Raw genomic sequence first — 53,542 nt, 5'->3', positions numbered from 1 at the left:
GCAAATTGTTCCTGCGAGAGGCCGGTTCGGTCGCGCTCCTCGCGCAAGCGATCGCCCACGGCTGCGCGATTTTTCTCACTCATATCTTGACTTGCGCGATATTTCTCGCAAGAATGGCTTAACTGTGCAATTTTCTGTTCCACAAGCATACCGCCGCCCATGAAGCCCGCCTCGAAGACACCGCGCCGTGCGCCGAACGGCGTGATCAGCGACAAGCCGATCCCTATCCGGCTGTTGCCTGCCGAGCGGGCCAAGCTCGAAAAGATGGCCGAGCGTGAGCAGCGTTCCCTTGCCTCGGTGTCCCGGTTGGTGCTCCTGCGCGGCCTCGCCGTCTGCGAGCGCACGAAGACGCTCACCAGCTGACGCGACCCACCCCTTCCGAGCACGACCATGACCTACCCCGATCCCAAGCGAGTGCGTTCCAAGCGCTACACGATCCGCCTCGACGACTACGAGGATGGGCTCGTTCAAGCAATGGCTGACTATCAGGGCGAGCAGCTCGCGACGTTGTTGCGTGAGCTGGCCCTGCGTGAAGCGCGGCAGGTGCTGGGGTTGGTTCATGAGCCGAGTCTCGACCGGCGAGCGGCCTAAAGGAAGGCCGCAAACAGCCGCTTCACGGCGCAAAAAGAGCAGCCGAAAAGATGCCCGAGCACACCATCACCTTCACCGACGAAGACCACGCGCTGATCGAGCGCGTGCAGTTGGAACGCGGGCTGCCCACGTTTGAATCTGCTGCCGAATGGCTGGTGAAGGCCCGCCTTCGCCGCGCTGCTCGCGCCACGACCGGGCGCGGCCGTGCCCTCTACCTCGTCGACCGGCGCACGGCGCCCGTGGAGCCGCGATGAGACTGCGCTGCCCTCATTGCGACCACCTCGGCTCCATTCGGACCACCAAGGTGATGACCGCGACCGTATCGCACCACTACGTGGTGTGCAGCAACTTCGAATGCGGGCACACCTGGCGTGCGACCACTGAGGCGGACATGACGATCTCGCCCTCGGCCACGCCCGCCCCGTCCGTGCACCTGCCTCTCGCATCGCACATGCGCCGTGACGTGCTGGCCCAGCAGATCCGCTCGGGCAACACGGCCGAGCACACGCCCCTCATGACGCCGCCGGAAACGCGTGATCTCTTCGCGCCGGCCAGCGTCGACGGGCCCTCATAGCGCCCAGAGCACTCTGCTCGATCCCCCTTTCACCCAACCCCTGCGGTGCCTGTTCGGAGGCCCTGCGGGACGTGCTCACCCCGGAGGTTTCCAAATGACAGCACTGATCCTTCTCCACCCCTACGTCGGGAGCGCCGCATGAACACCGCCGCGCTCATCAAGCTCTGGAACCTCACTCAGAAGCACAGGGGTACGTCTGGCGCCCGCGCGGCTGCCGGCGTGCTTCTCGGCCTCTACAACGGTCACCGGTTCCCTTTCGACCTCACGGATCTGCGGCTGCTCGACGAGGGCAACCTGGCTGCGGCCATCGCCGTGATCAACAGCGACGCCTCGCGCTGCCAGATGGAGGTGCACGAATGGCTCAACCTCCTGTCGAGCCGCCATGACTTCGGCCAGCGCTTCGAGCACATGGCTCACGACTGGAAACGCAAGGGGAAGTGCAGGCGGGAGGGCCTGCAGCCGCTCGACCCTGAATTCGTCGTGTTCGCGGAGCCTGACCCCGTTCCGCATGCCCCGCCCGGTACGGCGTTTTTCAGCGAAGGCGGTGAAGCGTGACCGGTCAGCACTCAGCCACTCGCGCCAACGCCCACAGCTACCTGTGGCGGCAAGTCTTCTTCACAGACCCCATCGGACAGTGGCTGTGCCCGTCCGGTCATTCCTGCCGCTGGTCTATCGCGCGCGGCAATGCAGGCGTGACGGGCCGCGTTCAAAGGCGCAGCGCCGCCCTCGTCCAGACGCAGGAGGCAGCATCGTGAGCGCCCGAATCCTCGACCAGGGCGGCAATCACTGGGTGCCCCACGGCCACACGATCTGCCACAAGCAGAACGGCAACCCCGACGCGACGCCCGGTGTCGGGCTCGACGTCTACTCGTACCACAGTGCCGGCGGCAGCAACCGAAGCCATCGGCCCTTCGTGCTGGTGGTGGTCGGCTCGGGCCCGACCGCCGGCATCCTGCCCCTGCACATCACGCCGGACGATGCCCGCGCACTCGCCACGGCCTTGAACCGCGCCGCAGCCGCCGCCGATGCCGCCGACGCCGCTGTGCAGGCCCGCCGTCGCCGCCAGGAGGTGTCTGCCTGATGCGCCGGACCGCCTACCGCCCCTTGCAACTGCGCGTGTCGATCGCCGGCCTGCTGGCCATGCTGCCCGCCCTCGCGGTGGTGCTGATTGCAGTCCTGCTCGGCCGCGCGCTCGCGCTGGCTGGGTTGCTCTGAGGGCTCCATGCACAGCGATCTCTACGACGAAATCAGCACGGCGCTCGAGCGGGACTTCGAGTTCAAGCTCTCCAGCGATCGGCAATACCTGCAGAAGGGCAAGTGCCCCAGCTGCGGCCAACGCGAGATGTGGACGTGGGCCGCGAAGCCGCTGGTGGTCATCTGCCAGCGCACCAACAACTGCGGCTACCAGTCGCACGTCAAGGACTTGCTGCCCGACTTCTTCGACAACTGGAGCGAGCGCTTCCAGAAGCCCGAGCAACAGAAGCCACCAGAGCAGCAGAACCCCAACGCCGCGGCCGATGCCTATCTCGCCGAAAGCCGTGGCTTCGACCTGTCCCTGATCAAAGGCCTGTACACACAGGAGCACTACTTTGACGCTCGCGCCGATGGCGGGCGCGGCGCCGGCACAGGCACCGTCCGCTTCCAGCTCGAGGAGACCTGGTGGGAGCGCTTCTTCGACGCGCCCCACCGCTTCGGCAAGAAGAAGGCCAACTTCAAGACCGGCGGCGCCTACAAGGGCGCATGGTGGGCACTGCCCTCGCTGTCGTTCGCCGAGCCGGCACCGACCGAAACCGCCCTGTCTGCGGCCCTTCAGCAGGCGATGCGCGCCGCCGGCACCAGCAACACCGAAGCGCCCACCACCAATCCGCCCCCGACCGAACTGTGGCTCGTGGAAGGCATCTTCGACGCGATCGCGCTGGCGCATCACGGCATCGCCGCCGTGGCGCTGCTGAGCTGCAACAACTACCCGGAGAAGGCGCTCGCCGCGCTCAAGGCCCAGCTCGAAGCCCAGGGCGGCACCGTCCCTGCGCCCGTGCTGGTGTGGGCCTTCGATGGCGATACCGCTGGGCGGGCTTTTACGCTGAAGTACGCGCGCCGCGCCCGCGATGAGGGCTGGGTGTGCGAGGCCGCTCAGATCCCGCAGGACAAGGGCAAGAAGGTCGACTGGAACGACGCGCACCAGCACGACCGGCTCAAAGAGAGCCACCTCAGGGAGTACCGCTACCACGGCGCGCTGCTGCTGGCCGACTCGGCGCAGGAGAAAGCGCTGCTCATCTACAACCACACCGGCCGCGCGGAGTTCGACTTCGACCACGGCAATCGGCTGTGGTGGTTCAAGCTGGATCTCGACCGCTACGGCAAGGCGCGCGACGCGCTGCGCGAGGCCATCAAGGAAGGCACCCGGGAGGAAATGACAGAGGACGCCCAGCGCGACCAGGCGCTGCTCGAGTCCCACACCATCCAGAACATCGCGAACTGCCTGCCTCGGGCCCTCTACTACCAGAAGAACGAGGTCACCGACGAGGCCTGGTACTACTTCCGCGTCACGTTCCCGCACGACAGCCCGGCAATCAAGGCCACGTTCACCTCAGGCCAGCTCACGGCCGCCACCGAGTTCGAGAAGCGGCTCCTGCACATCGCACCAGGCGCGATGTTCAGCGGCAGCAGCCACCAACTCAAGAAGATCATGCAGTGGCAGCTGGACAACCCGAAGGTGGTCCAGACCATCGATTTCATCGGCTACAGCGCCTCGCACAAGGCCTACATCCTCGGCAAGGTGGCCGTACGCGAAGGCCAGATCCACGAGGCCAACAAGGAAGACTATTTCGAGTTCAACAAGCTCTCGATCAAGTCGCTTCAGAAGTCGATCCAGCTGCGGATCAATGCCGACCGCGAGGGCTATCAGCGGGCATGGCAGCAGCACCTGTGGCGCGCCTTTGGTGCCAAGGGCTACATCGCGTTGGCATTCTGGTTTGGCAGTCTCTTCGCCGAGCAGGTACGCGCCGAACAGCAGAGCTTCCCGTTCCTTGAGATCGTCGGCGAGCCCGGCGCCGGCAAGACCACGCTGATCCAATTCCTTTGGAAGCTGCTCGGGCGTGACTACGAGGGCTTCGACCCCTCGAAGTCCACCGCCGCCGGACGCCTGCGCACGTTCACGCAGGTCAGCAACCTTCCCATCGTGCTGATCGAGTCGGACCGGGAGACGAAGACCGGCGGGCAGGCCCACGTGAGGTCGTTCGACTGGGACGAGCTGAAAGACGCCTACAACGGCAACAGCATCCGCACCACCGGCGTGAAGACCGGCGGCAATGAGACATACGACCCGCCCTTCCGCGCGTCGATCGTCATCAGCCAGAACAACCAGGTGCAGGCCTCGCAGGCCATCATGGAGCGGATCTGCCACATGACCTTCGACACCGGAGGTTTCACGCAGTCCAGCTACGAGAGCGCCAAGACGCTCGAGAAGGTGGAGATCGAGACGGTCAGCGGTTTCATCCTGGCCGCGCTGCGCCGCGAGGCCGAGGTGATGCAGGCCATCACCAACTCGCACGACGAGAACATCCGCTTCCTGCTCGCGCAGGACGGTATCCACAAGCCGCGCATCGCGAAGAACCACGCCCAGCTGCTGGCGATGGCCACGGCCATGCGCGGCGTGGTGAAGCTCTCGGACGAGCAGTTCGACCAGGTGCAGGCGCAGATCGTCACGATGGCCCGCGAGCGCCAAAGCTCGATCAACGCCGACCACCCGCTGGTGCACGAGTTCTGGGAGGCCTTCGACTACCTCGACAGCCTCGGCGTGGAGTCGGTCAAGCACGGGCACATCGACCGCCCGCTGCTCAACCACAGCCGCACGCCCGAACAGATCGCGGTGAACCTCAACGAGTTCGTCGAGAAGGCGAATACGCACCGCCAGCAGATCCCGCTGATGGCCGATCTGAAGAAGGTGCTGCGTACCAGCAAGACCCGGCGCTTCCTCGACATCAAGTCGGTCAGCAGCGCCATCCGCGTGCGAGTGGAGCAAGGCACCGAGGTCGCCAAGACGGTGCACTGCTGGGTGTTCGAACGCCCGGCGCGCGGCTCCTGAAGCCCATGGAGCCCAACGCCATGCAGATCACCGAATCCCGCCCCTTCCGCTGCCACTACCGGCACGCCGTGCCCGGCCAGGCGCCGATCGCGCTCTTCATCCAGCTGCGCGCGCGCGACGCCGACGCGGCCCAGCGCCTCGCCGAAGCCGCTGTGGGCCGGCTGGTCGACCGCGTCGAGCCTGTCCCCTTCCCCTTTTCCATCACCAACCCTGCAAAGGAGGTCTGACCATGCACGCCTACATCGTGAAGGTCATCGACGCCACTGGCGTCTTCTACGGGTACGTCCAGCTCGCCACCTCGTGCGCCGCAGCCGAAGGCCTTGCCTTCGACCGCTTCGGCGACGTACGGCTGCTCAGCGTGCGGAGGTCGGCATGAACGCAGCCCGCAAGACCATGCCGACGCGCAGCATCTACGCGCCCACCTTCAAGTACCGCGACTCGGCACATACCGACATTCGCGAGACGTTCAAGGCCGCTCGGCGCGCGCTCGCCCGCGAAGCCCAGCGCAAGGCCGAGGAGCGCCAGCAGAGCCTGGAACTCGACAACGTGGTGCCCATGCCCTCGCGAGGTGGCAAATGAGCGACTACGGCATCGCGACCGCGCCGGATACGGCGGTCGTGCAACTCGTGTTCACGTCGCCGCCGTGCGTGGGCCACAGCAAGCCCATGGAACGGGCGCTGGTGACCTCGTTTCGGGCTTGCGAGCTGTGCACGCACTCGACGGCCCGCGCCGGACGTCTGCTGTGCGACAGCCCGGCCGTGCGGCTGACGGGCCAGCCCGAAGCGCTGGACGTGGCACGGGCGCCGGCCGGCAACTGCGGGCCCAACGCCAGGCATCTCGACATGCCGGGCTGGCACTGACGAGGAGAAGCCGCCATGGCCCACGCGATCGAGCCCACCGACCAGATGCTGCGCGAAGCCTGCGCACGCATGGCGGAGCGCTTTCACTGGGCCGATGACTTCGAGGCGGTGATGCAGGACCGCGTGCGCAGCCGACTGGTGCGCATCGCAGCCCGGCATCCGACCGCCGCCGGCAGGGCACCCGCGCCGCCGCGCGCGCCGGCTTGCCGCCCCTTCCAGCCGCCCACCAGCGGAATCCCTCTCTTCGACCGCAAGCGCGCCGCCTCGGGCGAGCGCGATGACGACTGACTCAACCACTTCAGAGACTCAACATGAAACGCGTCTACATCGAGGCCCCTCGTGCCTTCGGCAAGGTCACCCAGCGCAGCATCACGGTGATCGCCTTCACCGGGAAGACCGGCGCGGGCAAGGACAGTTGTGCCGCTGTCCTGCACAACCGCTTCCAGTTCGAAACCATCGCGTTCGCCGACGCACTGCGGCGCGAGATCGCGGCGGCATGGCGTCTCGACGAGCGGATGCTCAACTTCCGGCCGACGAAGGAATTCTCGATTCCTGCGCTCGCCGTGGGCATGTGCAGCGACCCTGCCTTCATCAACTGGTGCTTCGATGCCGACGAGAGCCTGCACGAGCCGCGCAGCCCGCGCTGGGTGATGCAGCACTGGGCCGACTACCAGCGCCGTTACCGCCCGACCTACTACGCCGACATCGTCACGCGCTGGATCAGCCGGCAGGCCTCAGTGGGCTTCCGCCGCTTCGCGGTCACAGATCTGCGCGATCCGGTCGAGGTGCAGGCCCTGATGGCCCTCGGCGTGCAGTTGAGCGTGGTCCGCGTCCTGGGCCCGCACGCGGCCGGGCTCAGCGCCGACACGGCGCACCACAGCAGCGAGCGGCACCAGATCGATGCGGACTTCGATCTGGTGAACGATGGAAGCCTGGAGCTGCTCGCCGAACGCGTCTCGGCCTTGCCGCCGGTGCGGTGCCTGACCGACGAAGGTCGCGCTGCGTTCACGCAGGAAATGCTCACCGGCCGCTTCAGCAGCGAGGCCCATCCATTGGAGGAACTGGTCAAGCAGTACCACGAGCGCTGCGAGACCTACGACCGCAGCGTATGCACGGGGCCGGTGGGCGTCGACGGCATCCTGCCAGCCACCGACCGTGAGCGCAGCCTCATCAACCTCAACGCGCAACGCGTGCGCCAAGAGATCCTCGAGCGCAACGGCATCGGCCCTGCCGCCTTCAGCGCCGCCCTGGCCTCTTTCGGTCGCCGGGGAGTCTGATCGTGGACGAGCTCTTCGTCCTCCTCGACATCACGGGCTGCGAAAACTGGCCTTTCGCCCTGCAGTACCTCACCGGGCCGGCCTCGCCGCGCAGCATTCCGCCGGAAGGCCGTTCGAACGTGCTGCAGGTCAGCCGCAGCGCTGCCGAGCGCGAGGCCGTGCGACTGGCAGAAATGCATCCGGGCCGCACCTTCGGACTGTTCCTCGCCACTCACGCGACGGTGCGCGCCGAGATCCCGACGTACGTCAACTTCAAAGGCGATCCGTTGCAGACGCGCACCCTTTGTCAGTTGGCGCCCATCGACGATGGCATCCCCTTCTGAGGCCTGACATGAAGCACCAGAAGACACGCCATCGCCGCCCGGTGCGCACGCGCGCCGAGTTGGCCCGCAGCGGCCCGGTCGCCACAGCCGTCGCGCTGCAGCGCATGAGCAGCCACATGACAACGGTCAGCATCGACATCTACTTGACGTCGGACGGCGAACCGGCGCGCGAGCTGCTTTCTCACCTGGGCTGGCTCATCGCCCTGGGCGCGGAGATCTCGGCGACCGTCAAGCCCGGCATGCCCGAGGCGAAACGCCTGCACGCCGCCCTGCGCACGGTGATCCAGATGAGCATGGACAACGCCTGGCAGTCCAGCCAGGCCGGAACGCTCGACATTGCCGCCAACGAATCCAAGGCGCTGCTGATCGCCCACGCGTCGATCGGTCTCGACCTCATCGCCAGCGCCGACTGGCTCGCATCCCGCATCCGCGACGGGCAGGCACGTCTTTCCGACGTGGCCGGCGCGGAGATCTATTCCAACGAACCTACCGGAGCTTCTGTATGACGGAGATCGTCAATCACTTTCATGTCTGCGGTGGAGTCGGCAGCGGCGCTGCTGGCTTCAACGATGCAGACCCGAGCATCGGCCCTGTACGGGGCAAGATGCGGTGCATCGGCGGTGTCGACAACGATCCCCGCGCCTGCCGCGACTTCAAGCGCCTGACGGGCGTGGAACAGGCCTGCATCGACCTGTTCACGCTGGGGATGTATCGGCGTTTCCACGACCGCATGCCGCCGCCCGGGTGGCGCGAAGCCACCCCCGACGACATGCGCAAGGCCGCGCACGGCCTGTTCCCGCACATCGTCTTCACCTCGATGCCCTGCAAGGGCTTCTCGGGCCTGCTGAGCGCACAGAAGAGCACAACCGACAAGTACCGCGCACTCAACGAGCTGGTGCCGCGCGCCATGATGCTGACGATGGAGGCCTTCGCGGACGATCTGCCCGGCCTTTTCATCTTCGAGAATGTGCCGCGCATCGCCAGCCGCGGGCGCCCGCTGCTCGACGAGGTCGACAAGCTGATGGGCTACTACGGCTACATCGGCGCGGAGACGGTCCACGACTGCGGCGAGCTGGGCGACGGTCTCGGCCAGAGCCGCAAGCGCATGCTGAAGGTCTTCCGGCACAAGAAGAAGGTGCCGCCCTTCCTGTACGAGCCGCATAAGCGGCGCCTGCACGCCGTGGGTGACATCCTGCGCCACATGCCCCTGCCAGGCGATGCCGCTGGCGGCCCTATGCACCGGGTGCCGGCGCTGCAGTGGAAGACCTGGGTTCGCCTGGCCTTCGTGGAAGCCGGCAGCGACTGGCGCAGCCTCAACAAGCTCGCGGTGGAAGACGGCAAGCTGCGCGACTTCCTGCTGGTGCCCGACATGCGGAGCGGCCCACTCGGCGTGCGCCGTTGGGAGGAACCGACCGGCACCGTCGCCGGCGAGAGCCTGCCGACGAATGGCGCATTCTCGGTGGCTGACGTGCGCTTCGATCAGTCCGCGAAGTGGAAGGACGGTCAGGCCCTCGGCGTGCGCCGCTGGGGCGAGCACACGGGCACGGTGGCGGGTCAAACCGGGCCGCTGCAGGGCGCCTACAGCGTCGCCGACGTGCGACACCAAGGGCCGGCCAAGCACTCCAACGAGTTCCGCATCGTGGCCTGGGGCAAGGCGGCGCAGGCAGTGACCAGCGCACACGGCTCGGGACAGGCCGTCGCAGATCCACGCCCGGACCGGCAGGGCAAGCTGTTCTCGAAGTACCCGGTCACGGCTTGGAGCGGTGCCACCGGGACGGTGATCGGCGGCGACGACATGGGCGCCTACGCCGTGGCGGATCTGCGCCGCGATGGCCCGACCTTCGGGAAGTACGCGGTCACGGCGTACAACGAGCCCGCCGGCACGGTGATCGCCGGCTCCACCACGGGCCAGGGTGCCTTCGCAGTGGCCGACGTGCGCCCCGGCATGCAGCGCACGAAGGGCGATCACTACCTGACCGGTGGGCACTACGGCGTGGTGCCTTGGGAATCCAGCAGCGGGGCCGTCAGCGCCTCGGCATGTCACGACAACGGGCCTTGGAGCCTCGCCGACCCGCGTGCTGGAGGAGTTGAGCCCGAGGTCGAGGTGCCCGCGATGCCGGCGCCCTCTGACAAGCTGGTGTGCCGCATCCAGTCGCTCGACGGCACTTGGCACAGGCCCTTCACCACGCTCGAGCTGGCCGCGCTACAGAGCCTCATCGACCCCGAGGAATGGTTCGCCCCGGATGGTCCCGGTGGGCGCGGCGAGGCCTTCGTGCTCGACGGCGAGAGCGATCAGCGCTGGCGCGAGGGCATCGGTAACGCGGTGCCGCGCAAGGCGGCGAAGGCGATCGGCACGGTGATGGGACAGACGATCCTGCTGGCGCGCACGGGCGAGACCTTCGTGCTCGGCAGCACGCCGATCTGGGTCCGGCCGCTGGCCGTAGCGGTCAGCGTGGCGCAGGAAGGCGGTGTGGCATGACCGCGATCAAGGTTTTCGGTCTCCTCGCGCTGAATCCCGACCAGAAGCCGCTCATCGAGAAGCACTGTTTCGGTGACTGCGGCAAGGTCTCGATGGCTGGAGCCATCATGGACGAGCGAACGGGCGGTCTCTGGGTCTGCGCCGAGACTGTCTGCCCTTGGCTGAAGGGCGAGATGGACGAGCCCTATGGGACAACCATGTCTTTCGGCCAGGAGCACCACATCTTCCTGCGCGCGATCACCGATTCGCCGGCCAGCAAGGGAGGGGAACGCTCATGAGACACCTTTGCCACTGGCCCGGGTGCCAGCAGGAAGTGCCTCCGGCGCGATGGGGCTGCACGCCTCACTGGTATCAGCTACCCAAGGCGCTGCGCGATCAGATCTGGGCGACGTATCGCCCCGGCCAGGAAATCACGAAGACACCGAGCCGCGACTACATCGAGGCAGCACAGGCAGTGCAGGCATGGATCAAAGAGCACGGCGGGCCACCGCCTGGCTCGCGCTGGGCCCCTGCTCTGAGCATCCGCCAGCCTTGGGCCTGGCTGATCGTGAACGGCTTCAAGGACATCGAGAACAGGGAGTGGCGCACGCCGTTCCGTGGGCGCTTTCTCGTGCACGCCAGCAAGACGATGGCCCGCGTCTACTACGACGAGGTGCGCGACAGCCTGCAGGAAGTGATGGACGTCGATCAGATCCCGGTCTACGAGGATCTGCCGCGCGGCGGCATCGTCGGAGAGGCCCGCATCGTCGATTGCGTCGATCGCAGCGGCTCGCCATGGTTCATGGGACCGCACGGCTTCGTGCTGCGCGAGGCCAAGCCGCTGCCGTTCCGGGAGTGGAAGGGGCGGCTGCAGTTCTTCGACGTGCCGGAGGTCGCGGAATGAGGTTCTTCACCGGACTGCACCAACCCAGCGACGCGCGTCACTTTGACGGCGCTTTTGTCAGCGTGAACCGGTTGCGCGACCGGAAGGCGCCCATGCAGGTAGGCGACTGGATCATGGACAGCGGGGCCTTCACTGAGATCTCGCGCCACGGCCGCTACCGGCACGACGTGTCGACCTACGCCGCCGAGATCCGCCGCTGGGCCAACAACGGCTCCGGGCGACTGCTGGCCGCCGCAGCACAAGATTACATGTGCGAGCCGTTCATCGTGAGAATCACCGGCCTGTCAGTTCTTGAGCATCAACGGCTGACCATCGAGCGCTTCGACGAGCTGCGCGCCGAGGACACGAGCGGCGTATACATCCTGCCGGTTCTGCAGGGCTTCGAGCCCGTCGACTATTTCCGGCACCTGCACGCCTACGGCAACAGACTCGCGCCTGGCGCCTGGGTTGGCGTGGGGTCGGTCTGCAAACGCAACGGCGCTCCTGAGCAGGTGGCAGCGGTCCTCATGGCGATCAAGGCCGAGCGTCCCGATCTGCTGCTTCATGGCTTCGGGTTGAAGACCACGGCGCTAGCTCATCCGTTCGTGCGCTCGATGCTGCATTCCGCCGACTCGATGGCTTGGAGCTTTGCTGCGCGCAAGCAAGGCCGCAATGCCAACGACTGGCGCGAAGCGGTGCGTTGGACCGATGCGATCGCACAGCGCCCCATTCAGCACATGCTCGACTTGGGAGGCAATCCATGACGTATCCAGCAAGCCTCCTCAAAGGGAGCCAGCGCCTACAGACAACCACCTCTTCACCGCTGATCTACCGAAAGAAGACCGTTCTCGAGAAGTGCGGCATATCGGAAACGACTCTGCGCCGCTGGATGGCGAAAGAGGGGTTTCCTCGCCCTCGCCAGCTCGGCCCACGCGCCGTGGGCTGGGTCGCGATCGAGATTGATACGTGGCTCGTGGCGCGCCCGGTGGCCGACCACAACGATCCCGCCGAAGACTAGGGCTTTTTCGGGGCAGGCGGCAGCGGTGGCGGAATGCAGTAGTCGGCCCAGTCTTGCATCATCGAAGCCCGCTTGGCGAGCATGTCGCCACGGCGGTACGCTGCCTCCACCTTGCTCTCGATCGCGTGCGCAAGAGCCATTTCGGCCATTTCAGGAGGGTAGTGGGTGTGCTCAGCGGCCCAGTCCCGAAAAGTGGAGCGCCAGCCGTGGGGCACACACACCCGACCAGCCGCATCACGGAAGTCGAGCCGGCGCATGCACGCGGTCAGCGACATGTCCGATAGCTGCTGCAGCTGCCGACCGGGGAAGACTAGGTCGCAGTCCTCGTATCGAGGCATGGATTGAAGCAACGCGATCGCCTGCGCTGACAGGGGCACGCGGTGGGGTCGCTTCCCTTTCATCCGTGCCTCAGGCACGTCCCACAGTGCAGCCTCCAAGTCGAACTCCGCCCACCGGGCACCGCGGATCTCGCCTGACCGGCCAGCCGTCAGCACCTGAAACAGCAGGGCCTGCGCGCTCACTCCCTCGACCCGACTTATCGCATCGACGGCGGTCGCAGCGTTCTCAACCGGCACCGCTGGGTGGTGCTTGACCTTGGCGATCTTCTCTGGCTTCGGTAGCAGCTTGTCCAGATGGCCGCGCCAGCTCGCCGGGTTCTCGCCCGTGCGGTGCCCGCGTGTCTTCGCCCAGTCCAACACCTGTTCGATTCGCCCACGCAGCCGGCTGGCTGTCTCTGTCTTGGTTCGCCAGATCGGATCGAGCACTCGGAGCACTTCATCCTGGCCGATCACCGACACGTCCAGATGCCCAATGACCGGCTCGGCGTAGGTTTCGAGCGTGTTCTCCCACTGGTCGCGATGCTTGGGATTGCGCCATTCAGACTCCTTCGCGGCGATGAAGCGCTCGCAGGCGGTCTTGAACGTCAGCGCACGCGCCTGCGATGCGGCCGCAGCCTTTTTAACGGCCTTCCGTGCCTCAACCGGGTCTACCCCCTCGTCGATCAGCTTCCGGGCCTCCCGTGCCTTCTCCCGGGCCTGGGCAAGCGGTACGGACGGGAAGCTCCCGAGGCCCATGCGACGCCGCCGCGCTCCGATCACATAGCGCAGCACCCACGACCTCGAGCCAGCAACCACCTGCAGGTACAGCCCCTGCACTCCTCCAACGGCGTGCGCCCCTTCAGCACGAAGACGGCCGACCTCGATTGCAGACAGTTCACGAGAGCGCTTGGGCATCTGTTCTATAGGCCATCCCACAGGCCATCCCAAAAGCGCTTTCACGGTGCGTTACGGCTGCTTAGGGCGGGCCAGTATAGGCATCTCCCCAATGAAAAACGCGCCCTGAGGCGCGTTTTGGCGTATTGAAAAAGTCGTTCCCGGCGGAGAGTGTGAGATTCGAACTCACGGACGATTTCTCGTCGGCAGTTTTCAAGACTGCTGGTTTAAACCACTCACCCAACTCTCCGGAACTGCCGATTTTATGCCGACGGCGCCGCCCTACTCTTCGTCGGGCAGGAACATCGCCTGCAGATCGCTCAGAAAATCCAGCCCGCGCTCGGTCGGCCACACGCGGAACAGGTCGCGTGCCACAAGCCCCTTGCGCTCTGCTTCTTCAAGACCACGCTGGATCGACGTCATCGCCAGCCCCGTGCGTTCGCTGAATTGCGGCAGCGTGAAGCCCGTCTTCAGCCTCAGCGCGTTGAGCATGAACTCGAACGGCAGATCGGCCAGTGCCACTTCGTCGCTCTGCGACACCGCGGCGCCCGCGCGCGCGTTCTCCATGTACAGGCGCGGCTCGCGAAAGCGCACCTGCCGCACGATACGGTGCGCAAAGCTCAACTTGCTGTGCGCGCCGGCCCCAATACCGAGATAGTCGCCGAACTGCCAGTAGTTGAGGTTGTGCGCGCATTGGTGCCCCTCACGCGCATAGGCCGACACCTCGTAGCGCGACATGCCGTTGGCGCTGGTGCGCTCGGTGATGCGGTCGAGCATGGCGTAGGCAATGTCGTCTTCGGGCAGCGTGGGCGGGAACTTGGCGAACCAGGTGTTGGGCTCGATCGTCAGGTGGTACACCGAGATGTGCGGCGGCGCGAGGGCCAGTGCCTGCGAGAGGTCGGCGTCTAGGCCTTCCAGGGTCTGGCCCGGCAGCGCGTACATCAGGTCGAGGTTGAAGGTGTCGAAGGTGCTCGCGGCCTCTTCCAGGGCAGCGATGGCCTGCGCGCGGTCGTGCACGCGGCCCAGCGCCTTCAGGTGCTCGTCATTGAAGCTCTGCACGCCCACCGAAAGGCGCGTGACGCCGGCCGAGCGGTACGCGCGGAAGCGGTTGCGCTCGAAGGTGCCGGGGTTGGCTTCCAGCGTGATCTCGCAGTCGGGCGCGAGCTTGAGGCGTGCACGCACGTCGCCCAGCAGGCGGTCGATGGCTTGCGGCGAAAACAGGCTGGGCGTGCCGCCGCCGATGAAGATGGTATGGACCGTGCGGCCCCAGATGAGCGGCAGTGCGGCGTCGAGATCGGCTACCAGCGCGTCGATGTACGCCGCTTCGGGAATGCCGTCGATCTCGGCCTCGCTCGCCGCGCGCCATTCGTGCGAGTTGAAGTCGCAGTATGGGCATTTGCGCAGGCACCACGGCAGGTGGATGTAGAGCGACAGCGGCGGCAGCGCGCTGAGCTGCAGCGGACCGGGCCGCATCCAGTGCAGTACGTCGTTGGCCTGCGGCGCGCCCGTGGGCTGCGCCGGCAGGATCGGGAAGGTGGTGGCCATTACAGCCAGCGCTCGCGCATCAACGCCAGCATGGCCTGCGCCGCGCGGCCGCGGTGGCTGTTGGCGTTCTTCACTTCGGGCGGCAACTGGGCAAAGGTCTTGCCGAAGGCCGGCAGGAACATGACGGGGTCGAAGCCGAAGCCGTTGTCGCCAACGGGCGCGGGCGCGATCTCGCCGACCACGCGGCCGACGGCGATGAGCGGCTCGGGGTCGTCGTGGCTGCGCAGCGCGACCAGCGTGCTCACGAGCGCGGCGCGGCGGTTGGCCACGCCGTCGAGCTGTTCGAGCAGCGCCTTCACGTTGTTGGCGTCGCCCTTGGTGTAGCCGAACTGCGTGGCGTAGAAGGCGGTGTCGACGCCCGGCAGGCCGCCGAAGGCATCGACGCACAGGCCCGCGTCGTCGGCCATGGCCGGCAGGCCGGTGGCGGCGCTGGCATGGCGCGCCTTGGTCAGCGCGTTCTCGACGAAGGTGCGGAAGGGTTCTTCAGCCTCGCTCACGCCCAGCGCCGACTGAGGCACCAGGGTGACGGCCAGTTCGGCAAACAGTTGCTGGAGTTCAGCGAGCTTGCCTGCGTTGTTGGAAGCCAGAACCAGTTTCATAAAAAGTCAAAAGTGGCTGTGGCGTCCGCTCGGCGAGCGCCAGTAGCTGTTGGTCAGTTCGATGGCAGCAGCGCCTGCTGCTGCAGGGTCACTAGCTCGCCGATGCCCTTCTCGGCCAGGCCGAGCAGGATGTTCATTTCGTCGCGCGTGAAGGCCACGCCCTCGGCCGTGCCCTGCACTTCGACGAAATGGCCGGCGCCGGTCATGACGACATTCATGTCGGTGTCGCAGGCCGAGTCTTCGGTGTACTCGAGGTCGAGCAGCGGCGTGCCTTCGACGATGCCGACCGAGATGGCGGCCACGTGACCCTTGATGGGCGAGGCCTTGAGGGTGCCGGCGGCCAGCAGCTTGTTGACGGCGTCCTGCGCGGCGACAAAGGCGCCGGTGATGGCCGCGGTGCGCGTGCCGCCGTCTGCCTGCAGCACGTCGCAGTCAAGGTGGATGGTGCGTTCGCCGAGCACGGCGAGGTCGAATACGGCGCGCATCGAGCGGCCGATGAGGCGCTGGATTTCCTGCGTGCGGCCGGTCTGCTTGCCCTTGGCTGCCTCGCGGCTGCTGCGGGTGTGCGTGGCGCGCGGCAGCATGCCGTATTCGGCGGTGACCCAGCCTTCGCCGCTGCCCTTCTTGTGCGGCGGCACCTTCTCTTCGACCGAAGCGGTGCACAGCACGCGGGTCTGGCCGAACTCGATCAGCACCGAGCCTTCGGCGTGGATGGTGAAGCCGCGGGTGATGCGTACGGGGCGCAGCTGGTCGGCGGCGCGACCGCCGCTTCGTGTGAAAGCAGTCATTTGTTTGAGAACCGGAAAGAAAAAGAAAAGCCGCGCGCGCTCAGGTCTTGCGTGCGGCGGAACGGCGAATGGCTTCGTTGATTTCGGCGATGGAGCGCTCGATGGCGTCTTCGTCGAGGTCGTCGATTTCGTTGTCCGACGGCATGCCTGCCTGGATGGTCGAGGCGAACACGCCGTCTTCGATGGTTTCGGTGGACACGCCGCTGCGATCGTCGCCCGTGCTGTCGGGCATTTCCCATTCGAGCGCGATCAGCGTGACGTTGTCGCTGTGGGCGCCGCCCTTGCGCAAGGCCATCTCGGCGAGATCGGGGGCGGCGTCGGACACGGGCTTGTCGGACGAGAGAGTGTGCACGATCAGTTCGTCGTCGAGCACGCCCCAGACGCCGTCGGAGCAGAGCATGATGCGGTCGCCGCGCTGCAGCTGCAGCGGCGCCGAGACGTCGAACAGCGGCGTGGTCGGCGAGCCGAGGCAGGTCAGCAGCAGATTGCGGTTGACGGGCATGTCGGAGCCGTGCGGCTTGGGGCGTTCGGCATGCGAGTGGTCGCGCGTGCGCACCAGCAGGCGGCCGTCGCGCACGACGTACAGGCGCGAATCGCCGCAGTGCATCCAGGTGGCGGTCGTGCCCTGGAGCACGGCCGCGACGACGGTGGTGCGCGGCGTGTCGAGCATGGCCTTATGGCTCGCGTAACGCATGATCTGCTGATGCGCGGCCATGGCCGACTCGGCCAGGAAGGCCTTCGCGTCCTTCACGACCGGGCGCGCCTCGCGCTGGTAGAGCGCGGCAATGGTCTGCAGCGCCAGCTGCGCCGCAACCTCGCCTTCCGGGTGGCCGCCCATGCCGTCGGCCAGCACGAACAGGCTCGATTCCCGCGTGTAGCAATAGCCCATGCGGTCTTCGTTCTTGAGACGTCCGCCCTTGCGGCTGACCTGGAAGACGGAGAATTTCATGATGTCATGCAGGGCGCGTGGTGGGCGCAGCAGCCTTGGGCAGACTCTTCTTGTCGAAGGAGCGGATGTTGTCGATCGACAGGCGCACTTTCTCGCCCACCGTGAGCTTGGTGTAGCGGCGCTCGCCTTCGCGGCTGAGCTCCTTCTGCAGCGCGAAGACCGATTGCGGGCGCGACAGCGGGTCGAGCGACATGCACCACTCGACCACCTCGATCAGGTTGTCGGAGTACACGCCCCGCAGGCGCGACAGCGACAGGCTGAGCCGGTCTTTCTCGATGCGCCGCGGCGCGTCATTGGGCGGATAACCCTGCATGCAGGCGTAGATGCAGGCGCCGATGGCGTAGATGTCGGTCCACGGGCCCATCGAGGAGTCGCGCCGGTACATCTCGGGGGCGGCGAAGCCGGGGGTGTACATCGGGCGGATGAAGATGCCTTCCTTGCTGAGCACTTCGCGCGCGGCGCCGAAGTCGATCAGCACGGCGCGGTCGTCGTCGGTGACGAAGATGTTGGCCGGCTTGATGTCCAGGTGCAGCATCTTGTACTGGTGGACGATGCGCAGGCCGCGCAGGATCTCGTCGAACAGCGAACGGATGGTCGACTCGCGAAACACCTTCTGCTTCTTCAGGTCGCGCGCCGTGACCACGAAATCCTGCAGGGTCGCGCCCTCCAGGTAGTTCATGACCATGTAGACGGTTTCGTTCTCGCGGAAGAAATTGAGCACGCTGACCACCGAGGCGTGCGAGATCTGCGCAAGCGAGCGGCCCTCTTCGAAGAAGCTCTTGAGCCCCAGCCGGTAGAGTGACAGCTTCTCCGGCGGCACCTGCGGCGCGAGCTCGCCCGGCCCCCGCGTGGCAAGCGAAGACGGCAGATATTCCTTGATAGCCACCTGCTGTCCGCTGGGGTCGATGGCGAGATAGACGACACCGAACCCACCTGCGGAAAGCCGGCGTACAACGCGGTAACCACCAATGACCGTATCGGGCAACAGGGGCGTAGGCTTGACCTTTGACATAATCCGGGAGTTTCGCCCGAAGGCGATGGTGCGGCAAGCGAACGCCGTGCCGACGCCTCGGTGCATGCAAGCAAAACCACAGTGAGGCGCAATGCCAGTTTACAGCATGACCGGCTACGCCAGCGGCCAGAACGGGTCCGCAGGCAGCCACTCCGAAGCCGAGGCACGGCCTGCCGCCGCGGGTCGGCTCGGGGTAGAAATCCGCTCGGTCAACAGCCGCTTCCTCGATCTCACCTTCAAGTTGCCGGAGGAACTGCGCCAGCATGAAACCGCGCTGCGCGAGCTGCTCACGGGCAAGCTCAAGCGCGGCAAGGTCGAAGTACGGGCCGCCATCGAGAACACGGCCCAAGCAGGTGTGGTCGAGCCCTCCGTCAAGCTGCTCCAGCGGCTCAACGGGGTGCAGGACAGCATCAAGGCCTGGTTGCCCAGCGCCCGCGACCTGAGCGTGGCCGACGTGCTGCGCCTGGCCGGCGGCGACAGCGCCGCCCGCGGCGACTGGGGCCCCGACCTGCTCGATGTCGCCGGAAAAGCGCTCGAAGGCCTGATGTCGGCCCGCCAGCGCGAAGGCGCGCGGCTGGCCAAGATGCTCGAAGCCCATCTGGGCCAGTTGCGCACCCTGGTGCTGCAGGCGGGCCCGCTGGTGCCGCAACTGGTCGAACAGCAGCGCACCCGCTTCCTGGAGCGCTGGCAGGAGGCCATGGGCCTGACCGCCGGTACGGGCGGCACGCTGCCCGAAGCCGCCCAGGACCGCGCGCTGACCGAAGCCACCGCCTTTGCGATCCGCATCGACGTGGCCGAGGAGCTCACCCGGCTGAACTCGCACCTCGACGAGATCGAGCGGCTGCTCAAAAAGGGCGGAGAAATCGGCAAGCGCCTCGACTTCCTGATCCAGGAGCTGCACCGCGAGGCCAACACCCTGGGCTCGAAGTCGGCGGCGCTGGAGCTCACGCGCATCGGCGTGGACATGAAGGTCCTGATCGAGCAGATGCGCGAGCAGGTGCAGAACATCGAATGACGACGAGCGAAAGAATGGATTACCCCGGCAATATCTTCGTGGTGGCCGCGCCCAGCGGGGCCGGCAAATCGAGCCTGGTCAAGGCGCTCATGGAGCTCGATTCGGCCGTGCAGCCCTCGGTTTCGCACACGACCCGGTCGCCGCGCGGGCAGGAAAAGCACGGCCGCGAGTACTTTTTTGCCTCGCCGACGGAGTTCGACGCCCTGATCGCGGCAGACGGCTTCGTGGAATGGGCCCATGTGCACGGGCACCGGTACGGCACCTCCAAGAGGGCCATCGAGGAGCGGATCGCCCAGGGGGCCGACGTCATCCTCGAAATCGACTTCCAGGGTGCACTGCAGATCCGCAAGACCTTTGCCAACGCGGTCATGATCTTCATCCTGCCGCCCAGCTGGGAAGAATTGCGCTCCCGCCTCGAACGGCGCGGCGAAGACAGCGCCTCGGTCATCGAATTGCGCCTGAAGAACGCCGCCGAAGAGATGGCCCGGGCGGGGGAATTCGACTTCGTTATAATCAACGAGTTATTTGAGCGCGCGCTTTTCGATCTCAAGGCGATCGTCCACGCTCAGCGGCTCCGGTATTCCGCACAGCGCCGTGCACGTGCCGACACATTCGCCGCACTGAACATCCCCTGATATCCGAGTTCATCCGCTCACAGACAGAAAGATTCTCATCATGGCCCGCATCACCGTCGAAGACTGTCTCGTCAATATTCCGAACCGTTTCCAGCTCGTCCTGGCCGCCACGTACCGTGCGCGCATGCTGAGCCAGGGCCATGCCCCCAAGATCGAGAGCAAGAACAAGCCCGCCGTGACCGCCCTGCGCGAAATCGCCGAAGGCAAGATCGGCCTTGAAATGCTCAAGAAGGTGCCGGGCTGATCTGACGCAGCCCTGCAACGAAAAGGCACCGCAAAGCGGTGCTTTTTTTATGCCTGAACGCGTCCATACAGCGGTCACGCTAAAGTGGTAGCCATGAGCGCGGTAGCCAAATCTCAGTCCCATGCCCCCAAGGGCACGCCGAAGCCGAGTCCGGCTGCGCTGAACGCGGCCGCCGCAAGCTTTGCCGCACTGACCGCGCGCCTCGACTACCTGAGCCCCGAAGACACCGAGCTGGTCCGCCGCGCCTACCGCTTCGCCGACGAGGCCCACCTCGGACAGCTGCGCAATAGCGGCGAGCCGTACATCACCCACCCCATCGCCGTGGCGGCGCAATGCGCCGAGTGGAAGCTCGATGCGCAGGCGCTGATGGCCGCCCTGCTCCACGACGCCATCGAAGACTGCGGCGTCACCAAGCCCGAACTCATCGAGCGCTTTGGCGCCCCGGTGGCCGAACTGGTCGACGGGCTCACCAAGCTCGACAAGCTGCAGTTCAACACCCGCGAAGAAAACCAGGCCGAGTCGTTCCGCAAGATGCTGCTGGCCATGGCGCGCGACGTGCGCGTGATCCTGGTCAAGCTGGCGGACCGCACGCACAACATGCGCACGCTGGCCGATGCGCCGCGCGAGAAGTGGGGTCGCATCTCGCGCGAAACGCTGGAGATCTACGCGCCCATCGCGCATCGCCTCGGGCTGAACCAGACTTACCGCGAGCTGCAGGAGCTGTCGTTCCGGCATCTGAAACCTTGGCGCTATGCCACGCTGTCGAAAGCCGTGGCCAAGGCGCGGGGCCGACGCCGCGACCTGATCCAGAAGGTGCAGCGCGAGGTCGAAACCGCCTTTGCCGCAGCAAACATGACGCTGCGCATCGCGGGGCGCGAGAAAACGCTCTATTCGATCTATCGCAAGATGGAAGAAAAGCACCTGAGCTTCGCCCAGGTGACCGACATCTACGGCTTTCGCCTGATCGTGCCGAACGTGATCGCCTGCTACACCGGCCTGGGCATCCTGCACCAGATGTATAAGCCCCTGCCGGGCAAGTTCAAGGACCACATCGCGATCGCCAAGCTCAACGGCTACCAGTCGCTGCACACCACGCTCGTCGGCCCTGCCGGCGTGAGCGTCGAGTTCCAGCTTCGGACCGAGGCGATGCACGTGGTGGCCGAGTCAGGCGTGGCTGCACACTGGCTGTACAAGGCGGCCGAACCGAACGCGGCCAGCAACGACCGGCTGGGCACCAAGTGGCTGCAGTCGCTGCTCGACATCCAGGACGAAACACGCGACGCCGCCGAGTTCTGGGACCACGTCAAGGTCGACCTGTTTCCGGATGCTGTCTATGTGTTCACGCCAAAGAGCCAGATCATGGCCCTGCCCCGCGGCGCCACGGTGGTCGACTTTGCCTACGCCATCCACAGCAACATCGGCGACCACACTTCGGCCGCGCGCATCAACGGCGACCAGGTGCCGCTGCGCACCGAGCTCAAGAACGGCGATGTGGTCGAGGTGATCACAGCGCCGGTGTCGACGCCCAACCCGGCTTGGCTGGGCTTCGTGCGAACCGGCCGGGCGCGCTCCAAGATCCGCCACTATCTGAAGACCCTGGCGCACGCCGAGTCGGAAGGCCTTGGCGAAAAGCTGCTCGCGCAGGCGCTGCGCGCCGAAGGCCTGAGCAAGCTGCCCGAGGAAGACGAGGAACACCAGGCGCTGTGGGAGAAGCTGCTGCGCTTCACCGGCAACCGCACCCGCTCCGAACTGCTGACCGACATTGGCCTGGGCAAGCGCATTGCCAGCATCGTCGCGAAGCGGCTGGTGGCAATGCTCTCCGAGTTGGGCGAACGACCTGACGCACTACTGCTGAGCCGCGAGCGCTTCATCTCGCACGAGACCGTGTCGCAGGGCGCGGTCACGCTGGACGGCAGCGAGAACTCGTCGGTGCGCTTTGCGCTGTGCTGCCGGCCGATTCCGGGCGATCAGATCGTCGGCTACCTCGGCCATGGCGAAGGTCTGGTAGTACACACGGAAGACTGCGGTGTCGGCCAGCGGCTGCGCCATAAAGATAGCGAGCGCTTCTTCGCCGTCGAATGGGCAGATGAACCCACACGAGCCTTCGAGACCGGCGTGGTCATCACCGTGCGCAATGACAAGGGCGTGCTGGCGCGGGTCGCAGCCACGCTGGCCGATGCGGAAGCAGACATCACACATGTGGAAATGGCCGACGAAACCCCGCAGGATTCGACCGACCTGCGCTTCGTGATCGCCGTGCGCGACCGCACGCATCTGGATGCGGTGTTGCGCGCCGCCCGACGTACCGCGTCGGTGCTGACCGCATCGAGGACGGTTCCCGCCCCCTGAGGCGCCGTTACGCCGCGGTTGGGCGCGGCGCCGGATAGCTCACGGACAGAATCTCGACCTCGTGCGCCCCGCCCGGCGTGACGAGCTTCACCACGTCGCCTTCGCGCGACTTGAGCAGCGCCCGCGCAATCGGCGAAATCCAGCTGACCTGCGACTTCGCGCTCTCCGCTTCGTCGATGCCGAGGATCGTGACGCTGCGCTCGTCACCCATCTCGTCGATATAGCGAACGGTGGCGCCGAAGAAGATCTGATCGCGACCGTGGTGCACCGAGGGATCGGTGACCTCCGCGATTTCAAGGCGCTTGGTGAGAAAACGGATGCGGCGATCGATCTCGCGCAGGCGCTTCTTGCCGTAGAGGTAGTCGCCATTCTCGGAGCGGTCACCGTTCTTGGCCGCCCAATGCACGGTTTCGACGATCTTCGGCCGCTCCTCGTCCATCAGCTGCAACAGTTCGTCGCGCAGGCGCGCGTAGCCTTCGGGGGTGATGTAGTTCTTGCTGCCTGCGGGCAACGGAGGCAAAGCGCCATCAGCGCCGTCGTCATCCCCGTCAGAGTCTGTTTCCTTGGTGAATGCCTTGCTCAAAGCAGAATCCTCCAAATGAAAAAAGCCCGCAACTTTCGTTGCGAGCTTTTCTTGTAATGGTGCGGCTGGCAGGAATTGAACCCACGACCCCTTGGTTCGTAGCCAAGTACTCTATCCAACTGAGCTACAGCCGCACAGCTTGCAATTATAGCTCGCTTTCTTCGGCCCTTTTTGCATTTGCCCGGCCGAATCCACGCGAAGGCACAAAAGAAAAATGCCCGGAAGATGAATCTTCCGGGCATTTCTGGAGATGGTGCGGCTGGCAGGAATTGAACCCACGACCCCTTGGTTCGTAGCCAAGTACTCTATCCAACTGAGCTACAGCCGCTGAGCCTTCGATTATAGCCTGTTCTGAGGCTCGTTCCGAAAACGGGCAAAACAAGAAGCGGTGGTAGGCCGTGATGGGCTTGAACCATCGACCAACGGATTATGAGTCCGTAGAAATGATCATTCCAGAGTATTCGGTTTCGTCGCTAGAATCAATGTAGATCAACAACCTTCCCCTCTGTAGATGGCCTGTAGCAGGCCTGTGAGCGTTGATCAATATTCCGAAAAATACTTGTAGCTTGGCTACATGATGGCTACACAGCGAAGGACGCCTGATGGCTCGCCCTCCCAAAAGCAAAGCGGTAGATCTCTCTGAGCCCGTAGACCTCACAGCCGGTGTCATCGAGCGGTTGAACTGCCCCGATGGCAAGCAACAGGCGTTTCTGAGGGACAGCAAAGCACCTGGCCTGCGGGTACGTGTCACTGCCAACGGCGCAAAGTCCTTCGTTTTTGAAGCAAAGCTGGATCGTCAGACCATCCGCCGGACCATCGGCGATGTGAGGGCATGGCGGATCGACGCCGCCCGAGCTGAGGCCTTCCGGCTCCGAGTGACAATGGACGGAGGCAACGACCCCCGCGAGGTGGCGCGCCAACAACAAGAAGCCAGAGCAGAGACAGCTGCGCAAGCCAAGCAGGACGCAGTCACGGTCGGCGACGCGTGGAAGGTATATCTACAAGCCCGCAAACCTAGTTGGGGAGTTCGTCACTACGCCGACCACGAGAAGCTCGCCCAAGAGGGCGGGAAGACCATCAAGCGCGGGACCAGAGGAACCGGTCAGACGAAGCCAGGGCCGCTCCATCCCCTCCTCTCCATGAAGCTCTCAGACCTCACGCCGGACGCAGTAGAGGCATGGTCCGCTCAGCAGGGACAGGAGCGCAAGACATATGGCCGCCTAGCCTGGCGATGCCTGAAAGCCTTCATAGCCTGGTGCGGCGAGGAACCCGACTACAAGCGCATCGTGGATCCGGACGCCGCGAAGACCAGAAAGACTCGAGACGCCTTCGGGAAGGCTGGGAAGAAGAAAGATGTTTTACTGAAGGAGCAGCTACCCGCATGGTTCACGGCAGTGAAAGCACTGCCGAGCCCGACACTCTCGGCCTATCTCCAGACATTGCTACTGATCGGGGCTCGCCGCGGCGAACTGCTTGCTCTGAAATGGGCCGACATAGACGAGCGTTGGAAGAGCATCACTATTCGCGACAAGGTGGAAGGCGACAGGCAGATCCCGCTGACGCCGTATGTGTGGCATCTGATATCCGCCCTGCCCCGCGTGAATCAATTCGTGTTCGCCAGCCCAGTGAAAGAGAAAGCCCACCTCTCTGATCCAAACGGCGGGATGACGGATGCCTGTATCGCAGCAGGACTGGAGGGCCTGACTCTCCATGGTTTGCGCCGCTCATTCAAGAGCCTGACAGAGTGGCTGGAAATACCTGCGGGCGTCGTCGCACAGATCATGGGCCACAAGCCCAGCGCCACGGCCGAGAAACACTACACCGTGCGCCCGCTCGACCTGTTGCGCGTTCATCATGAGCGCATCGAAGCGTGGATTCTGGAGCAAGCAGGGGTCAAGTTCGATCCAGCCGAGAACGCCTCCAGCCAGCCCGGGTAAGCGAAGAAGAGTCGAACGCCACGACTCTTTCCCATACAGCCGCCCTCTTCTCGCTAGTTGCGGTGTTCGACCAGCGAGAGGGCATCGCCTAGGCGCGAAAACGCCAAAACGGCCACCCCACGACCCTACAAAACCTACGAAAGGGGCTTTTGTTGCCCCGCCAGTTTTTGCGAGAAATCAGCGCCAGACGACTTTTGTAAGTTTTGCATCGTATTCAGCCGGGCGTTGTCTGAACGTCAATGGGAAGCATCGAGATAGATCTCAGCTCGGCCGCATTTTGCAGCCCTGCCTCCTGCTTCTTCACGCTACGAGTTGCTTGTGACCCGGGAGGCGCCCATATGAGAGCTTCCCTAGCTAAAAACTGGTTTCTTCATGGCAGGCTAATCAGGTAGTTCCGCTAGGTATTCACGAGCCCATTCCTCTCCCATCGCCGCAGCACGTCCGTACCAGACCTTCGCCAGTTTGGTCTTACCCTCATTTCTGTACTGCGAGCCAAGTGCCGTCGCACCATACGCACTCCCTTGCCGAAACGCAGATTTGTAAAGCTGCTTGGCAAGCAGAGTGTTTTTGACAACGCCTTCTCCTTCGGAATACAAGTTCCCGAGATTGACTTTTGCCTCTACCGACCCCAGTGCGGCAGACCGCTTGAAATTTCTAACTGCTGTAGTCAGGTTCCCTGAGTCATACGCTTCGCACGCCGCCTCCAACAGAACGCGTGCATCGTGACGATCCTTGGGGCTAATAAGAAAACTAGTCCGCCTTCTTTTCATAGATATCCACCTATCAACACAACTCGGGCCCAGGGAGCGGCGGAGGCATCACTATTTCGCATAAAGGACATACCAGCGGCACGATTCCTTTTAATGGCAGCGGGGGTAACCATGGAGGGCGTTTTTTGTACTTAGGCTTGCCCGATTGCGGGTCGTCCTGCCAGCCCCAACCTGGTTTTTTGGGGTCATCCTTCCAATGCTTTCCCGGGTTGTTTGTTGAATTTGGGCTTTTCCCATAGCCTCGCTCACCTTTCGCAAGTCCTTCGGGATCGGCATACCCAAGCGGATCTGCATCAACATACCCAAATCGATTCCACCCACCATCGAGTCCAATCGGATCTGGCTGGCTGTAGCGCCCAGTCCTAGCGTCATAGCTGCGGAAGTAGTTGTAGCTCAGCCCCGACTCCTCGTCCGCATACTGTCCCGGATACCGCAGGTTGAACTTCACCTCGGCGATGTTCGTGGTGCCTGGATTCGGCGTCGTCTCCAGATTGGCGAAGCGGTTCCTCGCCAGCGTCGGCTTGTCTTCCCCGAACGCGCTGTAGCTCCACTGCCAGACCGCTTGCCCGTCCGCGTTCGTGAGCTTGCGCGGCGTGTTCAGGTGATCGCTGTGTACCGCGTAGGTCGCACCGTCAATCACCGCCGCAATCGGCATCGGCCCGTTGGCCGTGGGCAGGTAGATGTACTGCGCCTGGCCCGCGCTGTTCGTGCCGCCGCTGCCCACCTCCGCGAGCAGGGTGCCCTGCTCGTCGTAGACATACGCGTAGCCCAGTTGCTCCGCCTGCGTCGTCGCCGGACTCCACAGCTTCGTGAAAAACGCGATCAGGCTCTGCATGAAGCCCGGGTCGGCCTCGTCGCCCTGGCTGGGCGGGTACAGAGGCTCCGTCTTGAACACCCGCTGCCCCAGCGCGTTATGCGCATAGCGCGTGGTCGGGCTGACATCGGTCGCGCCCGTCGTCGCCGCGGCAAGCCGCCCTTCGGCGTCGTAGGTGTAGCTGCGCAGGCCGTCGGTGAGCAGGTCTCCGTTGGCGTTGTAGCCGTAGGTGACGCTGGTGTTGCTCGCGCTGTTGATGCTTTGGGTGAAGCCCTCCAGGCGATTGCTCATGGGGCCGACCTGGTAGGCACGGGTGGTGCTCTGTCCGTTGGCAACCCGCAAGCTGTGCATCCGGTTGCCGTTCGGGTCATAGCCGAAGTTGGCCGTGTCGCCCGCGGTATCGAACCCAGTGATGCGCCCCACGGCGTTGTAGCCCACGGTCCAGGTGCGGGGCACCATGGCGATGGTGTTGCTCGCGGGATCGGTGTCACCGGGCTGGAAAAGCTGCTGCGTCAGGCTGGTGATGCGGCCCGCGGGGTCGTAGATGTAGTTGCTGAAGTCGGTGGCCATCAGCCGGCCCGCGGTGTCATAGGCGCGGAAGGCCGGCACGATGGAATTCGCGAGAGCCCAGGTCCAGGTTGTGGGCTGTCCCAACGGATTCCAGGTGATGCCGGTGATGAGCGGCGCGCCGTTCCAGTTCATGGCCGACACGCGGCCCGTCTGGTCGTAGATGTAGGTCAGCGACGGCCCACCGGGGTAGACGACCCTCATCAGCGCACCGTTGGGGCTGTACTCGTAGTTGACTTGCTGCACGCTGCCGTTGATCAGCGTCTGCTTCTTGAGCGTCACACGGCCGAAGGCATCGCGGGTGTACTCGGTGGTGCCGCTGCGGTCGATGATCTCCGAGAGATACCCCTTGCTGTTGGCCGTGAGGTCGTAGCGCAGGGTGGTGGTCTTGCCGTCGGCGAAGACCAGCCCGGTGGGGCGGCCCAAGGCGTCTCGGGTGATGGTGGTGGCCTGACCGAGCGCATCGATGATGTGCGTGGGCAGCCCCAGCGCGTCGTACTGGGTGTTGGCCGCGCCCGTGTCGGTGCTGGCTTCAGTGGTGGCGTTGCCTTGGGCGTCGCGGGCGTAGGTGGTGACTACGTCCTTGAAGTCCTTGGCTTCGGTGACGGCATCGAGGGCGTTGTACTTGAGGGTGGCGGTGGCGCTAGCCGCATCGGTCACGGCCTTGACGCGGCGCAGGCCGTCCAGGCCGTACTGGGTGCTTTGGTTCAGGCCGTTGGTCGCGGTGATCAGCTCGCCATTGGCGTCGTAGCCGAAGGAGCTGGCCTGGTTCGGGCCTTCGGTCTTGGCACTCAGGCGGTTGATGTTGTTGATGGTGCGCGCCGTGTTCCACGCCACGTTGCCGGCGCTGTCCTTGATCTGCTCGGCGGTGCGGTTGCCCATGCCGTCGAGGGTGTAGGTGCCAGACTCGCCTCGGTTGTTGCTCCAGCCAGTCAGGCGGTGGGCGGCGTCGTAGCTGTAGGTCAGCACGAGACCGGTGGGCAGCGTGATGGTCTCGACGGTGCCGTAGGGCCTGTAGGTGAGCGTGGTGGTCTGGCCGCCGATGTTCTTGGTCAACAGGCGGTCGCGGGCGTCGTAGGTGTAGGTGGTGACTAGGCCATTGGGGGCAGTGGTGCTGGTGACGCGGTTGGAGAGGTCGTAGCCATACTGAGTCACGTGGCCCAAGGCGCTGGTCGATGTGAGGACGTTGCCCCGGGTGTCGTAGGTGTAGCTCGTCACTGCACCGTTGGGCTCTGTGGCCGTATCAACGAGCTGCGATGTGTTGTAGGTCCACTGCCAGAGCTGGGCCTTGTTGGTGGCTGTGTCGGTGACGGTCTTGGACAGCGTGTTGCCCAAGGCATCGTAGGTGTAGGCGGTGGTGCGGCCAGCTTCGGTGATCAGTGCGGGGAGGCTGAAGGTTGGGTGCCATTGGGTGGTGACGGTCCGGGCGTCGGGTGTGCCGGAGGCGTAGACCACGACGGTGGGCAAGCGGCGAGCAGTGTCCCAGGTCGTGGTGGTGACAATGCCCTTGAAGTCTGTCTCGCTGGTGATCAGTCCATTGGCATCTTGCACACGCGAGACAGCATCAGCTTCACCTGTGCCTGATGGCAGGGAACCGGCCGTGACTGCAAGCTTGCCTTGATTCGTCCCGTATGTATAACGACGACGAGTTCCCAACGGATCAATAACAGATACGCCACCTGTGTAGTAGTAATAGTCAACCTGGTAGTAATCGGCAACCCCGGCCAAGTAGCTGCTGGTGGCGAGACCTTGTGGGTCGTAAGAAAAGATGGCGAAATGCCCCCCCGCTTCGTCGTAGATATCGGTCAACGCCTGCGGGAATGGGGAGTAGTCGTACTTGAAAACTCGTGTCCTAGCATCTGGGTATGTGATGCTAGATAGGCGCCCAACGACGTCGTAGGCATAGCCGATAGAACGCAAGTCGGGCGTAACGACAGAAATCAGTTGTCCCGCAGCGTTGTATCCCAGAGTCAAAGTGCGGCCAAAAGAATTAGTGATGGTCGCAAGTTGGCCGCTAGGGTAGTAGGCGTAGACAGTGCCCCAGCCATTGCGCTGTGTGTGCGATAGCAGCTTGCCATCTGCAGCGAAGACCATCGAACTGTCATCATCCGCGCGACGGTAAGCCCAGTCGCCGTTGCTGGCCTGTGCAAGGACGTCAGCGCTGTTGCCCGCAGTCCAGAGGGATGCACCTGGGGCTCTGCTGAACATGCGCTGATAGCCTTCAGCACCAATGACCACCGCTGAGGTCGGACTGGTACTTGGCGTCGCTTTCAGGACCGCGGAGTGATTGTGTGTCCAAGGCTTTCCCAAAGGACCTGCGACTCTCGTAGGGTCTGCACCCCACGTGCTGCGGTAAGTTCGGACGAACGAAAGTGGAGATGGTCCGCTGTCTTTGAAATCCGTCTCTGATCGGTATTTCTCGCCGGTGACTGGCAAGATGGGGTGTGGCGTTCCCGCTCCATCGATGTTGATCTTGCATTGGCCACCAGTTTCACTGCCAGCCGGTGGCTCTGGGGAAGGTGCCGCAACACAAATAGCGAGCGCGGGATCTTCTTGGTGGCCCTTGATGCAGTCACAACCGCCGGTAACCGAAACGCTGTTGTCTGGACATTTTGTTCTTCGGACAACCGCAGAGTCGAAATGAGCAAAACCATCCGGGCCATAGTCGAATCTGCAAAGCCAGTAGCTCTGTATAGGAAGTAGCACCTGCGTACCAGCTATGCCCTCGAAGGCCGAGAACATCTTGTCGCAGACCTCTTGCGGCGTTGACGATGGATATTCACCATTGGCATTGCCGCTGTACTCAACTGTCACGGGCACCACCGCCATCGCTTGCCCGATCCCCAGGAGCACAAGCGCGATGGAGAGGACCAGACCCCGAAGATGGCGGCTAGCCACTCTCGCTGCGCGGTGATGCCCCCTCGACCTGCGCTGAGCCAATGTCAGCAACCCGCTCAAAACCCGCATCGCGCTCTCCCTCATGCTTCTCGTTTGCGTGCACGAACATCACCGGCCCACTCTTCTTTGGCCGTGACGATCAGTACTTCAATATTTTTCTGGGACGGTTGGCCCCCCCCGAGGCGACACGCGCTCTCGCGCCGCGCATGCCGTACAAGTTGTTTCAGATTAGTTGAGCAGCCCTCGGCAACCAAGAGCAATTTCGGCCGGCACAGCCATGCTGAATGGAAAAGTACGCAGGAGCTGCGTCTTGCGTTGTTGCTCGACGACATGAGCGGGGCGCAAACGGACGGCTGGATCAACCGTCTTGCGGTCGTGGGGCCGAAGAGCCTCGCCACCCCTTGCCGAGCGGCTGGTCTAATCCGCGCCGAAAACAATCACTGCCCGAGGATGCCTGGACGTGCTGCCGACCTCAAACTGGCCACCGCAATCAGGTCGCGCGCAAGGTGGCGGGCAGTCGTCTTTTAAACCTGAACGAGAAGTTGCTCTTTCGTCGTGGATTGGATCTGCCCCGTTGCTGTTGACATGCTCATCGACTGGAGCCCGACGATGAGCTGTGTTCGGCGACCTTGAGCAAACGGCTCTCACATGAATATGTGAGGGCGCTCGCAAACCCTTGGTTAACTGATCGAGCGAAGGTTCAGACTGCGACTTCATTCAAACGAGGAGACACCATGAAGAAGATTGCAGTGCTGATTGCCGCCTTGCGTCTGAGTCTGGGTGCGCTCGCGCACTCAGGGGGGACAGACAAGAACGGCTGCCATCGTGATCACAAAACTGGCGGCACCCATTGCCACTAATGAAGGAACGAGCATGAAATCGATCATCTTTTTGGCAGTCGCTCTCACTCTCGGCTCTCACGCCTTTGCCAAGGGTGGGGGTGGACACAGTTCGAGCAGCTACAGCAGCTCCCACGCGTACAGCTCCGGATCGTCAGGCGGAAGCCATTCGACCAGCGGCTACACCAAGAGCAACGGAACCTATGTCGCACCGAGCCACGCGACCAATCCGAACGGCACCAAGGCGGACAACTGGTCCACCAAGGGCAACGTGAATCCGTACACCGGCAAGCCAGGAACCAAGTCCCCAGACTGAGAGAGTCGAGCCCAAGAGCTTTGCTCCCTGGTCTTTCGTAGGTTTTGTAGCCCTCCAGGCTGGGCGTTTTCGTGATTCAGACCGCCATCAGTTGTACATGAGAGCTTCCGTGAGAGCTACGCGCGCGAGCCAAGGGCACCGAATTGGTGCACTGGGGACAGAACGGACCTCTTCGAGCAGGCGTTGCTGCGCGCCTACCGATTTTTTGGTATTGACCACCCCCTACCTCAAGCTGACATTCATAAAGATCTGCCCACGCGTGCCGGAACATCAGAAGCGCCTGCGTGAGTCCTTTTTACTTCACAAGATCTGAAGGTTATCTTTATGCCTATGCATGCAGCAGCGCTTCGCTTGTTTCTCGCCGAATGCACAGCAACGGCGTTAAAGGAAGAAATCGAATCGAAAGGGTCGCTGGCCAGCGCATTGCAGATTCGCCATAAGATCCGGGATACCGATCTTGATCGGATATTTACCTTGGCAAATGAGGCTGACGCAAATTCATTTAGGCGGTGCTATTACGTCTACACGCTGCAGTTGTACGCTGGCTCAGCCTATAGCACCCTAGAGCCCATCATGAATGCCAGCCCTGGTGTGCTGGCTGGGGTGCAAGTTACACCCCATTGGGACCCTCAGAAAACTCATAGTCTTGGCTCCATTTACGCTGCGGAGCCAATGAATCTTTTCCCGGGTTGGGCCCTAACCAACGCGCGAAATAATCGGAACATGCTCGATGCTCATTTTTTGATGGTGCATAAGGATGGGGGCATATCGACCGATCTTCATGGGGCATCATCTTCAGGTTCAAAAAGTCAAACTGTCGGAATGCAAATTTCAGAGGCGCTAGATCCTCTGGACGAACTGGCGACTGAAGACCGACTTGGGGGCGGAAAGCCGAGCGGGCTTAAACAAATTTATTCCCCATACAGTAAAAATCTCAAAGAAAAAGAACCCGCCATGTCAGGAAAGATAAAAAAACTGCATGGCGAAGAAAGGAGGCCTTACAACGTCTCGCAGGCGATCTCTAAATTTGAGAAACTGTCAAAATATATGGCCAATTCAACGCTTGCCGGCGAGCATCACTATCGTCTTCTATTTGATAGCTTGGCATTGCAAAAATTGACCGACGTGAATTTGTTGTCTGCTCAAAAATATTGGAGCCGCCATCGCGGTGTAGTCATGAAGGAGATCGATATGGTCTTAACAGATCTCCGTCGTGAAAGCGCTTCAGATCATGCGATGACACTACGGCACTACAAATAGCGGCGGCTTCCTGGGTGACCTCGACCGGCCCGATGCCGCTATAGGCGATAGACCCGTCCTTCAGCGAGGTGACCGTCCAGCGCTCGGCGCCACGGCTAGGCGTGACCTTGTAGTCACCCGGCGCCAGCGGCAAGAGCTGCACTTCGCGCGCGGTGTCGCTGTACCAGGCGGGGGTGTAGAGGACAGCCGGTTCGGAAGAGAAAAAGTCGGCTTGGCTCATCGCTTGATTGTCGCGGGCTAGAACAGGTCGAGTTGCGGCGGCTACTCGATGCCTTGCCTCTCGACCGGCACCACCTGCCAGATTTGCCGGTGTTCCTTGATGCGCAGATTCCCCAGCTCATCCCGCCAGGTTTCGCGCTGCGCCATGCAGCGCATCCTGGCCGTGCCGTGTTGCTCCCACAGATCCACGGTCACGGCGTAGGTTTCGGATGTGTCCCGATCTCGGTTCATCTTGCCGATGGTGACCATCCCGCGCATGGGCGGCTCTCTCCGTCTTGGCGGCAGGCGCTCGCCGTCTGGGGTGAGCAAGATCGTGACCTCGGCGAAGAACATGCTGTATGAATATACAGTCTCCGTCTATCGTACCGCCTATTGACGGTCGAGAAACAAAATGCTTCCATGGATGGTGTAAACCTTGCTAAGGTGGTTGCAGGAGCAAGGAAGACCAAAACAAGGAATTTCCGTGATCGACGACGGTCAAATTGTCAGCTTAGGGGAGCGCTCCTACGTTGCTCCAGACAGACCGGCGTCAGGATATAGCTGTCGTTGTCGTGCGGACATCAACGACAACATTCCTGAAAACGCGGAAAAGATGCCGAGGCACGCATTTGGTGAGGCATCAGGTGCATCCATTGACGAGACGGTCCGCAGGGCAAAGAAGGAAGCAACCAAGGCTCTTGGTGCGCAACCGAAGCATGTGGGTTGCAAGTGCAATCCATCGCAGTGAAGGAGAGCAGTATGAATGTCGATAGCAACGGAAAGCCTCTGGCTGATGGCGCTTTGGTTCGTCTGCTACGCGCCCCGCCCGAGTTGTTGGAGGGCCTGCCCCTAGTGGACTGCAAAGCGATCAAATGGGCTGCAAACGAGATCTTGATGCGAATGGTTGGTCAGGACGACTATGGGAATGTCGAGCTTGAGTTTGCAGACCCGGAGGGCGTCCGTCATTGGATCTTTGTGCGACCAACTGATGTCGCCTTGGCAGCGTAGTCCTGTCTGGTTTTGACGATGGCGGTCAGCCGATCACCCAGTTGACCACCAATCTACGCACGGCCAATCGATCAAGCAAGCGGTCTGAGCGAACTAGGTCAAGCACGCCGGCCAAGCTAGGCGCTTGGTGAGGCTGTCTTGAATAGAGTTACCCGAGAGGCCACGGCGTGAAGCTCATTACTTCATGGCCCACAGGTCAGTCTCTTGATTTGTCCGGCTCGTTGTTCTTGACAAAGGAAGCAGTGAGCTTCTGCTGCTCAGCAAGCAGACCGGCAACGCTTGTGTTGTCGTTGACGATCTCGTAAAGAAAATTCACAAACGTCTGGTTGTTGGCAAAGGTGAGCGCTGCGACCGAGATTCCGAGTGTCAGCCTTGTGCCCTTGGTTTCTAGGGTGCCCAGGCTACCTCGGTAGATGGCATTGGCATCTCGTCCGATGGCTCCCCAGTCCTCATAAACAGGCACCTTGCTGGATCGCGCGGCCAAAAGGCGTTTGTCAGGGTCTTGAGAAATGCTCGGCGTGTCTTTTCGCATCACCGAATCGAGCACTGCGAGGTATTGGGCCCTTGTCGATTCGCTGGACGCCACGGTCGTCCCGTCCACGCGCCCAACTACCACCCAGCCGTAACGGTAGGTTGAACCCCGGCCGCTGGGTGCTGACGCCTGCTTCCCAGGGCAGGACTCAAATACCGAGAGGACCAGTCCCTTGGCTCCAGAAAGTTCCTGAGCCGTCTTGGTCAGCGCGTCCCGTCTGACGGCGTCGCCGATAGCGCAATAGCCCTGAGGAATGATGTTGTTGATGAATCTCCCATCCACCACCGCGGAGCCAGCGGCAGACGAGATCGACGACGCGGTCAAAAGGGCAACTGCAGCCCAGATCCTCAGCTTCATGAATGCGACTCCTCCTTTGGATGCCTATCTTTTGTGCAGACGCTCCAATGCGAGACGAGCCTCCGACCACTGCTCGTCAATGTACCTCGCCACGCCAGACACATGAGCCACCCATTCGCTCGATGCGCCGAGCTTGAACATGGGGGAAACGGTACTTCGCGAGGCTAGATCTTGTTCTGCAACGGCCTGACGTTGAGGTTAAGCAAGTCCGCGACTTCATCCAGGCGCAGCACAGGCATGTTGATTAACAGTAAAAGCATCAGTTCTGTCTTCACTGTCTGAGTCATCCCGCACAGCATCAGTAACGTCGGACCGGGGCGTTAATAAGCAAACCGCGGCGCATACGAAAAGCTGCACCGCCGGCTACATGGTGGCTACACGGACGCAAGAAGTACTGCCAAAAAAGAAAAGGCGCTATCGTTTAAATAGCGCCTTGTTCAGTGCCCTTGCGGCTTTTCAGTGGTAGGCCGTGATGGGCTTGAACCATCGACCAACGGATTATGAGTCCGCTGCTCTAACCAACTGAGCTAACGGCCCACGCGGCACGATTCTATTCGCGCCGCAGCGCCTACTTGCGATGGCTCAGCGCATTGCTCACCAGGCGCGACGTGATGTCGACGATCTGGATCATGCGTTCGTAGGGCATGCGCGTCGGCCCGATCACACCCAGCGTACCCACGACCTGTCCATCGACCTCGTAGTTGGCGCTGACGATGGAGAGCTCCTCGAAGGGCACCACCTGGCTTTCGCCGCCGATGAAGATGCGCACCCCTTCGGCCTTGCTCGACACGTCGAGCAGGCGCATCAATTGGGCCTTCTGCTCGAAGAGTTCGAAGGCACGGCGCAACTGCCCCATGTCGCTGGAGAAATCGCTCACCGCCAGCAGGTTGCGCTCACCGGAGATCACGACGTCGTCTTCCTGCGCCTCGTTCAGCACTTCGGAACTGACCTGCACCGCCGCCTGCATCAACGCGGCGATCTCGCCGCGCAGCTTTTCAACCTCGGACTGGAGACGATCGCGCACCTGCTCGATAGTCAGGCCCGCATAGTGCGCGTTGATGTAGTTCGAGGCCTCGACCAGCTGCGACTGCGAATAGTCGGCCTCCGGAAAGATCACCCTGTTCTGCACGTCCCCATCGGGTGAGACGATGATCACCAGCAGGCGCCGGTCGGAGAGCTTCAGGAACTCGATCTGCTTGAACACCGAAGCGCGCCGCGGCGCCATCACCACGCCAACGAACTGCGACAGGTTTGACAGCAGATGCGCCGCATTGGCGATCACCTTCTGCGGCTGGTCGGGCGCGAGGCTCGGCGTGCTCATCTGTTCGCGCTGCGCGGTCAGCATGGTGTCGACGAAGAGGCGATAGCCACGGTGCGTCGGAATGCGGCCGGCCGAGGTGTGCGGGCTGGCAATCAGCCCCAGCGCCTCGAGGTCGGACATGACGTTGCGGATGGTCGCCGGCGACAGATCGAGCCCCGAGGAACGCGACAGCGTGCGCGAGCCGACGGGTTGCCCGTCGGCGATGTAGCGCTCGACGAGCGTCTTGAGCAGCAACTTGGCACGGTCGTCCAGCATTGCAAGATTTTAGTGTTGTAATTTGTGAGATATGACCTCTCGCTTTCGTCACGTCGCCCTGATCGGCAAATACCAGGCTTCCGGCGCCCGGGCGCAGGCGGACTCGCGCGACGGCGTCATGGAAGGCATTGGCGCCTTCCTCGAATCGCAAGGCTGCACGGTGTTCGTCGAGCGCTCGACCTGCGAGGAAGACGATGACGGCGCCCCTGCCCATCCACGCTACGAAGCCCTGAGCGTCGAGGAAATCGGCCAGCGCTGCGACCTCGGCCTAGTGGTCGGCGGTGACGGCACCATGCTCGGCATCGGCCGGCAGCTCGCCAGCTATGGCATCCCGCTGATCGGCATCAACCGCGGCCGGCTCGGCTTCATCACCGACATCCCGCTCGACAACTACCAGGCCACGCTGATCCCGATGCTGGCCGGCGAGTACGAGGAAGACCACCGCAGCCTGATGCATGCGCAGGTCGTGCGCGATGGCGCCTCGGTGTTCGACGCGCTCGCCATGAACGACGTGGTCGTCAACCGCGGCGCCACCTCCGGCATGGTCGAGTTGCGCGTATCAGTGGGCCGCCATTTCGTGGCCAACCAGCGCGCCGACGGCCTGATCATCGCCACGCCCACGGGTTCGACCGCCTACGCGCTGTCAGCTGGCGGCCCGTTGCTGCATCCGGCCGTGCCAGGCTGGGTGCTGGTGCCGATCGCACCGCACACGCTGTCGAACCGCCCCGTGCTGCTGCCCGACGCCGACGAGATCGTGATCGAGCTGGTGGGCGGGCGCGACGCCAGCGCCAATTTCGACATGCAGTCGCTGGCCTCGCTCGCAATCGGCGACCGCGTGGTGGTGCGCCGCTCCGATTTCCGCGTGCGCTTCTTGCACCCGCGCGGCTGGAGCTATTTCGACACCTTGCGCAAGAAACTTCACTGGAACGAAGGGGGCTCCTGAAATGGCGCTGCGACGCATCGCACTGCGCGACTTCGTGATCGTGCGATCACTCGAACTCGACCTGTCCGGCGGCTTCACGGTATTGACCGGCGAAACCGGCGCGGGCAAATCCATCCTGATCGACGCGCTGCAACTGGCGCTGGGCAACCGCGCCGACGCTGGCGCGGTGCGCGAAGGGGCCGAACGGCTCGACGTGAGTGCCGAATTCGACGCCGACCCGGCCCTGGACACCTGGCTCGACGAAGGCGGCTTCGAAGCCAGCGACGCGCTGCTGCTGCGCCGCACCGTCGACCTGCAGGGCCGCAGCCGCGGCTGGATCAACGGCAGCCCAGCCACGGCCACGCAGTTGCGCGAGCTCGGCGACCGCCTGCTCGACATCCACGGCCAGCACGCCTGGCAAAGCCTGACGCGGCCTGAGGCAGTGCGCGGCCTGCTCGACGCCTACGCAGGTGTGCGCACCGATGCGCTCGACGCCGCGTGGCAAAGCTGGCGGCAGGCACTTTCCGCACTCGAACACGCGCGCTCGGCGCAAGACTCGCTGCAGCGCGAGCGCGAGCGGCTGCAATGGCAGATCTCCGAAGTCGCCAAGCTCGCACCGGGCGTCGACGAGTGGGAAGAGCTGTCGACCAACCACTCGCGCATCTCCAACGCGCAGGCCCTGATCGACGCGGCCCAGGGTGCCAGCCAGGCACTGGAAGACGACGACAACGGCGCCCTCCCCGCGCTTACGCGCGCGCTCACGCTGCTGCAGAACTGCGAGCACATCGAGCCCGAGTTCCGCGCGCTGGGCGAAGTGCTCGCCTCATGCGTGGCCCAGGCCTCCGACGCTGCCCACACGCTGCACGGCTACCTGCGCGATGCCGACACCGATCCGCAAACCCTGGCCGAGCTGGACGAGCGCATGGGCCTGTGGATGTCGCTCGCGCGCCGCTACAAGCGCCCGCCCGCCGAACTGCCGGCGCTGCTCGCCGGCTGGCAGGCTGAGCTGCAGGCGCTCGACGCGCAAAGCGATCTCGAAGGCCTTGAACGCGCAGAACAGAACGCACAGCAGGCCTACATGAAGGAAGCCAAGGCGCTCAGCAAGGTCCGCAAGCAGGCTGCGCCGCGCCTTGCCCAGGCCGTCACCGATGCGATGCAGGGTCTCGGCATGCAGGGCGGGCGCTTCGACATCGAACTGCAGCCGCTGGCGCAGCCCAGCCGCGCCGGCCTCGAGGACGTGGCCTTTCTCGTGGCCGGCCACACCGGCAGCACGCCGCGCGCCATCGGCAAGGTGGCCTCGGGCGGCGAACTGTCGCGCATTGCGCTGGCCATCGCCGTCACCACCAGCCAGCTCGGCGCGGCGCAGACGCTGATCTTCGACGAGGTCGATGCCGGTGTCGGCGGCGCGGTCGCCGAGACCGTCGGCCGCCTCATGAAGCAGCTCGGCCGCGACCGCCAGGTGCTCGCCGTGACCCACCTGCCCCAGGTTGCCGCCTGTGCCGACCATCACCTCGTTGTTGCCAAACGCCAGACGGCAGCAGCTGGCAAGGACGGCCCGCGCACCGAGAGCGGCGTGTCGCGCCTCGACGATGACAACCGCGCCAAGGAAATCGCCCGCATGCTGGGCGGTGAGAAGGTCTCGCAAACCTCGCTCGCGCACGCACGCGAAATGCTCGGCCACAAGACCTCGGTGACCGCGCCATGAACCTCGACCTCGTGCTCATCACGGGCATGTCGGGCTCCGGCAAGTCGGTGGCCCTGCATGCGCTGGAAGATGCGGGCTATTACTGCGTCGACAACCTGCCGCCCGAACTGCTGACGTCCTTCATCGCGTTGCAGCACGAACAGCAGACGCCTCGCGTGGCCATTGCCATGGACGTGCGCAGCGGCGTCTCGCTGCCGATCGTTCCGCAGCAGCTCGAAGCGCTGCGGCGCGACGGCGGGATCTCGCTGCGTTCGCTGTTCCTCGACGCGACCACCGACGCCCTGCTGCGCCGCTACTCAGAAACCCGCCGCCGCCATCCGCTCTCGCGACAGGAAGGCCGCACCGACGTGCCCGAGCAGCACCGCGTGCTGATGCAGGCCATCGAGCTCGAACGCGAATTGCTGGCCGACCTGCGCGACGGCGCCGACGTGATCGACACCAGCCTGATCCGGCCGGCGCAGCTGCAGAGCTACATCAAGTCGCTGATCTCGGCACCGCAAAGCGCGCTGACGCTGGTGTTCGAATCGTTCGCCTTCAAGCGCGGCGTGCCGCTCGATGCGGACTACGTGTTCGACGTGCGCATGCTGCCCAACCCGCACTACGTGCCCGCGCTGCGCCCGCTCACGGGCCGCGACGAGCCGGTGATCGAATGGCTGCGCGAGCACGACGACGTGGCGCGCATGTACAACGACATCGAACAGTTCCTCACGCATTGGCTCGACGCACTGGCGCGCGACCATCGCAGCTATGTGACGGTGGCCATCGGGTGCACGGGCGGGCAGCACCGTTCGGTGTTCCTGGTCGAGCAGCTGGCACGGTCGTTCGGTGCGCGCTGGGGTGCGCTCAAGCGGCACCGCGAACTCGACGCGGCCTGACTGATCCGCCGACTAAAGATCGGCTGACTAAGCCTCGCTGCCTTCCAGCAGCTTGCGCATCGGCGCCGGCAGGCCCAACCGACCCCACTCCTCGGCCTCGACCCAGCGCGCGCCATCGCCTTGCGGCTGGCCGCCCTGAAGCTGCACCGGATGCAGATGCAGGTCCTTGTGGGTCAACACATGCACGAAGGCCGGCAGATCCTGCACGCCACGTCGCGCGGCCGTCGGCAGTGCGGCAAGAAGATCTTCGCGGCTGTCGAACACGGGCAGGCAATAGAGCCCGGCCCAGATGCCCTTCGACGGCCGCTTCTCCAGCCACACGCGGCCTTGCGCATCGCGCGCCAGCAGCACCCAGAGCGACTGTGCACTGCGCTTGAGCTTGCGGGTCTTGACGGGGTAGCGCTCCGGCGCGCCTTCCCGCAGGGCCGCGCAGGTCTTGTGGACCGGGCAGATCATGCAGCTCGGCTTGCGCGGAAGGCACACCGTGGCGCCCAGGTCCATCACGCCTTGCGTGTAGCTCGCGATGGCTTCCTTCTGCTCTGCCGGCGGCAGCAATTGCGTTGCCAGGTCCCACAGCGCACGCTCCTGCGCCGCCGAAGACATGTCGCCCGCAAAGCCGAGCACGCGCGTCAGCACGCGCTTCACGTTGCCATCAAGGATCGCCACGCGCTCGCCGAAGCAGAAGGCGGCAATGGCCGCGGAGGTCGAGCGGCCGATGCCGGGCAAGGTGACGAGCTCGGCGGCGGTGCGCGGAAACTCGCCGCCGAAGCGCGCGACGACTTCCTGCGCGCAGCGATGCATGTTGCGCGCGCGGCTGTAGTAGCCCAGCCCGCTCCAGAGCCCGAAGACCTCGTCCTCGGTGCCGGCGGCCAGCGCCTTGACATCGGGAAAACGTTCGAGAAAGCGCGCGAAGTAGCCGAGCACCGTCGTCACCTGCGTCTGCTGGAGCATCACCTCCGACAGCCACACGCGGTACGGGTCGCGGGTGTTCTGCCAAGGCAACTGGCTGCGCCCGTGGCTGCGCTGCCAGCTCACGATCTGCGCTGCGAAATCCGGGGGCAATTGCAAGCCAGCAACCGCCGTGGAGGCGGAAGCTTCAGGCCGCACGCAGCTCGCCGACAGTCGCCGCGGCCTGCAGCTTTCCGTGCTGCGCGATCAGCGAAGTGAACTCGCGCAGCTGCACATGAAGCTCGGCGAGATTGCTTTCCTGCGCGGCCAGTTCGATCAGCCGTTCGTCGAGATTGCCCGCCGCGCTCTGGATGCGCTCGATCGCCTCGATGCGCTTGCTGAAGTTGCGGCGGCGCTCCTTGAGCTGCGCGTCGATCTGCGCGCTCGCGCCCTTGCTCCAGCGCTCGACCTCGGTCATGGCTGCTTCGTTGACGAGCCGCAGCCGGCTGGCCAGCGCGCGAACCAGCTTGTCGCAGAAATCGGCCTGCGCGAGCTTCAGCAGGTTGCCCACGCCCAGGTAGTGGATGTGGCTGCGTTCGATCTGTCCCAGCTCCTGCTCGAAGCCCGTCAGGTCGGGCTCGGCTGGCGCCTGCAGGGTGAAGCCCTGCTCGGCATTCAGCTGGCGGAAGGTGGCATGCAGCATCGACTGGATCTCGGCCGTGGTCGCCTGCACCTCGCGCAGGTTGTTGCGCAGCGAATCGAAAGTCTCGCCGTACACCTTGCGGACATTGAACTTGACGCCCGGGCGCTTGAGCGCGGCCGACAGCCGCACCATGTCGGCCTTCAGCGCAGTGCGGCCGAGCACGGCATACACCTCGCGCAGCAGCTTGCCCTGCACCGAGCGCAGCGCCAGGATGCGCGTGTTGCTGCCTTCGAACTCGGCATGTTCCTGGTCGATGCGCGCACGCATGTGGCGGATCACCGATACGTTCTTGCCGCGCAGCCCCTGCAGCTCGAGAGCCTGCTCGGCCAGGTCGCGCTGGCGCACTTTCAGGATGCGCTCGGCCTCGGCGCGCAGCGCGGTCATGCCCGCGTCGACCGCGAGCCGCAGCATGGTTTCGCGCTTGCCGAGCACGCCTTCGGCCAGCAACGATTCAAGCGCCGGCAGGCGGCTGGCCTGCAGCAACTGGCCGTCGTGCTGGATCTTGGCCTGCAGCCCCTTTTGCGCGGACACCGGCAACACCTGCGCCAGCGGCACTTCGAGCAAACGGGCCGCGCCTTCGCGCTGGCGTTCGATCTGCTGCTCGATGTGCGAGGGCGTGCTCAGCGTGTCCCACATCGTGTCGATCTTGTTGAGCACCACGAAGCGCGTGTCGTTGCCTTCGTCCTCGGTGATCAGGTGCTCGCGCCAGATCGAGAGATCGGAGCGCGTCACGCCGGTTTCGGCGCCCAGGATGAAGACCACGGCGTGCGCCTGCGGAATCAGGCTCACCGTGAGTTCGGGCTCGGCGCCGATCGCGTTCAGGCCCGGGGTGTCGAGAATCACCAGCCCCTGCTCCAGCAGCGGGTGCGGCATGTTCAGCACCGCGTGGCGCCAGCGCGGAATTTCGACGCGACCTTCGGCGTCCTGCACCGGGTTGTCGTCGGGGGTGTCGTCGTTCCAGAAGCCCAGCGTGCGCGCTTCATCCTTGGCGACCCAGCGCACCTCGGCCACTTTGCTCATGGCCTGCGCCAGATGCTCGGCGTTGCCGACGTCGATAGCTATCTCGGTCCAGCGCGTTGGCTTTTCGCGCCAATGGGCCAACGAATGCGGCTCCAGCCGGGTCTCGATGGGCAGCAGGCGCAGCTTGGGCGCGAGCGCGGCGTCGTAGCCCAGCTCGGTCGGGCACATCGTGGTGCGGCCGGCGCTCGCGGGCATGATGCGCCGCCCGTAGCCGGCAAAGAAGATCGCGTTGATCAGCTCCGACTTGCCGCGCGAGAACTCGGCCACGAAGGCGACCATGACCTTGCTGGTACGGATCTGCGTTTCGAGCCCGCGCAGGCGCTCCGCCACGGCCTGGTCGAGCAGCTCGTTCTCGGTCAGCCAGCGGGACAGCCACTGCAGCCGGTGGGCGAAATTGCTCCGCCACGCACCGTGCTGATCGAGTTGTTGGTTGAAGGAGCGGCTCAAGGGAAATATGTAAGAAACAATTTACAAATATAGCATCGGGAGGCGAACAACCAACGTCTCCAAATTGTTTCTCCTGAGATCCACGTCTGAATCCGACATCCGGACCAGGCGCCTACTTCTGGCAATTGGGGCAATAGTAGGTGGAGCGCTGCCCCTGGCGCAGCTGCCGGATCGGCGTTGCACAAACCCGACAGGGCTCGCCGGCACGGCCATAAACGGTCGCTTCGAGCTGGAAATAGCCATTCTGTCCGTCCACATTGGAGAAATCTCGTAGCGTGCTGCCGCCCTTCTCCACCGCCCGGGCCAGGATTTCGCGTACGGCTGCGTGAAGCTTGGCCGCCCTCGGACGGCTGATGCGCGCCGCCGACAGCGTCGGCCGGATGCCCGCCTGGAACAACGCCTCCGACGCATAGATGTTGCCCACGCCCACCACCACGTCGCCCGCCAGCAGCACCTGCTTGACGGCGCTCTTGCGCTTCTTCAGGCCGGCGTGGAAGGCGTCGAGGTCGAAGGCATCGCCCAGCGGCTCCATGCCAAGGCCGCCGAGCAGTTTGATCGCCCATGGGGCGGCCTCGTCTTCCACGTAGACCACGGCGCCGAAGCGGCGCGGATCGTTGAGCCGCAGCGTGCCTCGGTCCGTGACCAGGTCGAAATGGTCGTGCGACCCGGGCGACGGCAATGCCGCGTCGAAACGCAGGCTGCCCGACATGCCCAGGTGCAACAGCAGGATGCCGCGATCGAGATCGATCAGCAGGTACTTGCCGCGCCGCCGCACCTCGCGCACCTGCCGCCCGACCAGCGCCTCGGGCAGCACCATCAGGGCCCAGCGCAGGGGCTTGCCGATGCGCACCGCGTCGATGCGTGCGCCCGCGATGCGGTCGGCAAAGCCGCGACGGGTGACTTCGACTTCGGGAAGCTCAGGCATGAAAAGTAAATCTCCGGCAAATGCGGCGTTGACTAAGCCCCACGCAAGGTTCGTTCAAAAGCCTGGATTATTATGGTCGGATGAATCTTTCGCCCCGCCGACACCGCCTTGCGGCGGCCGCGTCTCTCGCCTTGCTGGCTTGTGCGGTTCACGCACAATCTTCCGCCCCTGCAACCCCCAACGGCCCTGCGCCGACCATCGAACAATCGGCACAGCCGAAGCCCTCGACAAGGCCCAAGCCCATCACAGCCAAGGCCGCCAGCGAACCCGCGCCGCAGCCCTCCGCGCTGACGGCCGACCTGTTCTACGAGATCCTGATGGGCGAGATGACCGCCCGCTCCGGAGATCCCGGCTCCGGCTACGCGCTGGTGCTCGATGCCGCCCGCCGGCTGCGCGACGGCAAGCTGTTCCAGCGCGCGGTCGAGATCGCCCTGCAATCGCGCTCCGGCGATGCGGCCCTCGCCGCCGCACGCGCCTGGCAGGAAGCCCTGCCGACTTCGCGCGATGCACGCCGCATCGAACTGCAGATCCTCATTGCGCTGAACCGCATCAGCGAAACCGTCGAGCCGCTGCGCGCCGAAGTGGCGGCCACGTCGCAGATCGAACGTCCGCTGCTGATGGCCGTGATCGTGCGCAATTACTCGCGCGCCGCCGACAAGAAGCTGGCCGCCTCGGTGGTCGAGCAGGCCCTGGTCGACGAGCTGAAGAACCCGACCACCGGCGGACTGGCCTGGGCCACCGTCGGCCGGCTGCGCCTGAATGCAGGCGATGCTTCCGGCGCACTGGAAGCCGCGCGCAAGGGCCAGGAGATCGACCCGAGCTCCGATGCACCCGCTGCATTGGCGCTCGAAATGATCGACCCCGGCCAGCCGCTCGCCGAGCCAATCGTCACGCGCTACCTGAACAACAACCCGAAGGCCACGCCCGACCTGCGCATTGCCTACGCCCGCGCGCTCGTCGAGGACCGGCGCTTCAACGATGCCACCACGCAACTCCAGGCAGTGACCACCTCGCGGCCCGAGCTGGCTGAGCCATGGCTGCTGCTCGGCAGCCTCCAGATGCAGGCCAAACAGGACGCCGCAGCCGAGACTTCGATCAAGCGCTTCATCGAACTGTCGGGCAGCCGCAGCGCCAACAAGGACGCCGATGGCGATGCCAATGACGCCGCCGACCGCAAGCGCGGAGTGTCGCAGGCGTACTTCGCGCTGTCGCAACTGGCGGAACGGCGCAAGGACTTCACGGCGGCCGAGCGCTGGCTCGCGCGCGTCGACGGCCCGGACGAACTGGTGGCCGCGCAAACCCGCCGCGCAGCGCTGCTGGCCCGTCAGGGCAAGCTGCCCCAGGCGCGCGAAATCATCCGCGGCCTGCCCGAGCGCACGCCCGACGACAAGAAGCAGAAATTCCTGGCCGAAGTTCAACTGCTGCGCGATGCGAAGCAATACCAGGCGGCCTACGACATGCTCGCCCAGGCCTCGGTGGCGGCGCCGGACGATGGCGACCTCGTCTATGACCAGGCCATGGTCGCCGAGAAGCTCAACCGCCTCGACGACATGGAGCGCCTGCTGCGCCGGCTCATCCAGCTCAAGCCCGAGAGCCAGAACGCATACAACGCGCTGGGCTATTCGTTCGCCGATCGCAAGATTCGGCTCGACGAGGCACGCACGCTGATCCAGAAGGCGGTGCAGCTGGCGCCGGAAGATCCGTTCATCGCCGACAGCCTGGGCTGGGTCGAGTTCCGGCTCGGCAACACGGCCGAGGCGATCCGCATCCTCGAAGCGGCCTACAAGACGCGGCCCGATCCCGAGATCGGCGCGCATTTCGGCGAAGTCCTGTGGAGCACCGGCCAGAAAGACCGCGCGGTCACGATCTGGAAGGAAGCCCTGCTGAGCGATGCCGAAAACGAGACGCTGCAGGAAACGCTGAAGCGCCTGCGAGTGAAGCCGTAGCATGGCTCACGCTGGGGCATTCGTGCCAACGCAGGCCGGCCACGGCCGCCGTACCCTTTTGGCGGCAGGTGGAGCCGCCTTTCTCCTGATGGCAGGCTGCGCGCAGCTGTCTGGCGGCTCTTCCGCACCGAAGACTTCGGACAGCTGGAGCGGCCGGATGTCGCTGCGCATCGAGAGTGAACCGGTGCAGACCTTCGCTGCGCTGTTCGAGCTGCGCGGCTCCGCCGACTCGGGCGACCTCACACTCACGACACCCATCGGCAGCACGCTGGCGCAACTGCACTGGGCACCGGGCGAGGCCCTGCTGAAAGACGGCAGCAAGACACGTCGCTTCGACTCCGTCGACGAACTGATCGAGGCCGCTACCGGCGCTGCAATTCCGGTCGGCGCCTTGTTCGGCTGGCTCGCGGGCCGCAACGACCCCGTTCCCGGCTGGAAGCCCGATCTTGCGCAGCTCGGCAACGGACGGCTGCAGGCCGTGCGCGAGTCGCCGAGCCCCCGGGCCGACCTGCGCATCGTGTTCGAACGGTCATGAAGGCGATCTACGACCTTCCCGCGCCGGCCAAGCTCAATCTCTTCCTCCACATCACCGGCCAGCGCGACGACGGCTACCACCTGCTGCAGTCGGTCTTCATGCTGATCGACTGGTGCGACATGCTGCATGTCGAACTGCGGCGCGATGGGCAGCTGAGCCGCGAAGACCTGACGATCGAGCTGCCCGCGGACGACCTGATCCTGCGCGCGGCACGCGCCCTGCAGGCTTTCGCCGCGCCCGGCCAGGGCGCGCATATCAGCGTGGCCAAGCACGTGCCGGCACAGGCGGGCATGGGCGGCGGCTCTTCGGATGCCGCCACCTGCCTGCTCGCACTGAACCGCCTGTGGGGACTGAATCTGCCTCTGTCGCGGCTGGCGCACATCGGCCTGAAGCTGGGCGCGGACGTGCCCTTCTTCCTCGGCGGCCGCAATGCGTGGGTCGAGGGCATCGGCGAGGAAATCACACCGGTTACACTGCCATCGGCGCGTTTCGCGGTGGTCAAACCACCCGAGGGACTCGATACCCGATTAATTTTTTCGGCTTCCGATCTTCAACGCGCCACACCTGTTGCTATAATCTCGGGCTTTGCTGCAGATAGCGAATCGCTGGAAGCGACGAACCTGGGAAACCCGGTTTTCGACTTCGGCCACAACGACCTGCAGCCGGTTGCCCAGCGACTTTGCCCCGCCGTCACCGACGCCATCGAATGGCTCGGTGCCCAAGGGTTGAAGGCCCGGATGACCGGCTCCGGAAGTTCGGTGTTCGCGAAGATGCCGCAAGCGCCGCAGGAAGCGGAACTGCTCGAAGCCCCCGAAGGCTGGCAGGTTCGTCAATGCAGCAACCTGGAAGTCCATCCGCTCTTGGGATGGGCAACCTGAAGATAATCGGACCGTTCATTCGGTTCGATGCGACATATATCGGTTGATGGTGAAAACCATCGACCCGTGTAGGGGAGTCGCCAAGCTGGTTAAGGCACTGGATTTTGATTCCAGCATGCAAAGGTTCGAATCCTTTCTCCCCTGCCAAATCTTCAACGACTGCGGCCCAACGGCCGCAGTCTTCTTTTGCAGCCCACCCGCTGCAATAATCGGCGGCTCACCGGCCGCCACGCATCACAAACCTTTTGGCGGCTTCCTAAGCCAATTTGCACTGCCGGGACGCGCTCATGCAGGCTAATCACCCTGATTTCATGGTTTTCACCGGCAACGCCAATCCGGGCCTTGCTGCAGAAATCGCGCACAACCTCGGCACCTCGCTGGGCGCCGCTCGCGTCGGTCGCTTCTCCGACGGTGAAGTCACCGTCGAGATCAACCAGAACGTCCGGGCGCGCGATGTGTTCGTGGTGCAGTCGACCTGCGCACCGACCAACGAAAACCTGATGGAACTGCTGATCATGGTCGACGCGCTCAAGCGCGCTTCGGCCGAACGCATCAGCGCCGTGATTCCCTATTTCGGCTATGCCCGCCAGGACCGCCGCCCGCGTTCGAGCCGCGTGCCGATCTCGGCCAAGGTCGTGGCCAACCTGCTGGAAACCGTCGGTGTCGAGCGCGTGCTCACGATGGACCTGCACGCCGACCAGATCCAGGGCTTCTTCGACATTCCCGTCGACAACATCTACGCCTCGCCGGTGCTGCTCGGCGACCTGCGCGCCAAGAACTACGAAGACCTGATCGTGGTATCGCCCGACGTCGGCGGCGTGGTTCGTGCCCGTGCGCTGGCCAAGCAATTGAACTGCGACCTCGCCATCATCGATAAGCGCCGCCCGAAGGCCAACGTCAGCGAAGTCATGAACGTGATCGGCGAGATCGACGGCCGCAACTGCGTGATCATGGACGACATGATCGACACGGCCGGCACGCTGGTCAAAGCAGCCGAAGTGCTGAAAGAGCGCGGCGCCAAGAGCGTCTACGCCTACTGCACGCACCCCATCTTCTCGGGCCCGGCCATCGAGCGCATCACGCAGGGCTCGGCCCTGGACGAAGTGGTCGTGACCAACACCATTCCCCTTTCCGATGGCGCCAATGCCTGCGGAAAGATCCGCCAGCTCTCCGTGGCACCGCTGATCGCCGAAACGATCCAGCGCATTGCCAAGGGCGAGTCGGTGATGAGTTTGTTCTCGGACCAGGACAACCTGTTCTGACCCGAGCCAAAGAGCGGGCTTCTTTTCTGAAGCCTTTTTGAACCGGAGTCGCACTGGTCGCGGTGGACTCTCACAGGAGCTAGTTATGAAATTCGTCGCTTTTGAGCGCGCAAAGCAGGGCACGGGTGCGAGCCGCCGTCTCCGCATCTCGGGCAAGACCCCCGGCATCGTCTACGGTGGCGACACCCAGCCGCAACTGATCGAAATCGATCACAACGCGCTGTGGCACGCCCTGAAGAAGGAAGCCTTCCATTCGAGCGTGCTCGAAATGGAACTGGGCGGCAACGTCAGCAAGGTTCTGCTGCGCGACGTGCAATACCACCCGTTCCGCCAGCTGGTGCAACACATCGACTTCCAGCGCGTCGATGCCAAGACCCGCATGACCCTGAAGGTGCCGCTGCACTTCAAGGGTGAAGAAGAATCCGAAGCCGTCAAGATCGACCTGAACCTGGTCAATCACGTGACGACCGAACTCGAACTGAACTGCCTGCCGACCGACCTGCCGGAGTTCATCGAAGTCGACCTGTCGGGCCTGAAGAAGAACGGCACCGTCACGCTGAAGGACATCAAGCTGCCCAAGGGCGTGAAGTGGGTCAGCCACGGCAAGGTCAACCCGGTGCTGGCTTCGGCCGTGTCGCCGGCGGCTGAAGAAGTCGACGCCCCCGCTGAAGGCGCTGCCGATGCAGCCGCCGCAGCAGCGCCGGCCGGCAAGGGTGGCAAGGCCGCTCCTGCAGCCAAGACCCCCGCTGCCAAGACGCCTGCCAAGAAGTAATTCGCTTTTTCGCATTCGTTGCTGCAGAAGGCCCGCCCCGTGCGGGCCTTCTGCTTTTCCGGCGACGGGATAATCCACGACCATGATCAAGCTGTTTGTCGGCCTCGGAAACCCGGGCCCCGAGTACGAAGCCACGCGGCACAACGCCGGCTTCTGGTGGATCGATGCCCTTGCGCGCGAGTGGAAACTCAATCTCGTGCCCGAGCGCAGCTACCACGGCCTTGCGGCACGCACCAACATTGGCGGCCAGAGCATCTGGCTGCTGGAGCCGCAGACCTTCATGAACCTGTCTGGCAAGTCGGTGGCCGCCCTCGCCCGTTTCTTCAAGATCGCGCCCGAGGAAATCCTCGTGGCGCACGACGAGCTCGACGTGGTCCCGGGCCAGGTCAAGCTCAAGTTCGGCGGCAGCCATGCCGGCCACAACGGACTGCGCGACATCCACGCGCAGTTGGGCACCGGCGACTACTGGCGGCTGCGCCTGGGCATCGGACACCCCGGCGTGAAGTCGGAGGTCGTCAACTGGGTGCTCAAGAAGCCGCTGAAGGAACAACGCGAAGCCATAGAGGACGCCATCACTCGCACCCTGCACGCGATCCCCGCGCTGGTGGCGGGCGAGATGGAGAAGGCGACCCTGGTCATTCACACGAGCAAACCGCCCCGGCCCAAACCGCCGCGGCGGGAGCCCGGCGACGGGGGCACGCCTGCCGCCACCTAGCCGGCCATCGCAGTGCAGGAGGGAGAGAAATAAAAAATGAGTGAAAAGAAGAAAAGAAGAAAAAGAGTAGGAGCGACGGTGATTGCTATCTTTTCAATAGCAATTTGCACCGCATCCATGGGATCCTCAGCCCAGAACGCCGCTCAAACTTGGCGTTGCGGCAGCACCTATTCCGACCAGCCCTGTGAAGGCGGCAAGACGGTGAAGGTGAACGACCACCGCAGCGACGAGGACCGCCGGGCCGCCGACGCCGGCACACGCGGCGCGCAAACCCACGCCGACCGCCTGGAACGCACCCGCCTGTCACAGGAAAAAGCAGCCCATGACCGCGATCAGCGGGCCGCACGCGAAGCAAGAAGCGCCGCCTTGGCGGAAAGACGGCTCGCCATGGCCGAGCAAAGGGAGCGGGAGCGCGCACGGAAGGCGGCCAACGAGCCGCGCAAATCCAGCATGAGTTTCAGCGGCGGTCAGAACGCGAAGGCAGCCGGCGACGCGCCTGAACGCAAGAAAAAGAAGCGGAAGTCGGCCGACTAAGCGCCGGTCGAAGCAGCCGTCACCTTGATCGCCGTGAGGCGCTGGTACTTCTGCATCAGCGTCTCGCGGCTTTCCACGTGCTCTGGATTCAGGGGAATGCAGGCCACCGGGCAGATCTGCACGCACTGCGGCTCATCGAAATGGCCGACGCACTCGGTGCACTTGTGCGGATCGATCTCGTAGAACTCCGCGCCCATGTAAATCGCATCGTTCGGGCACTCGGGCTCGCAGACATCGCAGTTGATGCATTCGTCGGTGATCATGAGGGCCATCCCCCGATTATCGCGGGCTCGGCCAAGCGGGCCGCCTGTGAATGACAAAGGCCACATTCACGGCACACTTGTTGCAGGAGTCAGTTATGCTGCGCCCCGCCCCATGAGTCTGTTTCTATTCAAGCGCCTCGCCACGCTGATCGGCACGTTGATCGGCGCCTCGGTCATCGTTTTCCTCGTCCTCGAGATCCTGCCCGGCAACGCCGCGCAGATGTTGATGGGGCCGGACGCATCGCCCGAAGCAGTGGCCGCCCTTGCCACCAAGCTCGGCCTAGACCAGCCCGCATGGACACGCTACTGGCACTGGATCGGCGGCCTGCTCACCGGCAACCTCGGCGACAGCTACGCCTACAGCTCGCCGGTGCTCGACCTGATCCTGGAGCGCCTCGCGCTCACCGTGCCGCTCGCCATGCTGGCGATGGCACTCACCGTCGTGATCGCGCTGCTCGTCGGCGTTACGGCCGCTGCCCGCCACAACAAGCTCGGCGACGTCGGCCTGATGGGCATGGCCCAGGTCGGCATCGCGATCCCGAATTTCTGGTTCGCCATCCTGCTGATCCTCGTGTTCTCGGTGCAGCTGCAGTGGTTCTCCGCTGGCGGTTTCGAGGGATGGGGCGAAGGCATCTTCGCGGGCATCAAGTCGCTGCTGCTGCCGGCGCTGTCTCTTGCCGTCGTTCAAGCCGCGATCCTCGCGCGCATCACCCGCTCGGCCGTGCTCGAAGTGATGCGCGAAGACTTCGTGCGCACCGCCCGCGCCAAGGGCGTCTCGCAGCGCGCGGTGCTGTGGACCCACGTGCTGCGCAACGCCATGATCCCCGTCATTACCGTGATGGGCATGCAGTTCTCCGAGCTGCTGGCCGGCACCATCGTGGTGGAGAACGTGTTCTACCTGCCGGGCCTGGGCCGGCTGATCTTCCAGGCCATCAGCAACCGCGACCTGATCGTGGTGCGCAACTGCGTGATGCTGCTGGCGGCCATGGTGGTCATCGTGAACTTCGTGGTCGACGTGCTGTATGCCGTGATCGACCCGCGCATCAAGGCCAGCGACATATGAACGCGATCACAGCTCCGAGCGCTGCTGCGCTCAAGGTCCCCGGCTTCTGGCGCCGCGCGTTGCACCACCGCAGCTTCGTGCTGGGCGGCGCGCTGACGCTGCTCCTGCTGCTCGCCGCTGCCGTTTCGCTGGTCTGGACACCCTGGTCGCCCTACGACATGGACATGGCCAACAAGCTGAAGCCGCCGACGGGCGCGCACTGGCTGGGCACCGACACCTACGGGCGCGATGTGGCCTCGCTGCTGCTGGTCGGCGCGCGTGCATCAATTCTCGTGGGCGTGATCGCGGTCGGCATCGGCCTCGTGGTCGGCACCGCGCTGGGCCTGCTGGCGGCGGCGAAGCGCGGCTGGGTCGAGGAAGCCATCATGCGGCTCACCGACTTCTCGCTCGCCTTCCCTGCGATCCTCTCGGCCATCATGATGACCGCCGTGTTCGGCGCCGGCATCGTCAACGCGATCATCGCGATCGGCATCTACAACATCCCGACCTTCGCGCGCATCACGCGCGCCTCGGCCAACGCAATCTGGTCGCGCGAGTACGTGGCCGCCGCACGCGCCTGCGGCAAGGGCCCGTTCGCGATCACGATGCAGCACGTGCTGCCCAACATCTCGGCCGTGCTGATCGTGCAGATCACGATCCGCTTCGCCATCGCCATCCTGGCCGAAGCCGCTCTCTCCTACCTGGGCCTGGGCACTCAGCCGCCGCAACCCTCGTGGGGTCGCATGCTCAGCGAGGCGCAGACGATGATGTTCCAGTCGCCCCTGCTGGCCGTCTTCCCCGGCATGGCCATCGCACTCGCGGTGCTGGGCCTGAACCTGCTCGGCGACGGCTTGCGCGACCTGCTCGATCCGCGGCTGGCACGCGCAAGGTAAGCAAGATGCCCCTGCTCGAAGTCAAAGACCTGCACATCGAACTGCAGACGCAGCGCGGCCCCGCCGAGGCTGTGCGCGGCATCGGCTTCACGCTGGAGCGCGGCGAAACGCTGGGCATCGTTGGCGAATCGGGCTGCGGCAAGTCGATCACCGTGATGTCGCTGATGGGCCTGCTGCCCTCGACCGCGAAGGTCACGGGCAGCATCCGTTTCGACGACACCGAGCTCATCGGCCGCGACGAGAAAGCCATGTGCCAGATCCGAGGCAACCGCATCGGCATGATCTTCCAGGAGCCGATGACGGCGCTGAACCCGGTGCACACCATCGCGCGCCAGGTCGGTGAACCGCTGCGGCTGCACCGCGGTCTCTCGAAGGCCGACGCTCGCAAGGAAGTGCTCGCGCTGCTCGACCGCGTGGGCATTCCCGATGCAGCTTCGCGTCTGGACGCCTATCCGCACCAGTTCTCCGGCGGCCAGCGCCAGCGCATCGGCATCGCGATGGCGCTCGCCTGCGGGCCCGACCTGCTGATTGCCGACGAACCGACGACGGCGCTCGACGTCACCATCCAGAAGCAGATCCTCGAACTGATCCAGAGCCTCGTGGCCGAGCGCGGCATGGCGCTGATCCTGATCTCGCACGACCTCGGCGTGATCGCGCAGACGGTCTCGAAGATGCTGGTGATGTACGGCGGCAGCGTGGTCGAGAGTGGCCCGACGGAGGCGGTGTTCGCGCGCCGCGCCCATCCCTACACGCAGGGCCTGTTCGCCGCGCGTCCCGCCATCGGGGCACCGCGCGGCCTGCGGCTGGCCACCATCAAGGGCAGCGTGCCCGAGCTGGTCGACCTGCCGAAGGGCTGCCCCTTCGCGGGCCGGTGCAGCTACACCGTCGAGGCCTGCAAGACCACCCGGCCGCCAGCCACGATGCTGCCGCAGGATCACGCGGTGCGTTGCATCCGGCTCGAAGAGATCGCCACGGAAGGGGCCATCGCACCATGAGCACGGCCACCACTCCACCGCTGCTGCAGGTCACCGATCTCGTACGCCACTACGCATTGCCGCGCGAAAAGCTCTTCGGCCCGCCGCCCACCGTCAAGGCGCTCAACGGCGTGAGCTTCGAGGTGCAGGCCGGCAAGAGCGTGGGCATCGTC

The 53,542-nt window shown here is 64.3% G+C and carries 61 protein-coding genes, 6 tRNA genes and 2 pseudogenes (1 of these 69 cut by a window edge); 46 read left to right on the top strand and 23 right to left on the bottom strand.

Features of this window, described 5'->3' with window-relative positions:
- A protein-coding gene (locus tag BLW48_RS30725; RefSeq protein ID WP_256331020.1) for a helix-turn-helix domain-containing protein crosses the window boundary here: on the bottom strand, positions 1-215 show its 5' end (the start). Its footprint begins 262 nt before the window's first position; 215 of the gene's 477 nt are visible here — the first part of the coding sequence; its start codon is at positions 213-215; its stop codon lies beyond the left edge, outside the window.
- Between BLW48_RS30725 and BLW48_RS30720 the strand changes: the two genes are divergently transcribed.
- From BLW48_RS30720 to BLW48_RS30630, 21 genes are all read left to right on the top strand, one after another.
- Positions 202-363, top strand: a complete 162-nt coding sequence (locus BLW48_RS30720; protein WP_218137556.1) for a hypothetical protein — start codon at positions 202-204, stop codon at positions 361-363. The genes BLW48_RS30725 and BLW48_RS30720 overlap by 14 nt on opposite strands.
- Before the next feature lie 27 nt (positions 364-390).
- Entirely contained in the window at positions 391-591 is a 201-nt protein-coding gene (locus BLW48_RS30715; RefSeq protein ID WP_093179348.1) for a hypothetical protein, read from the top strand.
- A 50-nt stretch (positions 592-641) separates the two neighbouring features.
- Complete coding sequence (locus BLW48_RS30710; RefSeq protein WP_093179347.1) at positions 642-845, top strand: hypothetical protein; 204 nt, start codon at positions 642-644, stop codon at positions 843-845.
- Positions 842-1,165: an ogr/Delta-like zinc finger family protein gene (locus BLW48_RS30705; protein ID WP_177142471.1), complete on the top strand. Its 324-nt coding sequence runs from the start codon at positions 842-844 to the stop codon at positions 1,163-1,165. The genes BLW48_RS30710 and BLW48_RS30705 overlap by 4 nt, the downstream gene beginning before the upstream one ends.
- Positions 1,166-1,303: 138 nt before the next feature.
- Entirely contained in the window at positions 1,304-1,720 is a 417-nt protein-coding gene (locus BLW48_RS30700; protein ID WP_093179344.1) for a DUF7673 family protein, read from the top strand.
- Positions 1,721-1,916: 196 nt separating this feature from the next.
- Entirely contained in the window at positions 1,917-2,246 is a 330-nt protein-coding gene (locus BLW48_RS30695) for a hypothetical protein (RefSeq protein WP_093179342.1), read from the top strand.
- The gene (locus BLW48_RS35970; RefSeq protein WP_256331019.1) at positions 2,246-2,380 is read left to right on the top strand and encodes a hypothetical protein; all 135 of its coding nucleotides are present in this window, start codon (positions 2,246-2,248) and stop codon (positions 2,378-2,380) included. The genes BLW48_RS30695 and BLW48_RS35970 overlap by 1 nt, the downstream gene beginning before the upstream one ends.
- 7 nt (positions 2,381-2,387) lie before the next feature.
- Positions 2,388-5,249 carry a toprim domain-containing protein gene (locus BLW48_RS30690; protein WP_093179341.1) on the top strand — a complete coding sequence of 954 codons (2,862 nt, stop codon included), beginning with the start codon at positions 2,388-2,390 and terminating at the stop codon, positions 5,247-5,249.
- Between the two features lie 20 nt (positions 5,250-5,269).
- Positions 5,270-5,476 (top strand): hypothetical protein, encoded by a 207-nt coding sequence (locus BLW48_RS30685; RefSeq protein ID WP_143047829.1) that lies wholly within the window; start codon positions 5,270-5,272, stop codon positions 5,474-5,476.
- 2 nt (positions 5,477-5,478) lie between these two features.
- Entirely contained in the window at positions 5,479-5,625 is a 147-nt protein-coding gene (locus BLW48_RS35535; RefSeq protein WP_177142470.1) for a hypothetical protein, read from the top strand.
- Positions 5,622-5,828 carry a hypothetical protein gene (locus tag BLW48_RS30680; protein WP_093179338.1) on the top strand — a complete coding sequence of 69 codons (207 nt, stop codon included), beginning with the start codon at positions 5,622-5,624 and terminating at the stop codon, positions 5,826-5,828. The genes BLW48_RS35535 and BLW48_RS30680 overlap by 4 nt, the downstream gene beginning before the upstream one ends.
- Positions 5,825-6,109, top strand: a complete 285-nt coding sequence (locus tag BLW48_RS30675) for a hypothetical protein (RefSeq protein WP_093179336.1) — start codon at positions 5,825-5,827, stop codon at positions 6,107-6,109. Before BLW48_RS30680 ends, BLW48_RS30675 begins: the two co-directional genes overlap by 4 nt.
- Before the next feature lie 15 nt (positions 6,110-6,124).
- Positions 6,125-6,397: a hypothetical protein gene (locus tag BLW48_RS30670; protein ID WP_093179335.1), complete on the top strand. Its 273-nt coding sequence runs from the start codon at positions 6,125-6,127 to the stop codon at positions 6,395-6,397.
- 23 nt (positions 6,398-6,420) lie between these two features.
- Positions 6,421-7,386, top strand: coding sequence for a hypothetical protein (locus BLW48_RS30665; RefSeq protein WP_093179333.1), 966 nt, complete (start codon positions 6,421-6,423; stop codon positions 7,384-7,386).
- Between the two features lie 2 nt (positions 7,387-7,388).
- Entirely contained in the window at positions 7,389-7,709 is a 321-nt protein-coding gene (locus BLW48_RS30660; RefSeq protein ID WP_093179332.1) for a hypothetical protein, read from the top strand.
- Between the two features lie 8 nt (positions 7,710-7,717).
- Positions 7,718-8,215: a hypothetical protein gene (locus tag BLW48_RS30655; protein ID WP_093179330.1), complete on the top strand. Its 498-nt coding sequence runs from the start codon at positions 7,718-7,720 to the stop codon at positions 8,213-8,215.
- Entirely contained in the window at positions 8,212-10,188 is a 1,977-nt protein-coding gene (locus BLW48_RS30650; protein ID WP_093179329.1) for a DNA cytosine methyltransferase, read from the top strand. The genes BLW48_RS30655 and BLW48_RS30650 overlap by 4 nt, the downstream gene beginning before the upstream one ends.
- Complete coding sequence (locus tag BLW48_RS30645) at positions 10,185-10,466, top strand: hypothetical protein (protein WP_093179327.1); 282 nt, start codon at positions 10,185-10,187, stop codon at positions 10,464-10,466. The genes BLW48_RS30650 and BLW48_RS30645 overlap by 4 nt, the downstream gene beginning before the upstream one ends.
- On the top strand, positions 10,463-11,071 hold the full coding sequence (locus tag BLW48_RS30640; protein ID WP_218137548.1) for an ASCH domain-containing protein: 609 nt from the start codon (positions 10,463-10,465) through the stop codon (positions 11,069-11,071). The genes BLW48_RS30645 and BLW48_RS30640 overlap by 4 nt, the downstream gene beginning before the upstream one ends.
- Positions 11,068-11,814 (top strand): deazapurine DNA modification protein DpdA family protein, encoded by a 747-nt coding sequence (locus BLW48_RS30635; protein WP_093179326.1) that lies wholly within the window; start codon positions 11,068-11,070, stop codon positions 11,812-11,814. Before BLW48_RS30640 ends, BLW48_RS30635 begins: the two co-directional genes overlap by 4 nt.
- Complete coding sequence (locus tag BLW48_RS30630; RefSeq protein ID WP_093179324.1) at positions 11,811-12,068, top strand: helix-turn-helix transcriptional regulator; 258 nt, start codon at positions 11,811-11,813, stop codon at positions 12,066-12,068. Before BLW48_RS30635 ends, BLW48_RS30630 begins: the two co-directional genes overlap by 4 nt.
- On the opposite strand, the gene BLW48_RS30625 is transcribed toward BLW48_RS30630, so the two are convergent.
- The 7 genes from BLW48_RS30625 to BLW48_RS30595 form a co-directional block, all read right to left on the bottom strand.
- Positions 12,065-13,300: a tyrosine-type recombinase/integrase gene (locus BLW48_RS30625; protein ID WP_093179322.1), complete on the bottom strand. Its 1,236-nt coding sequence runs from the start codon at positions 13,298-13,300 to the stop codon at positions 12,065-12,067. The two genes, BLW48_RS30630 and BLW48_RS30625, sit on opposite strands and share 4 nt — an antisense overlap.
- A 144-nt stretch (positions 13,301-13,444) precedes the next feature.
- Positions 13,445-13,529: transfer RNA gene (locus tag BLW48_RS30620), tRNA-Ser, on the bottom strand.
- Between the two features lie 32 nt (positions 13,530-13,561).
- Positions 13,562-14,824: a radical SAM family heme chaperone HemW gene (gene hemW, locus BLW48_RS30615; protein WP_093179320.1), complete on the bottom strand. Its 1,263-nt coding sequence runs from the start codon at positions 14,822-14,824 to the stop codon at positions 13,562-13,564.
- The gene (locus BLW48_RS30610) at positions 14,824-15,423 is read right to left on the bottom strand and encodes a non-canonical purine NTP pyrophosphatase (RefSeq protein WP_093081840.1); all 600 of its coding nucleotides are present in this window, start codon (positions 15,421-15,423) and stop codon (positions 14,824-14,826) included. The genes hemW and BLW48_RS30610 overlap by 1 nt, the downstream gene beginning before the upstream one ends.
- Before the next feature lie 53 nt (positions 15,424-15,476).
- Complete coding sequence (rph, locus tag BLW48_RS30605; RefSeq protein ID WP_093059683.1) at positions 15,477-16,211, bottom strand: ribonuclease PH; 735 nt, start codon at positions 16,209-16,211, stop codon at positions 15,477-15,479.
- Between the two features lie 40 nt (positions 16,212-16,251).
- The gene (locus tag BLW48_RS30600; RefSeq protein WP_093059685.1) at positions 16,252-17,160 is read right to left on the bottom strand and encodes a PP2C family protein-serine/threonine phosphatase; all 909 of its coding nucleotides are present in this window, start codon (positions 17,158-17,160) and stop codon (positions 16,252-16,254) included.
- A gap of 4 nt (positions 17,161-17,164) precedes the next feature.
- On the bottom strand, positions 17,165-18,172 hold the full coding sequence (locus BLW48_RS30595; RefSeq protein ID WP_042673779.1) for a serine/threonine protein kinase: 1,008 nt from the start codon (positions 18,170-18,172) through the stop codon (positions 17,165-17,167).
- Between the two features lie 91 nt (positions 18,173-18,263).
- Here BLW48_RS30595 and BLW48_RS30590 point away from each other — a divergent pair, with 91 nt between their 5' ends.
- From BLW48_RS30590 to BLW48_RS30575, 4 genes are all read left to right on the top strand, one after another.
- Positions 18,264-19,187 carry a YicC/YloC family endoribonuclease gene (locus BLW48_RS30590; RefSeq protein ID WP_093059687.1) on the top strand — a complete coding sequence of 308 codons (924 nt, stop codon included), beginning with the start codon at positions 18,264-18,266 and terminating at the stop codon, positions 19,185-19,187.
- Between the two features lie 14 nt (positions 19,188-19,201).
- Positions 19,202-19,822 carry a guanylate kinase gene (gmk, locus tag BLW48_RS30585; RefSeq protein WP_093059689.1) on the top strand — a complete coding sequence of 207 codons (621 nt, stop codon included), beginning with the start codon at positions 19,202-19,204 and terminating at the stop codon, positions 19,820-19,822.
- A gap of 40 nt (positions 19,823-19,862) precedes the next feature.
- Positions 19,863-20,066 (top strand): DNA-directed RNA polymerase subunit omega, encoded by a 204-nt coding sequence (gene rpoZ / locus BLW48_RS30580; protein ID WP_007835875.1) that lies wholly within the window; start codon positions 19,863-19,865, stop codon positions 20,064-20,066.
- A gap of 93 nt (positions 20,067-20,159) precedes the next feature.
- Positions 20,160-22,415, top strand: a complete 2,256-nt coding sequence (locus tag BLW48_RS30575) for a RelA/SpoT family protein (RefSeq protein WP_093081838.1) — start codon at positions 20,160-20,162, stop codon at positions 22,413-22,415.
- 7 nt (positions 22,416-22,422) lie between these two features.
- Here the strand turns inward: BLW48_RS30575 and greB are convergent, their stop codons facing one another.
- The 4 genes from greB to BLW48_RS35530 form a co-directional block, all read right to left on the bottom strand.
- Entirely contained in the window at positions 22,423-22,998 is a 576-nt protein-coding gene (gene greB / locus BLW48_RS30570) for a transcription elongation factor GreB (RefSeq protein ID WP_093179318.1), read from the bottom strand.
- A 57-nt stretch (positions 22,999-23,055) separates the two neighbouring features.
- A tRNA-Arg gene (locus tag BLW48_RS30565) sits at positions 23,056-23,132 on the bottom strand.
- Positions 23,133-23,249: 117 nt separating this feature from the next.
- Positions 23,250-23,326: transfer RNA gene (locus tag BLW48_RS30560), tRNA-Arg, on the bottom strand.
- 61 nt (positions 23,327-23,387) lie between these two features.
- Positions 23,388-23,497: transfer RNA gene (locus BLW48_RS35530), tRNA-Met, on the bottom strand.
- Between the two features lie 103 nt (positions 23,498-23,600).
- Between BLW48_RS35530 and BLW48_RS30555 the strand changes: the two genes are divergently transcribed.
- Entirely contained in the window at positions 23,601-24,935 is a 1,335-nt protein-coding gene (locus BLW48_RS30555; protein ID WP_093179316.1) for a tyrosine-type recombinase/integrase, read from the top strand.
- Positions 24,936-25,315: 380 nt separating this feature from the next.
- Here BLW48_RS30555 and BLW48_RS36115 read toward each other — a convergent pair whose 3' ends face one another.
- From BLW48_RS36115 to BLW48_RS36110, 3 genes and pseudogenes are all read right to left on the bottom strand, one after another.
- Positions 25,316-25,705, bottom strand: coding sequence for a tetratricopeptide repeat protein (locus BLW48_RS36115; protein ID WP_218137547.1), 390 nt, complete (start codon positions 25,703-25,705; stop codon positions 25,316-25,318).
- A 13-nt stretch (positions 25,706-25,718) separates the two neighbouring features.
- Positions 25,719-28,637: an RHS repeat-associated core domain-containing protein gene (locus BLW48_RS30550; protein WP_256331016.1), complete on the bottom strand. Its 2,919-nt coding sequence runs from the start codon at positions 28,635-28,637 to the stop codon at positions 25,719-25,721.
- Between the two features lie 309 nt (positions 28,638-28,946).
- A pseudogene (locus BLW48_RS36110) lies at positions 28,947-29,828 on the bottom strand (RHS repeat domain-containing protein); the annotation flags it as partial.
- A gap of 890 nt (positions 29,829-30,718) precedes the next feature.
- On the opposite strand from BLW48_RS36110, the gene BLW48_RS30545 reads away from it, so the two are divergent.
- The 3 genes from BLW48_RS30545 to BLW48_RS35190 all read left to right on the top strand — a co-directional run bounded on the left by BLW48_RS30545 (position 30,719) and on the right by BLW48_RS35190 (position 32,399).
- A complete protein-coding gene (locus tag BLW48_RS30545) occupies positions 30,719-30,844 on the top strand; it encodes a YHYH domain-containing protein (protein WP_094030683.1) in 126 nt (41 codons plus the stop codon).
- A gap of 13 nt (positions 30,845-30,857) precedes the next feature.
- Complete coding sequence (locus BLW48_RS30540) at positions 30,858-31,139, top strand: hypothetical protein (RefSeq protein ID WP_093179312.1); 282 nt, start codon at positions 30,858-30,860, stop codon at positions 31,137-31,139.
- Between the two features lie 324 nt (positions 31,140-31,463).
- The gene (locus tag BLW48_RS35190) at positions 31,464-32,399 is read left to right on the top strand and encodes a hypothetical protein (RefSeq protein WP_143047828.1); all 936 of its coding nucleotides are present in this window, start codon (positions 31,464-31,466) and stop codon (positions 32,397-32,399) included.
- A 261-nt stretch (positions 32,400-32,660) separates the two neighbouring features.
- Here the strand turns inward: BLW48_RS35190 and BLW48_RS30530 are convergent, their stop codons facing one another.
- Positions 32,661-32,951, bottom strand: a complete 291-nt coding sequence (locus BLW48_RS30530) for a hypothetical protein (RefSeq protein ID WP_093179310.1) — start codon at positions 32,949-32,951, stop codon at positions 32,661-32,663.
- A gap of 130 nt (positions 32,952-33,081) precedes the next feature.
- On the opposite strand from BLW48_RS30530, the gene BLW48_RS35185 reads away from it, so the two are divergent.
- Together BLW48_RS35185 and BLW48_RS30525 are read left to right on the top strand one after the other, a co-directional pair.
- Complete coding sequence (locus BLW48_RS35185) at positions 33,082-33,345, top strand: hypothetical protein (protein ID WP_143047827.1); 264 nt, start codon at positions 33,082-33,084, stop codon at positions 33,343-33,345.
- 11 nt (positions 33,346-33,356) lie between these two features.
- On the top strand, positions 33,357-33,605 hold the full coding sequence (locus BLW48_RS30525) for a hypothetical protein (protein ID WP_093179309.1): 249 nt from the start codon (positions 33,357-33,359) through the stop codon (positions 33,603-33,605).
- 196 nt (positions 33,606-33,801) lie between these two features.
- Here BLW48_RS30525 and BLW48_RS30520 read toward each other — a convergent pair whose 3' ends face one another.
- The 3 genes from BLW48_RS30520 to hrcA all read right to left on the bottom strand — a co-directional run bounded on the left by BLW48_RS30520 (position 33,802) and on the right by hrcA (position 36,070).
- Positions 33,802-34,494, bottom strand: a complete 693-nt coding sequence (locus tag BLW48_RS30520) for a hypothetical protein (protein WP_093179307.1) — start codon at positions 34,492-34,494, stop codon at positions 33,802-33,804.
- A gap of 460 nt (positions 34,495-34,954) precedes the next feature.
- Positions 34,955-35,031 (bottom strand) — tRNA-Ile (locus BLW48_RS30515).
- 31 nt (positions 35,032-35,062) lie between these two features.
- Complete coding sequence (hrcA, locus tag BLW48_RS30510; RefSeq protein WP_093059694.1) at positions 35,063-36,070, bottom strand: heat-inducible transcriptional repressor HrcA; 1,008 nt, start codon at positions 36,068-36,070, stop codon at positions 35,063-35,065.
- Positions 36,071-36,101: 31 nt separating this feature from the next.
- Between hrcA and BLW48_RS30505 the strand changes: the two genes are divergently transcribed.
- From BLW48_RS30505 to rapZ, 3 genes are read left to right on the top strand one after another with little or no spacing between them, the layout of a single operon-like run.
- Entirely contained in the window at positions 36,102-37,013 is a 912-nt protein-coding gene (locus tag BLW48_RS30505; protein ID WP_093059696.1) for an NAD kinase, read from the top strand.
- A gap of 1 nt (position 37,014) precedes the next feature.
- Positions 37,015-38,697 carry a DNA repair protein RecN gene (recN, locus tag BLW48_RS30500; RefSeq protein ID WP_093179306.1) on the top strand — a complete coding sequence of 561 codons (1,683 nt, stop codon included), beginning with the start codon at positions 37,015-37,017 and terminating at the stop codon, positions 38,695-38,697.
- Positions 38,694-39,572 carry an RNase adapter RapZ gene (gene rapZ, locus BLW48_RS30495; protein WP_093179304.1) on the top strand — a complete coding sequence of 293 codons (879 nt, stop codon included), beginning with the start codon at positions 38,694-38,696 and terminating at the stop codon, positions 39,570-39,572. Before recN ends, rapZ begins: the two co-directional genes overlap by 4 nt.
- Before the next feature lie 27 nt (positions 39,573-39,599).
- On the opposite strand, the gene mutY is transcribed toward rapZ, so the two are convergent.
- The 3 genes from mutY to mutM all read right to left on the bottom strand — a co-directional run bounded on the left by mutY (position 39,600) and on the right by mutM (position 43,555).
- Complete coding sequence (mutY, locus tag BLW48_RS30490) at positions 39,600-40,634, bottom strand: A/G-specific adenine glycosylase (protein ID WP_093059702.1); 1,035 nt, start codon at positions 40,632-40,634, stop codon at positions 39,600-39,602.
- A 34-nt stretch (positions 40,635-40,668) separates the two neighbouring features.
- The gene (locus BLW48_RS30485; RefSeq protein WP_093081831.1) at positions 40,669-42,630 is read right to left on the bottom strand and encodes a dynamin family protein; all 1,962 of its coding nucleotides are present in this window, start codon (positions 42,628-42,630) and stop codon (positions 40,669-40,671) included.
- Between the two features lie 112 nt (positions 42,631-42,742).
- Positions 42,743-43,555, bottom strand: a complete 813-nt coding sequence (gene mutM / locus BLW48_RS30480; RefSeq protein WP_093059706.1) for a bifunctional DNA-formamidopyrimidine glycosylase/DNA-(apurinic or apyrimidinic site) lyase — start codon at positions 43,553-43,555, stop codon at positions 42,743-42,745.
- Positions 43,556-43,635: 80 nt separating this feature from the next.
- Between mutM and BLW48_RS30475 the strand changes: the two genes are divergently transcribed.
- The 8 genes from BLW48_RS30475 (at position 43,636) to BLW48_RS30440 (ending at position 50,197) form a co-directional block, all read left to right on the top strand.
- The gene (locus tag BLW48_RS30475) at positions 43,636-45,501 is read left to right on the top strand and encodes a tetratricopeptide repeat protein (RefSeq protein WP_093179303.1); all 1,866 of its coding nucleotides are present in this window, start codon (positions 43,636-43,638) and stop codon (positions 45,499-45,501) included.
- A gap of 88 nt (positions 45,502-45,589) precedes the next feature.
- Positions 45,590-46,036 (top strand): lipoprotein insertase outer membrane protein LolB, encoded by a 447-nt coding sequence (locus tag BLW48_RS30470; RefSeq protein WP_256331015.1) that lies wholly within the window; start codon positions 45,590-45,592, stop codon positions 46,034-46,036.
- Positions 46,033-46,914: a 4-(cytidine 5'-diphospho)-2-C-methyl-D-erythritol kinase gene (gene ispE, locus BLW48_RS30465; protein WP_093179301.1), complete on the top strand. Its 882-nt coding sequence runs from the start codon at positions 46,033-46,035 to the stop codon at positions 46,912-46,914. The genes BLW48_RS30470 and ispE overlap by 4 nt, the downstream gene beginning before the upstream one ends.
- Before the next feature lie 70 nt (positions 46,915-46,984).
- Positions 46,985-47,061, top strand: a tRNA-Gln gene (locus BLW48_RS30460).
- Positions 47,062-47,201: 140 nt separating this feature from the next.
- The gene (locus BLW48_RS30455; protein WP_081269883.1) at positions 47,202-48,176 is read left to right on the top strand and encodes a ribose-phosphate pyrophosphokinase; all 975 of its coding nucleotides are present in this window, start codon (positions 47,202-47,204) and stop codon (positions 48,174-48,176) included.
- An 85-nt stretch (positions 48,177-48,261) separates the two neighbouring features.
- Entirely contained in the window at positions 48,262-48,948 is a 687-nt protein-coding gene (locus BLW48_RS30450; protein WP_093059712.1) for a 50S ribosomal protein L25/general stress protein Ctc, read from the top strand.
- An 82-nt stretch (positions 48,949-49,030) separates the two neighbouring features.
- Positions 49,031-49,663 (top strand): aminoacyl-tRNA hydrolase, encoded by a 633-nt coding sequence (pth, locus tag BLW48_RS30445; protein ID WP_093179300.1) that lies wholly within the window; start codon positions 49,031-49,033, stop codon positions 49,661-49,663.
- A 36-nt stretch (positions 49,664-49,699) separates the two neighbouring features.
- Complete coding sequence (locus BLW48_RS30440) at positions 49,700-50,197, top strand: hypothetical protein (RefSeq protein ID WP_177142467.1); 498 nt, start codon at positions 49,700-49,702, stop codon at positions 50,195-50,197.
- On the opposite strand, the gene BLW48_RS30435 is transcribed toward BLW48_RS30440, so the two are convergent.
- Positions 50,194-50,469: a YfhL family 4Fe-4S dicluster ferredoxin gene (locus tag BLW48_RS30435; protein ID WP_093059717.1), complete on the bottom strand. Its 276-nt coding sequence runs from the start codon at positions 50,467-50,469 to the stop codon at positions 50,194-50,196. The two genes, BLW48_RS30440 and BLW48_RS30435, sit on opposite strands and share 4 nt — an antisense overlap.
- Positions 50,470-50,572: 103 nt before the next feature.
- Here BLW48_RS30435 and BLW48_RS30430 point away from each other — a divergent pair, with 103 nt between their 5' ends.
- The 4 genes and pseudogenes from BLW48_RS30430 to BLW48_RS35965 form a co-directional block, all read left to right on the top strand.
- Entirely contained in the window at positions 50,573-51,523 is a 951-nt protein-coding gene (locus BLW48_RS30430) for an ABC transporter permease (protein WP_093179297.1), read from the top strand.
- A complete protein-coding gene (locus BLW48_RS30425; RefSeq protein ID WP_093079464.1) occupies positions 51,520-52,395 on the top strand; it encodes an ABC transporter permease in 876 nt (291 codons plus the stop codon). Before BLW48_RS30430 ends, BLW48_RS30425 begins: the two co-directional genes overlap by 4 nt.
- Before the next feature lie 5 nt (positions 52,396-52,400).
- Positions 52,401-53,390, top strand: coding sequence for an ABC transporter ATP-binding protein (locus BLW48_RS30420; protein ID WP_093059880.1), 990 nt, complete (start codon positions 52,401-52,403; stop codon positions 53,388-53,390).
- Positions 53,387-53,542: pseudogene (locus tag BLW48_RS35965) on the top strand (peptide ABC transporter ATP-binding protein); the annotation flags it as partial. The gene BLW48_RS30420 and the pseudogene BLW48_RS35965, both read left to right, overlap by 4 nt.

Source organism: Variovorax sp. YR266 (genome assembly GCF_900107295.1).
In the GTDB taxonomy this organism is placed as follows: Bacteria; Pseudomonadota; Gammaproteobacteria; order Burkholderiales; family Burkholderiaceae_C; genus Variovorax.
This window is presented reverse-complemented; position numbering and strand designations above follow the sequence as displayed.

Excerpts from the sequence above, each read along its gene's own strand:
- BLW48_RS30715 (WP_093179348.1), top strand. The coding sequence starts at position 391 with ATGACCTACCCCGATCCCAAGCGAGTGCGTTCCAAGCGCTACACGATC.
- BLW48_RS30710 (WP_093179347.1), top strand. The coding sequence starts at position 642 with ATGCCCGAGCACACCATCACCTTCACCGACGAAGACCACGCGCTGATC.
- BLW48_RS30705 (WP_177142471.1), top strand. The coding sequence starts at position 842 with ATGAGACTGCGCTGCCCTCATTGCGACCACCTCGGCTCCATTCGGACC.
- BLW48_RS30700 (WP_093179344.1), top strand. The coding sequence starts at position 1,304 with ATGAACACCGCCGCGCTCATCAAGCTCTGGAACCTCACTCAGAAGCAC.
- BLW48_RS35970 (WP_256331019.1), top strand. The coding sequence starts at position 2,246 with ATGCGCCGGACCGCCTACCGCCCCTTGCAACTGCGCGTGTCGATCGCC.
- BLW48_RS30690 (WP_093179341.1), top strand. The coding sequence starts at position 2,388 with ATGCACAGCGATCTCTACGACGAAATCAGCACGGCGCTCGAGCGGGAC.
- BLW48_RS30685 (WP_143047829.1), top strand. The coding sequence starts at position 5,270 with ATGCAGATCACCGAATCCCGCCCCTTCCGCTGCCACTACCGGCACGCC.
- BLW48_RS35535 (WP_177142470.1), top strand. The coding sequence starts at position 5,479 with ATGCACGCCTACATCGTGAAGGTCATCGACGCCACTGGCGTCTTCTAC.
- BLW48_RS30680 (WP_093179338.1), top strand. The coding sequence starts at position 5,622 with ATGAACGCAGCCCGCAAGACCATGCCGACGCGCAGCATCTACGCGCCC.
- BLW48_RS30675 (WP_093179336.1), top strand. The coding sequence starts at position 5,825 with ATGAGCGACTACGGCATCGCGACCGCGCCGGATACGGCGGTCGTGCAA.
- BLW48_RS30670 (WP_093179335.1), top strand. The coding sequence starts at position 6,125 with ATGGCCCACGCGATCGAGCCCACCGACCAGATGCTGCGCGAAGCCTGC.
- BLW48_RS30665 (WP_093179333.1), top strand. The coding sequence starts at position 6,421 with ATGAAACGCGTCTACATCGAGGCCCCTCGTGCCTTCGGCAAGGTCACC.
- BLW48_RS30655 (WP_093179330.1), top strand. The coding sequence starts at position 7,718 with ATGAAGCACCAGAAGACACGCCATCGCCGCCCGGTGCGCACGCGCGCC.
- BLW48_RS30650 (WP_093179329.1), top strand. The coding sequence starts at position 8,212 with ATGACGGAGATCGTCAATCACTTTCATGTCTGCGGTGGAGTCGGCAGC.
- BLW48_RS30645 (WP_093179327.1), top strand. The coding sequence starts at position 10,185 with ATGACCGCGATCAAGGTTTTCGGTCTCCTCGCGCTGAATCCCGACCAG.
- BLW48_RS30640 (WP_218137548.1), top strand. The coding sequence starts at position 10,463 with ATGAGACACCTTTGCCACTGGCCCGGGTGCCAGCAGGAAGTGCCTCCG.
- BLW48_RS30635 (WP_093179326.1), top strand. The coding sequence starts at position 11,068 with ATGAGGTTCTTCACCGGACTGCACCAACCCAGCGACGCGCGTCACTTT.
- BLW48_RS30630 (WP_093179324.1), top strand. The coding sequence starts at position 11,811 with ATGACGTATCCAGCAAGCCTCCTCAAAGGGAGCCAGCGCCTACAGACA.
- BLW48_RS30625 (WP_093179322.1), bottom strand. The coding sequence starts at position 13,300 with ATGCCCAAGCGCTCTCGTGAACTGTCTGCAATCGAGGTCGGCCGTCTT.
- hemW (WP_093179320.1), bottom strand. The coding sequence starts at position 14,824 with ATGGCCACCACCTTCCCGATCCTGCCGGCGCAGCCCACGGGCGCGCCG.
- BLW48_RS30610 (WP_093081840.1), bottom strand. The coding sequence starts at position 15,423 with ATGAAACTGGTTCTGGCTTCCAACAACGCAGGCAAGCTCGCTGAACTC.
- rph (WP_093059683.1), bottom strand. The coding sequence starts at position 16,211 with ATGACTGCTTTCACACGAAGCGGCGGTCGCGCCGCCGACCAGCTGCGC.
- BLW48_RS30600 (WP_093059685.1), bottom strand. The coding sequence starts at position 17,160 with ATGAAATTCTCCGTCTTCCAGGTCAGCCGCAAGGGCGGACGTCTCAAG.
- BLW48_RS30595 (WP_042673779.1), bottom strand. The coding sequence starts at position 18,172 with ATGTCAAAGGTCAAGCCTACGCCCCTGTTGCCCGATACGGTCATTGGT.
- BLW48_RS30590 (WP_093059687.1), top strand. The coding sequence starts at position 18,264 with ATGCCAGTTTACAGCATGACCGGCTACGCCAGCGGCCAGAACGGGTCC.
- gmk (WP_093059689.1), top strand. The coding sequence starts at position 19,202 with ATGGATTACCCCGGCAATATCTTCGTGGTGGCCGCGCCCAGCGGGGCC.
- rpoZ (WP_007835875.1), top strand. The coding sequence starts at position 19,863 with ATGGCCCGCATCACCGTCGAAGACTGTCTCGTCAATATTCCGAACCGT.
- BLW48_RS30575 (WP_093081838.1), top strand. The coding sequence starts at position 20,160 with ATGAGCGCGGTAGCCAAATCTCAGTCCCATGCCCCCAAGGGCACGCCG.
- BLW48_RS30555 (WP_093179316.1), top strand. The coding sequence starts at position 23,601 with ATGGCTCGCCCTCCCAAAAGCAAAGCGGTAGATCTCTCTGAGCCCGTA.
- BLW48_RS36115 (WP_218137547.1), bottom strand. The coding sequence starts at position 25,705 with ATGAAAAGAAGGCGGACTAGTTTTCTTATTAGCCCCAAGGATCGTCAC.
- BLW48_RS30545 (WP_094030683.1), top strand. The coding sequence starts at position 30,719 with ATGAAGAAGATTGCAGTGCTGATTGCCGCCTTGCGTCTGAGTCTGGGT.
- BLW48_RS30540 (WP_093179312.1), top strand. The coding sequence starts at position 30,858 with ATGAAATCGATCATCTTTTTGGCAGTCGCTCTCACTCTCGGCTCTCAC.
- BLW48_RS35190 (WP_143047828.1), top strand. The coding sequence starts at position 31,464 with ATGCCTATGCATGCAGCAGCGCTTCGCTTGTTTCTCGCCGAATGCACA.
- BLW48_RS30530 (WP_093179310.1), bottom strand. The coding sequence starts at position 32,951 with ATGTTCTTCGCCGAGGTCACGATCTTGCTCACCCCAGACGGCGAGCGC.
- BLW48_RS30525 (WP_093179309.1), top strand. The coding sequence starts at position 33,357 with ATGAATGTCGATAGCAACGGAAAGCCTCTGGCTGATGGCGCTTTGGTT.
- BLW48_RS30520 (WP_093179307.1), bottom strand. The coding sequence starts at position 34,494 with ATGAAGCTGAGGATCTGGGCTGCAGTTGCCCTTTTGACCGCGTCGTCG.
- hrcA (WP_093059694.1), bottom strand. The coding sequence starts at position 36,070 with ATGCTGGACGACCGTGCCAAGTTGCTGCTCAAGACGCTCGTCGAGCGC.
- BLW48_RS30505 (WP_093059696.1), top strand. The coding sequence starts at position 36,102 with ATGACCTCTCGCTTTCGTCACGTCGCCCTGATCGGCAAATACCAGGCT.
- recN (WP_093179306.1), top strand. The coding sequence starts at position 37,015 with ATGGCGCTGCGACGCATCGCACTGCGCGACTTCGTGATCGTGCGATCA.
- rapZ (WP_093179304.1), top strand. The coding sequence starts at position 38,694 with ATGAACCTCGACCTCGTGCTCATCACGGGCATGTCGGGCTCCGGCAAG.
- mutM (WP_093059706.1), bottom strand. The coding sequence starts at position 43,555 with ATGCCTGAGCTTCCCGAAGTCGAAGTCACCCGTCGCGGCTTTGCCGAC.
- BLW48_RS30475 (WP_093179303.1), top strand. The coding sequence starts at position 43,636 with ATGAATCTTTCGCCCCGCCGACACCGCCTTGCGGCGGCCGCGTCTCTC.
- BLW48_RS30470 (WP_256331015.1), top strand. The coding sequence starts at position 45,590 with ATGGCAGGCTGCGCGCAGCTGTCTGGCGGCTCTTCCGCACCGAAGACT.
- ispE (WP_093179301.1), top strand. The coding sequence starts at position 46,033 with ATGAAGGCGATCTACGACCTTCCCGCGCCGGCCAAGCTCAATCTCTTC.
- BLW48_RS30455 (WP_081269883.1), top strand. The coding sequence starts at position 47,202 with ATGCAGGCTAATCACCCTGATTTCATGGTTTTCACCGGCAACGCCAAT.
- BLW48_RS30450 (WP_093059712.1), top strand. The coding sequence starts at position 48,262 with ATGAAATTCGTCGCTTTTGAGCGCGCAAAGCAGGGCACGGGTGCGAGC.
- pth (WP_093179300.1), top strand. The coding sequence starts at position 49,031 with ATGATCAAGCTGTTTGTCGGCCTCGGAAACCCGGGCCCCGAGTACGAA.
- BLW48_RS30440 (WP_177142467.1), top strand. The coding sequence starts at position 49,700 with ATGAGTGAAAAGAAGAAAAGAAGAAAAAGAGTAGGAGCGACGGTGATT.
- BLW48_RS30435 (WP_093059717.1), bottom strand. The coding sequence starts at position 50,469 with ATGGCCCTCATGATCACCGACGAATGCATCAACTGCGATGTCTGCGAG.
- BLW48_RS30430 (WP_093179297.1), top strand. The coding sequence starts at position 50,573 with ATGAGTCTGTTTCTATTCAAGCGCCTCGCCACGCTGATCGGCACGTTG.
- BLW48_RS30425 (WP_093079464.1), top strand. The coding sequence starts at position 51,520 with ATGAACGCGATCACAGCTCCGAGCGCTGCTGCGCTCAAGGTCCCCGGC.
- BLW48_RS30420 (WP_093059880.1), top strand. The coding sequence starts at position 52,401 with ATGCCCCTGCTCGAAGTCAAAGACCTGCACATCGAACTGCAGACGCAG.